This is a genomic window from Aeromonas sp. FDAARGOS 1417 (assembly GCF_019046985.1).
Classification (GTDB): Bacteria; Pseudomonadota; Gammaproteobacteria; order Enterobacterales; family Aeromonadaceae; genus Aeromonas; species Aeromonas veronii.
The window spans coordinates 2937501-2995171 of sequence record NZ_CP077221.1; the positions used below are offsets into that span (position 1 = coordinate 2937501).

Below are 57671 nucleotides of genomic sequence, written 5' to 3' on the forward strand. Positions count from 1 at the left end.
ATTGCTTGATTCAAATTGTTAAAGAGCGTCACGCTTGTCGCGTTGAGGAGGCGCATATTACACTCCTCACTTCGAAAGTCAAGCGATTGTTTTCGCTTTTCTTTCGGCGCCCACTTCGCTAGGAAGCTGGCTCATCAGTTCGGCGTGTTCCGCCGTGCTGGTAGGGGCGCATTATAGGGAGCCGCGCCGGGATGACAAGAGGAAAACTGCAAAAAATGGCACTTTTTTACAGTTTTCCGGTTCAACCGTTGTTTTATTAAACAAAAGCCCCGCATCGGCGGGGCTGTTTCGGGCAAGAAACCCTGAATTCACATCACGCTGCTACCTTTTTGACCAGAATTCGCGGGCAAAGCTGCGCACCTTTTCCCAATCGGTAAATTCAATGTCCTTACTGGTGTCGGTACTGCCACCGGTAATCTTCATGATCAGCTGGATGATGCGCGTCTGCCACCAGTTATAGCGGGAGTACTGCAGCGCACCGGCAAAGACGCCCAGGGTTTTCGGCTTCCAGGGAGAGAGGCGCAGGAACTTCTTCATATAAGCATTGGTTTGCGGCGTCTGCTTCTCTGGCTTGCGGGCCGTCAGGTTGACACAGAAGAAGGCCGCATTGGCCACCTCCAACTGCTCCTGATGAGCGTGAATAAAGCTGAACAGGCTGGGGTGGAAGTTGCCATAACGGATAGAGGCGCCGATCAAGACCTTGGCATACTTGCTGAGGTTGCACATCGGCAAGGTGTGCAGGTCGTGCATCACCACTTCGCATCCCGGCATCTGCTCCAGCATGACATCGACTATTTTGCGGGTTTGGCCATCCCGAGAGGAATAAAGCACCAGAATCTTGTCCATAACAACCTCAACTACGCCAGAATGCAGGAGTAAACAGTACCAGAAGCGTGAAAATTTCCAATCGGCCAAACAACATGGCCAACACCAGTACCCACTGGGCCGCTGGCGAGATATTGCCGAAGTTGGCTGATACCTCTCCCAAACCCGGGCCTACGTTGGTGAAAGCCGCAGCAACAGCGGTGAATGCGGTCACTTCGTTCAGCCCCGTCATCAGCAACAGCAGCATGAACATAAAGAAGAGAATAATATAGGTGGCGAAGTAGCCCCACACCGCCTCGACGATACGCTCGGGCACCGCCCGATTCCCCAGCTTCAAGGTATAGATGGCTCTGGGGTGAACCAACCGCTTCAACTCGCGCATCCCCTGCATGAACAGGATCATAAAACGCATCACCTTGATGCCGCCGCCAGTACTGCCCGCACAACAGCCGATAAATGCTGAGAACATCAGCAGCATGGGCAGGAACGAGGGCCAGTCGGCATAGGTCGTGGTGCTGTAGCCGGTGGTGGTCCCCAGAGAGACCGCCTGGAAAAGACCGTGATTGAGCGCCTCTTGCCAGGTGGCGTAGTGTCCGTGGGTCAGCAAGGCGACAAAGCAGATCATCACCAGGGTCGCCTGGATGGCCAGAAACACCTTGAGTTCAGAATCGTAAAGGTAGCGACCGAGCCGCACCGGGCGGTGAGAGAAAACGGTAAAGTGGAGCGCAAAGTTCACGCTGGCCAGCAGCAGGAACACCACGGTAATCAGGTTGATGACCGGACTGTTGAAGAAACCGATGCTGGCATCGTGAGTGGAGAAGCCACCGACCGACAGAGTCGAGAACGAATGGCAGACCGCATCGAACAGCGTCATTCCGGCGAGCCAGTAGGCCAGCGCACAGAGTGCGGTGAGCAGCAGATAGATGAACCAGAGCGCCTTGGCCGTTTCGGCGATGCGCGGCGTCACCTTGGTATCCTTCACCGGCCCCGGGATCTCGGCGCGATAGAGCTGCATGCCCCCGATACCCAGCAGTGGCAGAATGGCCACCGCCAGTACGATGATCCCCATCCCCCCCAGCCACTGCAGCAACTGGCGATAGAACAGGAACGCCTTGGGCAGATTATCGAGCCCGGTCAGTACCGTTGCCCCTGTGGTGGTCAGGCCGGAAAAAGATTCGAAGAAGGCCTCCGAGACTGACATATCCGGCACATCGCTCATGATAAAGGGCACCGCCCCCACACTGCCCAGCACGGTCCAGAACAGCACCACAATCAGAAAGCCCTCTTTCGAGCGCATCTCCTTCTTGTGATAGCGATTGGGAAACCAGAGCACCACGCCGAGCAGCAGGGCGATCAGAAAAGAGCTGACGAACTCGGCACCACCACCATCCCGATAGCCAAAGGCCACCAGTGCAGGCAACAGCATGGTCGAGCTGAACAGCGCAACCAGCAGGCCAACAATGCGAATAATGCTCAGAATGTGCATTACAGCTCCCTTTCCCCAATTAAAGAGCGATGGATTCTAGCCATCTAAGGGGCTGAGGGATACCCGCCCATGAGTCCGGTCGGTCAATTCACGGTCCACCTGAGCCCAAACTGAGGACTCCCACGCCACCTGCAAGGTGACCTGCTGACCGTAATCGGCCGCCAGCAATTCGCCATTATGGCTGCTGATCAGCGACTCGACCGTCCCCATGTCACCGTAATCGCAGTGAATGAGAGAGGGAGTGCGCGGCACCTTGAGCAGGGTGGGCAGTTGCTTGAGGGCGGCACCGACGCCGCCCCCATAGGCTTTGACCAGTCCACCGGTGCCAAGCTGGATGCCGCCGTAGTAACGCACTACCACGGCGCAGATTTCACCGAGCCCCGAGCCCATCAACTGGGCCAGGATCGGCTTGCCCGCAGTACCGGAAGGTTCGCCGTCATCGCTGAAGCCATAAACCTGACTATCTTGCGGCGCACCAGCCACAAAGGCCCAGCAGTGATGGCGCGCGGCCGGATGTTGGCGCTTGATCTCGTTGACCCACCCCTTGGCCGCCTCGACGGTCGGGGTGTGGGCGATCAGGGTAATGAAGCGGCTCTTCTTTATCTCTTCGGTCAACTCCAGCGGGGCAGCCGGAATGGAGTACGCTGCCGCCATCAGAGTCCTGCTTGTCTGGTCATGTTCTCCACCCCGTTGGCGTGCAGCACCACGTTGTCTTCGATGCGGATGCCGCCGAACGGCCGCAGCGCCTCCACCTTGTTCCAGTTGACCCGTTTGCCCTGTTCGCCCTGACGCAGCGGCTCCAGCAAACTGTCGATGAAGTAGAGTCCCGGCTCGATGGTGAACACCTGATCCACCTCCATCACCCGGGTGCAGCGCAGATAGGGGAACAGCTCGGGCGCCGCCAGATGGGTGCCGCGCTCATCCTGCATGAAACCGCCCGCATCGTGTACCTGCAGACCGAGGAAGTGGCCGAGGCCGTGAGGGAAGAAGACGTTGGTCACCCCGGTGTTGATCATCTCGTCTACCGACATGTCCACCAGCTCGGTGGCTTGCAGCAGGCGCGCCAGCTTGTGGTGCATCTGCAGGTGCAGCTCGCTGTAGCGGCGACCCGGTTTGATCTCCTTGATGATCTCCTGCTGCTGCTCGTCGAGGGCTGCAATCAGATCGGCGAACTCGCCGCGCCGCCACGCCCAGGTGCGGGTGATGTCGGAGGCATAACCGTGAAAATCGACGCCGGCATCGATCAGGAAGGAGTGACGTTCCGCATCGGGCACCCGCACGGCGGACAAATGGGTGTAGTGAAGGATGGCTGCATTGCGGTTGATGGCGACGATATTGCCGTAGGGCGCCTCATTGGCCCCCTGCCCGACCGCTTTCATGTAGGCCAGATTGATCTCGAACTCGCTCGCCCCCGCCATAAAGGAGTCCTTGGCGGCGATATGGCCGCGTACCCCGATCCGGTTCGCCTCACGAAGACACTCCAGCTCGTAGGGGGTCTTGTAGGCGCGGTGATAGTGCAGGTAGTTGAGCACCGCCTCCGGATTGGGCTGGGTCAGCCCCAGCAGCTCGGCCACCTCCAGATGGCCCCCCAGATAGGCCCACTCCTGCTTGTTGGCAGGTAGATGGTCGGCCACCTGTTCCGGCCGGGTCAGGAAACGAATATCGAAGAACTCGACCCAGAAGGCATTGGGCAGATCCGCTACTTTGTGCCAGAAATCCACTGGGCGGTAGAACAGCAGGATTGGTTTGTTCACCCCGTCCACCAGCAGCCAGCAGTGGGGATTGTCCAGCACCGGCAACCAGGCTTTGAAATGCGGGTTTACCTTGAACGGGTAATCCTGATCATCGAGGAAGATGCGGTGAGTCTGGCCGGAGTGGATGGCCAGTCCGCTGAGCCCCTGTTGTTGCAGAATGTCGCGGGTGCGCTGCTGCAAGGTATCGAGGTGCTGGGCAAAAAGTTGGCTGTAGCTGCTCATGGCGTCCTGCTCCGAGGTGAATGTGATTGCAGCATAACATCAAGCGCTTGGCGGCTCGACCCGTCAAGCTGCCGCTTCGTGAGGTAACGCATACGTTACAAACGTGTTTGTTATCAACACAAAACCAATCATTAACAAATCAAAAACAATTCAATACACTGCCGGTAGATACATGAAGTCAGGGATTACTCATGGACAACCTCTGCCTGTGGCAACCGGATCCGCTCGGGATGCAGCAATCCAACCTCTACCGTTTTATGGCGGAGGTGAACCGTTTCCACGGCTTGCAGTTGCAGAACTACCCGCAGCTTTACCAATGGTCGGTGGAGAAGACCACCCGTTTCTGGCCGCTGGTATGGCAGCACTGCGGCGTCAAGGGCGAACTCGGCAACATAGTGGCGGAGAACCGTCAGGATATGCAGCGCACCCGCTGGTTCCCCGACAGCCGCCTCAACTTCGCCGAAAACCTGCTGCGCCGTCAGGACGAGAGCCCGGCTATCATCTCCCGCATCGAAGGTAGCCCAAGTCGCACTCTGAGCTGGGGTGAACTGGGGGAACAGGTTGCCCGGCTGGCTCAGTGGCTGCGTCATCAGGGGATTGGTCGTGGCGATGTGGTCGCCGCCTATCTGCCCAATATTCCGGAAACCGTGGTTGCCATGCTGGCAACCACCAGCCTCGGGGCGATCTGGACCTCCACCAGCCCCGACTTTGGCGAGGCCAGCGTGGTGGAGCGCTTCGGCCAGACCCGACCACGAGTGCTGTTTGCGGTGGATGGCTATCGCTACAACGGCAAAGCTATCGACATTCAACAGAAGGTCGCCAGCGTGGTGAGCCAGATCGGCAGCATAGAGCAGACGGTGATGATCCCCCTGCTCGGCAACCCGCTGCAGCTTGGCCACGACTGGCAACAACTGCTGGCGAGCCAGCACGATGCCCAGCTCACCTTCGAGCCGATGGCTTTCAATGACCCGCTCTACATCCTCTACTCCTCCGGCACCACCGGCAAACCCAAGTGCATCGTGCACGGGATTGGCGGCACCCTGCTGCAACATCTGAAAGAGCACCAGCTGCACTGCGACATCAAACCGGGGGAGCGAATTTTCTACTTCACCACCTGCGGCTGGATGATGTGGAACTGGCTGGTGAGCGCCCTCGCCTCCGGTGCCACCCTGGTGCTCTATGACGGCTCGCCATTTTACCCGGACGGCAACGTGCTGTGGGATCTCGCCCGCGACGAGCAGGTCAGCTTGTTCGGTACCTCGGCCAAGTATCTCGATGCGCTGCACAAGCAGGGTTACGCCCCCATCAAGACCCACGACTTACCGCACTTGCGGCTGATCTGCAGCACCGGATCTGTGCTGTCGCCGGAGGGGTTCGACTACGTCTACCAGCAAATAAAGCTAGATGTGCAGCTCAGCTCCATCTCAGGTGGCACCGACATCTGCTCCTGCTTCGTCATCGGCAACCCGCTCAGCCCTGTCTATCGCGGCGAGAGTCAGGGGCGCGGCCTCGGTCTCGCGGTGCAGGTATTCAACGAGGCGGGTCAGCCGGTACAGGGGGAGAAAGGCGAGCTGGTCTGCACCAAGCCGTTCCCGGCACAGCCCATCTACTTCTGGGGTGACGAGAACGGCGACAAGTACCACGCCGCCTACTTCGAGCGGTTCGACAACATCTGGTGTCACGGCGACTGGATCGAGCTGACCCCAACCGGCGGCATTCTGTTCTACGGCCGCTCCGACGCCACCCTCAACCCGGGCGGCGTGCGTATCGGCACCAGCGAGATCTATCGCTACGTCGAACAGCTCGACGAGGTGGAAGAGAGCATCGTCATCGGCCAGCAGTGGCAGCAGGACGAGCGGGTGGTGCTGTTCGTCAAGCTCAAGGCGGGCTGCAAGCTGGACGAGCCGCTGCGCGAACGGATCCGCCAGCAGATAAAACAGCACTGCACCGCCCGCCACGTGCCCGCCCGCATCCTGCAGGTGGATGCCATCCCCCGCACCAAGTCCGGCAAGATCGTCGAACTGGCGGTGCGGGAAGTGGTACACAACCGACCGGTCAACAATACCCATGCCCTCGCCGATCCCGAGGTGCTGAACCAGTATCGCAACCGGCCGGAACTGACCAGTTGATAACAAACTCATATTCATCCGAGGCGCCGCAAGGCGCCTCTCTTTCGCCTGTTTTGTGATGAAGAGCTTTTACTCGAGATCTGTTAAACAAATGTTTTAAATAGGTGTTGAAAATGTCTCCTTTTGGATCAATAGTGAGCCTCGCCCCCTGCTGGGGATTAAGGAGCACCACTCCCCACTGAGTGGGAACAAGGAGACACTCTCATGATCTACCAAGGCGAAACCCTGTCGGTCAGCTACCTCGAAAACGGCATCGCCGAGCTGAGGTTTGATGCCCCGGGTTCAGTCAACAAGCTGGATCGCGCTACCCTGCTCTCCCTGAGCGAAGCGATCGCCGCATTACAACAAGAACGTGAACTAAAAGGTCTGATCCTCACCTCCGGCAAAGACGCCTTTATCGTCGGTGCCGACATTACCGAATTCCTGGAACTGTTCGATCTGCCGCAAGAAGATCTGCTCGGCTGGCTGAAAAAGGCCAACGACATCTTCAATGCCATCGAAGATCTGCCGGTTCCGACCCTCTCCGCCATCAAGGGACACGCTCTGGGCGGCGGCTGCGAGACCATTCTCTCCACCGACTTCCGTCTTGCCGACACCAGCGCCAAAATCGGCCTGCCCGAGACCAAACTCGGCATCATGCCGGGCTTTGGCGGCACCGTCCGTCTGCCGAGGGTGATCGGCGCTGACAACGCGCTGGAGTGGATCACCACCGGCAAGGATTACCGTGCCGATGACGCCCTCAAGGTGGGCGCAATTGACGCCGTGGTCGCCCCGGATGCACTGCAGAGCGCTGCGCTGCAGATGATCAAGAACGCCATCGCAGGCAAGCTGGACTGGCAGAGCCGTCGCGCAGCCAAGAAAGCGCCGCTGCGCCTCTCCAAACTGGAAGCCATGATGAGCTTCACCACCGCCGCCGGCATGGTTGCCGCCGTGGCGGGCAAACACTATCCGGCGCCGATGACGGCGGTGAAAACCGTCGAAGCCGCCGCAGGTATGGGCCGTGACGAGGCGCTGGTCGTTGAAGCACAGGGCTTTATCAAGCTGGCCAAGACCGATGTCGCCAAGGCGCTGGTCGGCATCTTCCTCAACGATCAGCACATCAAGGCGCTGGCCAAGAAGGCGGCCAAACAGGCGAGCAAGGCCACTGGCCATGCTGCCGTACTGGGTGCCGGCATCATGGGGGGCGGCATCGCCTACCAGTCTGCCAGCAAGGGCATTCCGGCGGTGATGAAGGATATCAACGAGAAGGCGCTGGCACTTGGCATGGGCGAAGCCACCAAGCTGCTCAACGGCCAGCTCGAAAAGGGCCGCATCGATGGCATCAAGATGGGCCAGGTGCTCTCTGCCATCACTCCCACCCTCAGCTATGACAACGTCAAGCATGTGGACGTCGTGGTCGAAGCCGTGGTCGAGAACCCGAAAGTGAAAGCCGCCGTACTGGGCGAAGTGGAAGGGATCATCGGCGAAGACGCCGTGCTCGCCAGCAACACCTCCACCATCCCAATCTCCCTGCTGGCCAAGGGGCTGAAGCGCCCGCAGAACTTCTGCGGCATGCACTTCTTCAACCCGGTGCACCGCATGCCACTGGTGGAGATCATCCGCGGCGAGCAAACCTCCGATGAAACCATCAACCGCGTGGTGGCCTATGCCGCCGCCATGGGCAAGTCGCCTGTGGTGGTCAACGACTGCCCGGGCTTCTTCGTCAACCGCGTGCTGTTCCCCTACTTCTTCGGCTTCAACAAGCTGGTTGCCGATGGCGCCGACTTTGCCGCCGTCGACAAGGTGATGGAGAAGGAGTTCGGCTGGCCCATGGGCCCCGCCTATCTGCTGGATGTGGTCGGTATCGACACCGGTCACCATGCCGGTGACGTGATGGCGCAGGGCTTCCCGGCACGCATGAGCAAGGAAGGCCGCACCGCCATCGACGTGATGTACGAAGTGAACCGCTTCGGTCAGAAGAACGGCAAGGGCTTCTACGCCTACGAGCAGGACAAGAAGGGCAAGCCGAAGAAGGTGGCTGACGCCGCTGCTTACGAGCTGCTGGCCCCCATCGCCAAGCCGAAGCAGGATTTCGAAAAGGAAGCCATCATCGCCCGCATGATGATCCCGATGATCAACGAGGTGGTGCTCTGTCTGGAAGAGGGCATTGTCGCCACGCCAGCCGAAGCCGACATCGCACTGGTCTACGGTCTGGGCTTCCCTCCCTTCCGCGGCGGCGTGTTCCGCTATCTGGACACCATTGGTCTGGATCGCTACGTGGCCATGGCCGACCAGTATGCCGATTTGGGCCCGCTCTACCGCGTCAGCGACCGCTTACGCGAGATGGCCGCCCAGGGCAAAACCTTCTACTGATTGCGGAAAGGAGATCCATTCATGAAAGACGTAGTCATTGTCGACTGTATCCGGACCCCGATGGGCCGGTCCAAGGGCGGCGCCTTCCGCAACGTGCGTGCAGAAGATCTGTCCGCGCACCTGATGAAATCCATCCTGCTGCGCAACCCCAACCTCGACCCGAACGAGATCGAGGATATCTACTGGGGCTGCGTGCAGCAGACCCTGGAGCAGGGCTTCAACATCGCCCGCAACGCCGCGCTGCTGGCCGGTATTCCGAAGCAAGTGGGGGCGGTCACCGTCAACCGCCTGTGCGGCTCCTCCATGCAGGCGCTGCATGATGCCTCCCGCGCCATTCAGGTGGGTGACGGGGATATCTTCATCATCGGCGGCGTCGAGCACATGGGTCACGTGCCGATGAGCCACGGTGTTGACTTCCATCCCGGCATGGCCAAGTCGGTGGCGAAAGCCTCCGGCATGATGGGGCTGACCGCCGAGATGCTCGGCAAGCTGCACGGCATCAGCCGCCAGCAGCAGGACGAGTTTGCCGCCCGCTCCCACCGCCGCGCCCACGCGGCAACCGTGGAAGGACGTTTTGCCAAGGAGATCGTCGGGCTGGAAGGCCATGACGCCAGCGGCGCCCGCTTCTTCTACGACTATGACGAGGTGATCCGCCCAGAGACCACGGTCGAAACCCTGAGCCAGCTGCGCCCGGTGTTTGATCCGGTCAACGGCACCGTCACCGCCGGCAGCTCCTCGGCCCTGTCCGATGGCGCCGCCGCCATGCTGGTGATGAGCGCCGATCGCGCCAAGGCCCTCGGCCTCACGCCGCGCGCCAAGGTACGTGCCATGGCCATCGCTGGCTGTGATGCCGCCATCATGGGTTACGGCCCGGTACCAGCCACCCAGAAGGCGCTCAAGCGTGCCGGCCTGACTGTCGGTGATATCGACCTGTTCGAGTTGAACGAGGCGTTTGCCGCCCAGTCTCTGCCTTGCGTGAAGGATCTGGGTCTGCAGGATCAGGTGGACGAGAAGGTAAACCTGAACGGCGGCGCCATTGCGCTGGGCCACCCCCTTGGCTGCTCCGGCGCCCGCATCTCCACCACCCTCATTAATCTGATGGAGGAGAAGGATGCCACCCTGGGGGTTGCCACCATGTGTATCGGTCTGGGCCAGGGCATCGCCACCGTGTTTGAACGGGTGTGATAACCAGCCGGATCGACGGGATGCACTACTGATAGTTGTCCCTTTTCGGGGCCAGTCTGACTGGCCCCTTTTCAAGTCTGTGACGATCGCCACACGGGGTGCTCGTCAGTGGTCAGAAGCTGTCTGTTGGCCGTCCCGTTTGGGTCGGCCTTTTTTCGTTTTAATCTTATCAATAGGCTGTTATTGCCTTAAACCTCACATTAGATAGGGGGCTTGCTTGCTTTTTACTCCCCCGACAGGTTCAATCTGCACAAAAAAATGGGTGGATGCACATACATATGTCAATGAGCAAACAACTGCTGATCGTCGATGACGACCAAGAGATCCGCGAGCTGCTCAATGAGTACCTGACCCGGGCGGGTTTTCAGGTATTGACGGCGGCGGAGGGCAACGAGATGCGCCAGCAACTCGCCCAGCACAGCCCGGACCTGATTATTCTGGACATCATGATGCCCGGCGAGGATGGTTTTACCCTCTGCCAGCAGATCCGTCGTGACTCCCAGGTGCCCATCATCATGCTGACCGCCGCCTCCGACGAAGCGGATCGGGTGATCGGTCTGGAACTGGGCGCCGACGACTATATCGCCAAACCGTTCAGCCCCCGTGAACTGCAGGCCCGCATCAAGGCGCTGCTGCGCCGCGCCGAATTCCGCCAGCCGGAAAAAGAGAAAGAGCCGAGCCGCCGCCTGCGTTTTGCCGAGTGGACCCTCGACACCCTGAGCCACCAGCTGACCCATGATGATGGCAGCCTGCTGGATCTCTCCGGCAGCGATGCCATGCTGCTCGGCATGTTCCTGCAACAGCCCGGCGTGGTGCTGGATCGCGACACCATCTCGGATGCCACCCGCGGCCGCGAAAGCCTGCCGATGGAACGCGGCATCGACGTACAGATCAGCCGTCTGCGCCAGAAGCTGGGCGACAACGGCAAGAGCCCGCGCATCATCAAGACCATTCGCGGCAGTGGCTACATGCTGATTGCCGAGGTGCACGAGCTGCCATGAGCAACAAGTGGTCCTGGGGGGCGCTGGTGCCCCGCTCCCTGTTGTCACGGATGATCCTGCTGCTGTTGCTGGCCATCCTGCTCTCCCAGACCATTCTGACCGGCATCTGGATGCAGCAGATCCAGAAGCGGGAGCTGGAGGGGATGCTCAGCACCACCCGCAACCTCGCCATGTCTGCCGCTTCCACCGTCAACTTCTTCAAATCCCTGCCGCTGCAGTATCGCCATATCGCGCTGGACCAGCTGCGCAACATGGGGGGCAGCCGCTTCTTCGTCTCGCTCAACGAAGAGGAGATCCACATCAACGCCATCCCCGACAGCGAACGCAAGACGCAGGTGCTGGAGGAGGTTCAGGGAGTGCTGACCCGCAAGCTCTCCGACGCCATGGCGATCAAGGTGGACTTCTCCCGACCCGATGACCTCCACGTCTTCAACAACGACACCTTGCTGGCGGATCTCCCCTCCTCCTGGGCCCGCTACACCCTGTCGCTGGAGCCGCTCAATCCGCCGGTGCTGGTGACCCAGATCGAGATTGAAAAGGGGGAGTGGCTCTATCTGGCGGCCCTGCTGCCCGCTCCCTACATGACGCTGGATGACACCGTGATGCCAAGCAACCAGGTGCGTTTCATCGCCCTGATGACGGTGTTCCTCTGCTTCTTCACCTTTATGCTGGTGCGCTGGCAGACCCGCCCGCTGCGCCGTCTCGCCAAGGCGGCGGTCAATCTGGGCAAGGATATCGACCAGCCTTCGCTCAAAGAGGAAGGGGCGTCGGAAATCGTGGCGGCGACCCGCGCCTTCAACATCATGCAGCACCGCATCCGCCGTTATATCGATGATCGGGAACGGCTGTTCAGCTCCATCTCCCACGACCTCAAGACCCCCATCACCCGACTGCGACTGCGGGTCGAACTGCTCGACGACGAGGTGCAAATCGCCAAGTTCAACAAGGATCTCGACGAACTGGAGCTGATGGTGAAAGGGGCGCTGCAGACGGTCAAAGAGACCGACATTCACGAAAATATCGAGGAGATCGACATCAACGCCCTGCTGGAGCAGATGGCGGAGTCGATGAACCTGCACGACGAGCGGCTGACCATCGAAGGGCACTGCAAGTGGCCCTATCGCGGCAAGCTGCTGGCACTCAAGCGCTGCATCGGCAATCTGGTAGACAACGGCATCAAGTACGGCCAGAAGGTGCGCATCATCATCATGGATGACGAAGAGATGCTGATCCTCTTTATCATGGATGAGGGCCCCGGCCTGCCGGACGATCAGTTCGAGCGCATCTTCGAACCCTATTACCGGCTCGGCACGGATCAGGCCGGCACCGGCCTCGGCCTTGGCATCGCCCGCAACATTGCCCACGCCCACGGCGGCGATCTGGTGCTGGAAAATCGTCCGCAAGGTGGCCTGCAGGCCACGCTCTCCCTACCAAGGCAGTAACCTTATGAAGTGGTTGTCTTTTTCTGTCATCGCCCTGCTCTCTACTCCCGTTGCCGCCTCCCAGGTGGAGGTACTGCACTGGTGGACGTCAGGCGGCGAAGCGAAAGCGGTCGAAGTGCTCAAATCCGAGTGGACCAAACAGGGCAACCAGTGGAACGACTTTGCAGTGCAGGGTGGCGGCGGCAAGAGTGCCATGACGGTATTGAAGAGCCGGGCACTGGCGGCCAACCCGCCGGAAGCGGCCCACCTCAAGGGCTACGAGCTCAAGGAGTGGGCCGGACTCGGCTTTTTGCGCGATCTCAGCCCGATGGCCGAACACCTCGGCTGGTACAGTCAGATGCCGCCCATGGTGCGTGCCACCCTCAGCCAGAATGGCGCCCTGATGGCGGTGCCCACCGGCATCCACCGGGTCAACTGGCTGTGGCTCAACCGCAAGATCTTCGAGCGCAACAAGCTGACTCCGCCCACCGACTGGGCCCAATTTGTCACCGTCGCCGACCAGCTTAAAAAACGGGGCATCACCCCGCTCGCCATTGGCAACGAGCCCTGGCAGCTGGCAGTACTGTTTGAAACGGTGGCGCTTGGTGAGGGCGGTAAAGAATTCTATCGCAAGGCGTTCCTCGAGCAGGACAGCGCCACCCTGACCGGCCCTGACATGGTGCGGGTGTTGACCCGTTTCCAGCAGCTGCGCGCCTATGTGCCGCAAAAATACGCCGGTCTGAAGTGGCATCAGGCCACCAATCTGCTGGAGAGCGGTGGCGCCGCCATGCAGGTGATGGGGGACTGGGTGAAGGGTGAACTGAGTGCCGGTAACTACCGGCCGGGTGAGGATATCGCCTGCCTGCCGAGCCCGGGCAGCGCCGGACTGTTCAGCTACAACCTCGACTCCATCGCCATGTTCAAACAGCGGGATCCGGCCCAGCTGCAGGCGCAGGGGGATCTGGCCCAACTGCTGATGACGCCGCAATTTCAGGAGGAGTTCAATCGGGTGAAGGGGTCGATCCCGGCGCTGACCAATCCCGACATGAGCAAGTTCGACCGCTGCGCAGTCCGCTCCTATCAGGATTTCCTGCTGGCGGAAAAGCAGGACAACCTGCTGCCCAGCATGGCGGAGGGGATGGCAACGCCGACCAATATGCGACAGGCGATCCTCGATGTGCTGAGCAACTTCTTCAACGACCCCAAGGCCAACCCGGAGCAGACGGCGCTGCATCTGGAACGGGCGATGCGCTCGACCCGCTGATCCGGGCACATTGCCAAACGGCAGAAATGACAAAGGCGGAATTGCTCCGCCTTTGTTGTTGAATCGTCATCCGATTCAGGATTGATCGTTCTCGTCCTCATCCTCGTCATAGTAATCGCTGAGCTCGATCCAGAGCCCCAACCCGACCATCACCATGGAGCCGAACCAGGTACCGGTATTCCCGATCGGGCTGCCCATCACTATCATGGCGAAGGACAAGAACCCCATGCCTGCATAGGCCTGTAATCTGCCGTAGGAGACCTGCATATTCACCTCCTTGTTGAATATGGTTCAATTTTTATATTACTCGTCCGGCGCAAGCTGGATAGGGCCGAATAACATTTCGGTTACATATGCTGGTGAATGGGTCGTTTGTTTGATTATTTTTTAGCCCTGAGTATCATTGGCAGCCGAATAGGTTGAAGGTTGATAATAGATGAGTGATTTATTCTGCGGCGCAACTCATGAGTTGGACGCAATCGGGCTTCGTTGCCCGGAACCCGTTATGATGGTTCGCAAAAAAGTGCGGCTGATGGCGGATGGCGAGACCCTGCTGGTCAGCGCCGACGATCCTTCAACCACCCGCGACATCCCCAGTTTCTGCCGCTTTATGGATCACACCCTGGTCGCCAGCGAGACAGAGCAGGCCCCCTACCGCTATCTGATCCGCAAGGGTCAATAAGCCCCTGTACCGGAGCACTCCATGACAACCATTACCCGAATCGGCACCACCCAGCGTTGGTCAGACGTGGTCATCCACAATGGCACCCTCTACGTGGTGGAAGTGCCCGTCAGCGAAGAGGCCGACATCCACCAGCAGACCCGCGAAGTGCTTGAGAGTCTGCAACGCCTGCTGGAAGCCAACGGCTCCGGCGTCGACAAGATCCTGATGGCCAATATCTATCTCAAAGACATTCAGGATATCGCTGCCTTCAACGAGCAGTGGGATGCCTGGATCCCGGCAGGCACCGCCCCCGTGCGCGCCTGCGTACAAGCCCGTCTGGCCCACGAAGGCTATAAGGTCGAAGTGCAGCTGACAGCGGCGGTCTAAGAGGCGCTTATCCCCCTCATCCCCGCCCCTTCTCCCACGAGGGGAGAAGGGAGCAAACAACAAGGCGTCATTGCTCGCCACAGCGCCAATAGAAAGGCCCCGCCATCACTGGCGGGGCCTTTTCGTTACCGAAACCTGAGCGACTTAGGCGGTCGGGGTCAGGGTAATGGTCACGCGGCGGTTCTGGGCTTTGCCAGCGGCGGTGCTGTTGGTAGCAACCGGCTGATCCGGGCCCACGCCGGTGGTGGAGATGCGGCTACCAGCTACGCCCTGACCAATCAGCTGGGCGGCAACGGCATCGGCACGATCGCGGGAGAGCTTCATGTTCAGATCGCGGGAACCTGTGCTGTCGGTGTGACCGACCACGTTCAGGCGGGTCTTGTCGAACTCGGCAACGACCATGGCCACGCCGGAGAGGGTGTTGGCACCGGCCGCTTTCAGCTGGGAACTGGAGCTGTCAAAGGTGACGTTGTTCGGCATGTTGAGGATCAGCTCATTGCCATTGCGGGTCACGCTGACGCCAGTGCCCTGCAGCTTCTCGCGCAGCTTGGCTTCCTGCACGTCCATGTAGTAGCCGATACCGCCACCCAGCGCCGCGCCGGCAGCAACGCCGGTCAGGATGCCCTTCTTGCGGTCACCCTTGCTGGAGGAGAGCGCACCTACGGCCGCACCGGCAGCGGCGCCAGCCAGCGCGCCCCAGGCACCTTTGGAGGTCTGGGATTCACCTGTGTAGGGGTTGGTGGTACAGCCGCTCAGGGCAACGGTCAGTGCCAGAGCAGGCACCAGGATCTTGGCTCGCATGAAAAAACCTCTGTGAAAACAATCCGGCACCATGCCGGGGGCCGGATTGTAACGCGCTGGCACGCCATTGTCTGACGCAAGCCTGAACAGATGGCGAGAGTGATGTTTTTTTGGCCAACCGGCGGGTCGTCAGCGCGGTAACTGCCACTCGGCGTGGCAAGGACAGCTGACCAGATGATCGTTCACCATCCCCACCGCCTGCATAAAGGCGTAACAGATGGTGCTGCCGACGAAGTTGAAGCCGAGCTTCTTGAGCGCTTTCGACATGGCATCTGACTCCGGCGAGGTCGCCGGAATATCGCCGTTGCCCTGCCGCTGGTTGACGATGGGGGCGCCGCCGACAAAGCCCCACAGGTAGTCGGCGAAGTCGATCCCCTGCTCCTGCAACGCCAGATAAGCGCGGGCATTTCTGATGATCGACTGCACCTTGAGCCGATTGCGGATGATGCCGGTGTCCAGCATCAACCGCTCCACATCCTGCTCGTCGAAGCGGGCAATCTGCACCGGATCAAAGTCCGCATAGGCGCGGTAATAGCTCTCGGTGCGCTTGAGGATGGTGATCCACGACAGCCCCGCCTGCTGGCCGTCGAGGCAGAGCTTGGCAAACAGCTCGCGGGCGTCATAGACCGGCCTGCCCCACTGTTTGTCATGGTATTCGATGTATTCCGGGTCCTTGGTCACCCAGGCGCAGCGCAGTTCCATTTCCTCTCCCTCGTTATTTCAGCGGTTTGCCCGACCCTGCCCACTCTGCAGGCGGCACTGCTCACATCATATACCGGACATCCCGCCCGACCAGCCACAGCGCAGCACCATCCCGTGAATCCGCTGCAATTTCGCCTATTATCCGACCATGCCAGACGGTATACTCCCTCGGTTCACATTCAGCAAATCTTGCTCTGATTTTCACTTCGCGCGAAAAAAATTATGCAAAAATTCGATGTCAAAACCTTTCAGGGCCTGATCCTGCAGCTGCAGGACTATTGGTCCCGCCAGGGCTGTACCATCATTCAGCCGCTGGATATGGAAGTGGGTGCCGGTACTTCCCACCCCATGACCTGTCTGCGTGCCCTGGGCCCGGAGCCCATCGCCTGCGCTTACGTGCAACCGTCCCGCCGTCCGACCGACGGCCGCTACGGTGAAAACCCGAACCGCCTGCAGCACTACTACCAGTTCCAGGTGATCATCAAGCCTTCCCCCGACAACATTCAGGAACTCTATCTGGGCTCCCTGAAAGAGCTGGGTATGGATCCTGAAATCCACGACATCCGCTTCGTGGAAGACAACTGGGAAAACCCGACTCTGGGTGCCTGGGGTCTGGGTTGGGAAGTGTGGCTGAACGGCATGGAAGTGACCCAGTTCACCTACTTCCAGCAGGTCGGCGGCCTCGAGTGCAAGCCGGTCACCGGCGAGATCACCTACGGTCTCGAGCGTCTGGCCATGTACATTCAGGGCGTGGACAGCGTCTACGATCTGGTCTGGTCTGACGGCCCGCTGGGCAAGACCACCTACGGCGACGTGTTCCACCAGAACGAAGTGGAGCAATCCACCTACAACTTCGAACACGCCGATGTGGAGTTCCTGTTCCACTGCTTCGAGCAGTACGAGAAGGAAGCCCAGAATCTGCTGGCACTGGAAAAACCGCTGCCGCTGCCTGCCTACGAGCGCATCCTGAAAGCCGCTCACTCCTTCAACCTGCTGGATGCCCGCAAGGCCATCTCGGTCACCGAGCGTCAGCGCTACATCCTGCGCATTCGCACCCTGACCAAGGCCGTGGCAGAGGCATACTACGCCTCCCGCGAAGCGCTGGGCTTCCCTATGTGTCAGCGCAGTGAGAACAAGCAAGGTTAAGGAACGGACATGGCACAACATACATTTCTGGTAGAGATCGGTACGGCTGAGCTGCCGCCCAAAGCCCTGCGCTCCCTGGCCGAAGCCTTTGCCGACAACTTCAAAGCCGAACTGACCAAGGCCGATCTGGCCTTCGGCGACGTCGAGTGGTTTGCCTCACCGCGCCGTCTGGCGCTGAAGGTAAGCGAGCTGGCCGGCGAACAGCCGAGCAAGAGCGTCGAGAAGCGCGGCCCGGCCGTGGCGCAGGCGTTCGATGCCGAAGGCAAGCCGACCAAGGCTGCCGAAGGCTGGGCCCGTGGCAACGGCATCACCGTTGAGCAGGCCGAGCGTCTGGTCACCGACAAGGGCGAGTGGCTGGTTCACACCGCCAAGGTCGAAGGCCGTCCGGCCGTCGATCTGCTGGGTGAGCTGGTTAGCCAGGCGCTGGCCAAGCTGCCTATCCCGAAGATGATGCGCTGGGGCGACAAGACCATCCAGTTCGTGCGTCCGGTCTTCACCGTGACCCTGCTGCTGGATGGCGAGCTGGTGCCCGCTCACATTCTGGGTATCGACTCTGCCCGCACCATTCGCGGCCACCGCTTTATGGGCGAGAGCGAGTTCACCATCGACAACGCCAGCCAGTACCCGCAAATCCTGCAGGAGCGCGGCATGGTGATTGCCGACTTCATGGCGCGCAAGGCCAAGATCAAGGCTGACGTCGAAGCGGCTGCTGCCGCCTTCGGTGGCGTTGCCGATCTGGACGACGCCCTGCTGGAAGAAGTGACCGCACTGGTCGAGTGGCCGGTGGTGCTGACCGCCAACTTCGAAGAGAAGTTCCTGGCCGTACCGGCCGAGGCGCTGGTGCACACCATGAAGGGTGACCAGAAGTACTTCCCGGTCTACGACAAGAGCGGCAAGCTGCTGCCGAAGTTCATCTTCGTCACCAACATCGAGTCCAAAGACCCGAGCCAGATCATCAGCGGCAACGAGAAGGTGGTTCGTCCCCGTCTCTCTGACGCCGAGTTCTTCTTCAAGACCGACCTCAAGCAGACCCTGGCCTCCCGCCTGCCGCGCCTTGAAACCGTGCTGTTCCAGCAACAGCTGGGCACCGTCAAGGCCAAGGTCGAGCGCATCGAGACCGTCGCCGGCTTTATCGCCGAGCGCATCGGTGCTGATGTCACTCAGGCCAAGCGTGCCGGTCTGCTCTCCAAGTGTGACCTGATGACCAACATGGTCGGCGAGTTCACCGACACCCAGGGTGTCATGGGGATGCACTACGCCCGTCACGATGGCGAAGACGAAGCAGTGGCCGTGGCCCTCAACGAGCAGTACATGCCGCGCTTTGCCGGCGATGCCCTGCCGTCCGGTCTGGTTGCCTGCGCCGTCGCGCTGGCCGACAAGTTCGACACCCTGGCCGGTATCTTCGGCATCGGCATGCTGCCGAAGGGTGACAAGGACCCGTTCGCCCTGCGTCGCGCCGCCATCGGTGCCCTGCGCATCATGACCGAGAAGCAGCTGGATCTGGATCTGGTTGAACTGGTTGAAGAAGCGGTACGCGTCTACGGCGACAAGCTGACCAACAAAACCGTCGTTACCGACGTGGTCGACTTTATGCTGGGCCGCTTCCGCGCCGCCTATCAGGACGAAGGCATCGGTGCCGACGTGGTGCTGGCCGTACTGGCCCGCCGCCCGACCCGCCCGCTCGACTTTGATCGCCGCGTCAAGGCCGTCAGCCACTTCCGCACGCTGGATGCCGCACTGGCACTGGCTGCCGCCAACAAGCGCGTGAGCAACATTCTGGCCAAGGTCGAAGGCGAACTGCCGACTGCCGTCAAACCGGAACTGCTGGTCGATGCCGCCGAGAAGGCGCTGGCCACCCAGGTTGCCGAACTGCAAGCCGAACTGGCCCCGCTGTTCGCCGCCGGTGACTATCAGGCTGCCCTCACCCGTCTGGCCGCCCTGCGCGAGCCGGTCGACACCTTCTTCAACGAAGTCATGGTGATGGCCGACGACGAAGCCCTCAAGGCCAACCGTCTGGCGCTGCTGAACAACCTGCGCAACCTGTTCCTGCAAGTCGCGGATATCTCCCTGCTGCAGTGATCTTGGTTGAGTAAGTGATATTAAAAACGGCGCCACGAGGCGCCGTTTTTAATTTATGACCTGCTATTTAGCATACTGAATATGCATCTTCTTCAATAATATAAATAGGATACGATAGTAGATCATTAACTCTGCGCTCTTGCTGATTAAACGTATATGATTGCTCGTTAGTAAAATACTTCATTTTATACAATGATGTTATTTTTTTCTTAGAAACAACTTTCCCACCCATTGATTTAATCTTATCTAATGGGTGAATAAAATTCCAACGACCAAATGGCTCTTCACCACTCTGATGCCGAGCGCTCTCATCTAGATCTTTGCTAAGGTTATAAACATATTGAAGCGCAGAACAACCAGAAATCATTTCACGAAATGCGGGAGTAGCATTAAATGATTCAACTAAGAACAAAAAAGTACCTAGATAGTTAAGACCATCATTTACGTATTGTTGTGGGTCTGGTTCAGAAACCCATAACACAATGTGACTTGTTTTTTCTGAAAAAATATTTTCAGGCATAGGTATAATAACTTTGTAGGCATCAAATGTTTCTTTTACAAAAGAAAAAGAATTAGCATAAGCCATATCCAAAGTTGAAGGCCTGAAATTAATTTTCAGACTTTCCTTATCAATTAGCTCTTCTACAACCTTTAATTTATATAGAATGGATGTAATGTCTTTTTCTTTTATATTAAAGCCAACATTAATCCCTGATGTCCCCACCGAAACATTTTTTTCCATATATTTAGCTTTCATTTCGCCAAAAAAAACCTGATGGCAAATTGATTCTATCATCTCACTATTTAAAAAAATATAATTTTGAATTCCACGGTTACCCAAGTTAGTCATTAAACGCAACCTCTAGTAAAATAAATTTAAACTCAATTTACTTAACTCTATGTTAATCCAAAAATAATATAGTTTACAATTACCCCGTAGATTAGCCGTCTGGAATAATAGAACGTTATCGTAAATTTATTATCGCACGGCCCCCTCCAGCTAAATAGCTGTTCCGAATAGTAGATCACTGGAGGTAGGGAACTCAGTCCAGTTTGTGCGATCTCATTAGTCGCCAAACAAAACAAGCCATACACAAAGGACTGAGTTGATGCCTATCCTACTACCCCTGCCACGACCACAACGGCGCCGCATTCACAAAATCATCCATGCCACGCGTGATAAAGGGCATGCTCGTCGCTTGATGGCCATCTTGCTGTTACATGAAGGACGCACGATCACTGATGTTCATCACCTTACCGGCGCGGCTCGCTCAACCATCGGTCGTTGGCTTCGGTGGTATCGGGATGAAGGCGTGGGGGCTCTAGAAGCCTTACCGGCTGGCCGTGCCCCGGTCTTACCTGTCGCCAAGATTGTCACCTTACTGGTGCTGCTCATGCAGTTTTCTCCGCAAGATTTTGGTTATCAGCGCAGCCGCTGGTGTACCGAACTATTGGCTATCAAAATCAATCGGTTAACAGGCCTCAATATGGCAGCCTCCACGCTCCGCCGATGGTTACCTCGTATGGACATTGTCTGGCGCAGGCCCGTGCCAACCTTGCGAATAAAAGACCCAGCCTATCAGGAGAAAATGACAAATATCGAAGCAGCGCTGGCCCGTTGTGATGCCGATAATCCGGTGTTTTATGAGGATGAAGTCGATATAGCCCGTAGGTTCGATTAGCCGGTAGGCGTAATCGGACGTTCGCGTAAATGGATTCTCCCGCTATCACGGCCAGCCGATTTCCCCCTACGGCTGGCCGCCCCTGAATAACGGCAACAACTGTAATCAAAACCTCTCGTTCGTCCGATTACGCTTCGCTAATCGAACCTACAGGGGGGTAATGAGCTGTTATCATTTGAGACAGTGCCCAGCGCCGCCACGCCCCGAGAGGAATGTCATGGATATACCTGCCGCCCCCGCCCCGTCCATCTGCCAGCTGTGTCAGGAGAAAGCAGATCTCGACTTCGATTTCACCATGGCCTTCCAGCCCATCGTTGATTGCAGCCAGCGCACCATATTCGGCTACGAGGCGCTGGTGCGGGGGCTCAACAACGAGCCGGCGCAGAGCGTGATTGCCCGGGTCAACGATGGCAACCGCTACCGCTTCGACCAGCTGTGCCGCATCAAGGCCATCGCGCTGGCCGCCCGGCTCGATATGCGGGGTATGCTGAGCATCAACTTTCTGCCCAATGCGGTCTACCGTCCGGAGCGCTGCATCCGCACCACCCTGCAGACGGCCCGCGAGCACCACTTCCCCATCGAGCAGATCATGTTCGAGCTGACCGAGGTGGAGCAGGTGCAAGACAGCCAGCATCTTCGCGGTATCGTCGATCACTATCAGGCCCTCGGTTTCAAAACGGCGATCGATGACTTTGGTGCCGGTTACTCGGGCCTCAACCTGCTGGCCGATTTTCACCCCAACATCGTCAAACTCGATATGCACCTGCTGCGGGGCATCGACCATGACCCGACCCGACAAGCCATAGTGCGCCACTGTCTGGCACTGTTTGCCGAGCTGCAGATCACCCCGCTGGCGGAAGGGATCGAGACCCGCGAAGAGATGGCCTGCCTGCGGGAGATGGGCATCAGCCTGATGCAGGGCTATCTGTTTGCCCGCCCCGGCTTTGAAACCCTGCCCACAGTGGATTTCGCCAGCCTCTAAGCCATATCGGCCTGCCCTGCTCCCCTCAGCCCACTCCCGCCCGAATAAGAAAACGGACACCCAAGGGTGTCCGTTTTTATGCCATATCACCTTGCCCCGAGGGGCTGTGTGCTGACGGTTTACAGATAGCTCTCATCGACGCCGATATGAGCCAGCGCAGCCAGTTCGAGCGGTGTCAGCTGGCTGGCGGAGTCGATCATGGTCGGCTCGCCACGGGCGGACCCGGGTAGTTGCAGCCGCTCCTTGAGCGCATCGGTCAAGCTGCCCACCAGATTGCCCATGCGGGTCAGGCGGGAGACCAGCACGGCCTCAGGACTGCTTTCGCTATCGGCAAAGCCGGAGACCTGAGCAACCGCGAAGTCGCAGATAGCCCTGGCTCGATCACCAAAAGCCCCTTCCAGCTGTTGCAGTACCTGCCGTGCCTCGCTGTCGCCGAGACGCCCCAGCTCCGCCTGCATATGGCCGGTGTCAAAACGCAGTCGCGCCCCGGCATCGAGCCGTTCCTCTCGCGGCTTGAGCGCGGTATGGTCCACCCACGCCTGCTCGGTCTGACCGGCAAACTGCATCAGGCCGCCCAGCACCAACCGCTGGTTGGGGCGCGCCGAGGCGAGACTGTCGAGGGCATGACCAAGGGAAGAGCCCTTGGCATCGCTGCCGCTGGCCAGCGAGAGCGCCAGAGTACGCAGGGTTTGCAGATCGCCACGGGTCTGCAACTTGGCCATGTGGGAACTGTTGATGGAGCCATCGGCAATGTGTTGATGCAGGGCATTGAGATCGCTGCTGCTCAGGGTCACCTCGGTCGAGGTTTGATCCCGCAGCAGGTAGCTGGCCTGATAGCTGATAAGATCCAGCGCCAGCTTGTAGCCGGTGGCCGGGGTCTGCCGCGCCATGGCGACCTGTTCGCGAGCAGCCCCTTTGCTCTCACCGCTTTGGACAGACGCCGCATCCGCTTTCGTGGTCGCACTTTGCGCCGGTTCGCCAGCGATTTCAGCCTTGACGGCCCGCTGCAGGTCGGCCACTTCACCCATCGCGGTGTGCAGTTGGCTCATCGCATCCTGCAGCAGTTCGGGGGTGGCGCTGGCGAGCAAGTCGGTCACCTTGCCCCCCACAGTGCCCCACTGCTGGAGCGGGATACCGGCGATGGGGCGAGCCAGCAGCCCGGCAGCCAACTCCCGGAGTTCCGGCTGCTGGGAGCCGACGACAACAGCCTGCAACGCGGTGCAGAGCGAACGCAGTGGGCCGTTGCCGGTCGCCAGAGTGGCGTGCTCCTTGCCCAGTTGTTCGGCTGCGATGTTGTTCAATACGTCCGCCTTGGCAAAGCCACCCAGCGAGCTACCAAATGCAGCCTGCTTCATCAGGCGCTGAAGATCCTCGGGGGAAGCTGCGGTTTGCGCCTTCGGCGCAGCGGCACTCTTGCCACTCCCCAGCAGGTTGCCAATCCACTCTTTGATGGCCACGAACGGACGGGCCAGTTGGGCCCCCAATCGCGAGAGCAGCCCCTGCCCTTTCTGCGGTTCGCTGCGGTTGCCCAGCAAGATCGCATCTTGTCCGGTGGCAACCTGACGTGCCTCCAGTTGGCCCATCCGGCCAACCCCTGTGGTTGCATCACTGTGGTGAGCGACGGCCTGTGTGCCGACGTTGTTTGCTTGAATCTGCATGATGATTGTCTTCTTGTGATGTTTCGCCGCCAGTCTAGGAGAGGCCATCAACAGGGACTATCGGGATTGGTCGCGATTTTTGTACTGAGCGCGGCGTGCTATCTCGCTGACCGAAAAGCTAAAAAAAGAGAGCCACCATTAACAGTGCCGCTGGCGGTGACCTGCTCTAATGGCGCCATCATCAATCTGGAGCCATCAATGAACTCTCTTTATCACGCCGCCATCCACCAGCTGTTTCTCTCCCTCTCCCTGCCTGCGCCGCAACAGGAGGAGAGCGTCACCAGCCTGCAGATCGGCGAACTGACCTGTCACCTGACCGAACACCCGGCCGACTATCTGCTGATGTTCACCCGCCTCGACGCGGCCACCAGCGCTCAGGCCGCCGCCCAGAACCTCTTCAGTCAGGACCCATGCAAACCGGTACTGGGTTTCGATACCGAGAGCCTGACACCGGTACTGTGGAGTCGTCAGCCCTTGCAGCAACTGGATCGCACCCAGATCCACCACCAGCTGGAACAGCTGGTACACGCCGCCAGCGAGATCAACAAAGGCCAGGACGGCACTATCCGGCCTTGAGCCATGAGCGTGACCACACCCCACGTCACCATAGATGGATAACTACACCTATGGCCTGAGCAAACTGGGCAGCGGGCACCCGGACTGGTATGGTTTTGCCATCAATTCATCAACGACCGAGATATCATGAAACGCAAAACCCTGGCCCTGCTGCTGGGCACCCATCTGCTGGTCGCGGCGGCAGGCTTTGCCGCCGGTGTCTACACCCTGCCGATCCTGATCGCGCCACCCGCCCCTGATACCGAGCAGGTAGCGGCCAGCCAGCAGCAAGCGAGATTCCACGGCACCTTTCGCCGGGATCTGAAAGACAGCGATCGTCTGCACTGGGGAGAAGGCAAGGTGAGCATAGGGCAGGATGCCATCAGTCTGATGGGCAAGCTGGCCCCCGGGCCGGACTACCAGCTCTACCTCTCCCCCGAGTTTGTCGAGACCGAAGCCGATTTTGCCCGCCTCAAGGATCAGATGGTGCGAGTCGGGCCGGTGAAGACCTTCGACAACTTTATCGTACCGCTGCCCGCCACGATCGATCCGGCCCGCTACAGCAGCGTGATCGTCTGGTGTGAAACCTTCGGCCAGTTCATCACCGCCGCCCGTTATCAGGATGAGAGTCCGGAGCAGTAACCTCGCCCCAGACCCGCACCATGAAAAAGGGCTGACATCGCTGTCAGCCCTTTGGCTATCAGGCCCGCTCGTCATTAACGCTCCGGTTTGGTCATCTCCTGCAGCAACTGATCGATGCAACCCACTACCTGCTCTGAGTTCTGCTCGATCTCGCGGTAGAGCGCCTCCGCCTCTTCATGCTTGTGCTGATTTTTCAGCTCGATAATCTGCTGGATCACCTGATGCAATCTGGCGTGGGGGGCGGCCATCGCCCTGAAGGCGGATTGATCGCCGCAGCATGTCTGCCCTTCGCTGAAGTACCAGTGGCCAAGGCGGCACTCCTTGTCGCTGACCGCCTCGCTGCGCGACAGCCCCTCCTGCCCATCCAGATAGGCGCGCACCCGGGTCTTCCAACCCATATGAGCGGCGCGGGCGCGACTCAGCACCATCCGCACGTTGGAGCCATCCTGGAACTGTCCGGCCAGATCCCCCAGCTTGTCCACCAGGGTCGCCACATGGCTGGCGATATGGGCGGTATCCCGCGCCACCAGAGTGGTGGCCTGGGAGATCTCGTGGACGCTGACGATATTGCGGGTGATCTCGTCGCTCACCGAGGATTGCTCCTCCGAAGCGGCGGCGATCTGGGTGTTCATGTCGCGAATGCTGTTGACCGCCCCCTTGATCCGGCCGAGGGCTTCTCCCGCCTGATTGGCCCGCTCCACCGACTCCCCCGCCCGTGAGACGCTGTGTTCGATCATGGTCACCGTGGTGCCCACCGCCCGTTGCAACTGCTCTATGGTGCCGCGGATCTCGGCGGTGGAGTGCTGGGTGCGGCCTGCCAGCGAGCGCACCTCGTCGGCCACCACCGCAAAACCGCGCCCCTGTTCACCGGCCCGGGCCGCCTCGATAGCGGCGTTGAGGGCCAGCAGGTTGGTCTGCTCGGCGATGGACTGGATCACCGCCAGCACCGAGCCAATCTGCTCACTGGCCTTGGCAACCTCTTTCACCGTGTTGCCCGCGCTGGCGATCTCCTCGGCCAGCTGTTCGATCATGTTGACGCTCTGCTGCACCACCTCATCGCCGGTGACCGCCTGATTGTCCGCTTCGTTGGCCGCTTCGGCCGCCTGCGCCGTGTTGTTGGCCACCTCGTGTACCGTGCTGGTCATCTCGGTCATGGCGGTGGCGAGCTGGGTGGTCTGTTCCTGCTGGCGCGTCATGCTGCCAAGGTTGCCAGCCGCACTGCGCGACAGCCGCTCACTCTCGCCAGCCAGCTCGCCCAGAGTGGCGGTGAGCTGGCTGATGGTGTCGCGGATCTTGGCAACAAAGGCATTGAACGCCGACCCGAGCCGGCGGATCTCCTCCGGCCCCGCCACCGGCAGCTTGCTGCCGAGATCGCCGGAGCCATTGGCCAGCGCCTCCAGCGCCTTGACGCTGTCGAGCAGCGGTCGATTGATGCGATTGAGAGCGAACGCCATCACCATGGCAATCACCAGAGCCCCTATCAGAGAGATGATCGCCATCTGCCAGCCCTGACGAGCCAGATCGGCCACGACCAGACTGTGATCCCGGGTCAATTCGATGATACCGACTGCCTTGCCGGAGTAATCGCGCAGGGGAGCCGCCATCACCAGCAAATCACTCCCCTGTTGCGTCATATTGACGAAACGTTCCTCACCGGCCAGTACCGGCTGATACCACTCCATCGCCTCACCAAGCCTGGATGTGCCAACCAGCGTCACCAGTTTGCCCTGCTCAAACAGATAGATGGCGAGCTGCACCTGCTTGTCCAGCAGTTGGCCAAACAGCTTTTCATCCAGGGCACGACCAAACTCCACCGAACCGACCGGCTGCCCGTTGAAGGTGACCGGCACGACCCCGCGCAAACCGGTACCAGCCACGCCAATCTCCAGCCCGCCAACGGCATGATGCTCGCGATTCACCTCAACCACAGTGGGGCGAATGGCAGAGAGGTCATCACCGTGTTTTTCAGGCTTGTGTACCCGATAGAGGGAGGTGGCTGGCGGCAGGTGGAACTGGAACTGCTCGATCCCCTGCGCCTTGATGGCAGGCCAGAGCGGATCAAACAGATTGGCGAGGGTCTGCCAATCCTGGTCGGCCACCGCCTTTGCTGCATCCGGCCGCTGGGCGATCAGGGTCGCCGCCAGCACGGTTTCATGGCTGGTGTTTTTGATCACCGCTTCCACGTTCTGGAGCTGGCTCCGCAGTGCAGCCTGCTCGGCCGCGAGCGCCCGCTGGCGATTTTCAAACAGATTAAAGGTAAGCAACACCACGGCGAGCAATACGATGCCGCCGATTGCCAGCAGCGTGATCTGGTGACCCAGCTTGCGAGGGGGGAACATAAGACACCATCCTTGACAGTCATACCCAACCTACAGGATGGAACGGTTAAGTCGGGAGTCCATCAGAACTTAACCCTTTGTTGATATTGATCAAACGATTAACAGGCAAAATGCGAGGTGGGTCAAACGGGGGGATATTCACCAGATAGAGGGTCATTCCCTGCTTCGTGAAAGGCCCTGCATCCAGACAATAACTAACCAGCAGGCTGGCGAGCGGATTAACGAAAACGGTGCAGGTGGTAGTCGACATGGTAGTCGTTACCATTGCGGAACATGATGGAGTAGTTGAGGAACTCTCCGCTCTCGCTGTATGAGAGCGAGGTGAGCCGCAGGATAGGGGCCCCCTGCTCGATATGGAGCAGCTCGGCAGTAACCCGATCCGCCAGCACGGCACTGAAGCACTCATAGTTACCCGCAATCGCGATGCCGCACTCCCGTTCGATGTAGTCGAATTTGGACCCTTCCAGATGGGCGACCGACAGATTGCGAAACAGTCTGACCGGCATATAGCTCTCTTCCAGCAGCAGAGCCCGACCATCCACCGAGCGGATCCGGCTGGAGTAATAGACGGGTTCATTCACCTTCACCCTCAGCTGACTGGCGATGGCCGGTGGCGCAGGCATGGTGCGAAATTCCAACACCTGGCTGGTCAACGTGCGCCCCTGCTCGCGCATCAGTTCGGTAAACCCGCTCAGCCCTTTGGTCTCATGCTGGACATCCTTTTTCGTCACATAGGTGCCGCTGCCGTGGCGCCGCTCGACCAATCCCCACTCGATCAACATGTCTACCGCTTTGCGAATGGTCATGCGGGAGACACCATACTGTTCTGCCAGCGCTTTTTCGCCCGGCAACACATCTCCCACCCGACACTCGGCACCGTTTACCCTGATCCTGAGTCGATCAGCCACCGATTTATAGATCACTGCTAGACATCTCCTGTGGTCACAACGCCAACCATCTTATTCTTAATCAAGTGGCTAAATTGTTTAAAAACAATAACTTAACTTTCAACTAAAGCTGCAAGAACATCACAAAACCAAGAGGTACAACAATATCGCAAAAGTTAGACATCTTTGTCTAAATAACTGCATGCGTCAGATCACATTATTCCAAGATATTTCATGAGGTCTCTTTTTATCGTTGCTAATTTGCATCTGGCAACACCGGCAAGGATTCGATTAGCTATTTCAACCAAGGGACAATATATGCTCAGTCAAATTCAACGTTTTGGCGGAGCAATGTTCACTCCTGTACTGCTTTTTCCTTTTGCAGGTATGGTAGTAGGCATTGCAATTATGCTGAAAAACCCGATGTTTGTCGGTGAATCACTGGCAAACCCACAAGGATTATTCTTCCAGATCATCCATATTATTGAAGAGGGTGGCTGGACAGTATTCAGAAATATGCCGCTCATATTTGCGATTGGTCTGCCAATCGGTCTGGCAAATAAGGCACAAGCCAGAGCTTGTCTGGCTGTATTGGTCAGTTTCATGACCTGGAACTATTTTATCAACGCCATGGGCATGACCTGGGGCAGTTATTTCGGGGTCGACTTCAGTCAGGATGTGGGGGGGGAAAGTGGCCTCGCCATGGTGGCGGGGATCAAAACCCTGGATACCAGCATCATAGGGGCCATCGTCATCTCCGGCATCGTGACGGCACTGCACAACCGCCTGTTTGATCGCCAACTGCCGGTCTTTCTCGGCATCTTTCAGGGCAGCTCCTTTGTCACCATTGTCGCCTTCTTCGTGATGATCCCCTGCGCCTGGCTGACCCTGCTTGGCTGGCCAAAAGTACAGATGGGCATCGCCTCCCTGCAGAATTTCATGCTGGTCTCGGGTCCGGTCGGGGTGTGGGTATACACCTTCCTCGAGCGGATTTTGATCCCGACCGGCCTGCATCACTTTATCTACGGCCCCTTCATCTTCGGCCCAGCGGCAGTAGAGGGGGGCATTCAGCTCTATTGGGCGCAGCACATGCTGGAGTTCAGCCAGAGCACTCGCCCGCTGATTGAACAGTTCCCTCAGGGTGGCTTTGCCCTGCACGGCAACTCGAAGATTTTCGGTGCCATGGGGATTGCCCTGGCCATCTATGCCACGGCAACCAAAGAGAACAAGGCCAAGGTGGCAGGCCTGCTGATCCCGGCCACCCTGACCGCCATTCTGGTCGGTATCACCGAGCCGCTGGAGTTCACCTTCCTCTTCATCTCGCCGCTGCTGTTTGCCATCCACGCCCTGCTGGCAGCCACCATGTCGACTGTGATGTACCTGTTTGGTGTGGTCGGCAACATGGGTGGAGGTCTGCTCGACCAGTTCCTGCCGCAGAACTGGATACCCATGTTCCACAACCATGCGGGAATGATGTTCACCCAGATCGCTATCGGGTTGGTCTTTACCGGAATCTGGTTCCTGATATTCCGCGCGCTGATTATCAGACTCAATCTTAAAACACCGGGGCGGGAAGACAGTGAAATAAAGCTTTATTCCAAGTCAGATTATCAGGCAGCCAAAAACCAGCGGGGCAGTGATAGTGCAACACAAATTATCGAAGCGCTTGGTGGAGTCAAAAATATACGCAGTCTGAATAATTGTGCCACCCGCTTAAGAATATCGCTGGTTAACAGCAAGCTAGCCGCTGCAGATGAGAAGTTTATTAAATTAGGGGCCCATGGTGTTGTCCGCCATGGCGATAGTATCCAAGTAATTATCGGTCTGCATGTACCTCAGGTACGTGAAAATATGGAATCGATTATGAACAACAGTCATCAACAATCGTCTTTAGTAATGGAGTCATGATCATGAAAAAATTCTCTGTAGTCATTGCCGGTGGTGGCAGCACTTTTACTCCTGGTATCGTTCTGATGTTGCTGGAAAATCAACATCGCTTCCCGCTCAAGGAGATCAAATTCTACGACAACGATGGTGCCCGTCAGGAGATCATCGCCGAAGCCTGCAAAATCTTGCTGAAAGAGAAGGCTCCCGAGATCGCCTTCAGCTATGGCACCGACCCCAAAGCAGCGTTTAGCGATGTAGATTTCGTCATGGCCCATATCCGGGTTGGCAAATATCCGATGCGCGAGCTGGACGAGAAGATCCCGCTGCGTCATGGCGTGGTCGGTCAGGAGACCTGCGGCCCGGGCGGTATCGCCTACGGCATGCGCTCCATCGGCGGAGTGCTGGAGCTGGTCGACTATATGGAGCAGTACTCACCCAATGCCTGGATGCTCAACTACTCCAACCCGGCCGCCATTGTGGCCGAAGCGACCCGTCGCCTGCGTCCCAACGCCAAAATCCTCAACATCTGCGACATGCCGATCGGGATCGAGGGGCGCATGGCCCAGATTGCCGGTCTCAAATCCCGCAAAGAGATGCGGGTACGCTATTACGGCCTCAACCACTTTGGCTGGTGGACCCGCATCGAAGATCTGGAAGGCAACGACCTGATGCCGAAGATCAAGGAGCACGTCGCCCGCCACGGCTATGTGCCCAATAGCGCCAGCCATGCCGAAGCAAGCTGGAACGATACCTTCGCCAAGGCAAAGGATGTGTGGGCGCTCGACCCGGATACCCTGCCTAACACCTATCTGAAGTACTACCTCTACCCGGACTATGTGGTGGCCCACTCCAACCCGGAACACACCCGTGCCAACGAGGTGATGGAGCACCGCGAGAAGCAGGTCTTCACCGCCTGTACCGACATCGTCAAGGCAGGTAATTCAGCAGCGGGCGAGCTGGAGATCGATGAACACGCCTCCTATATCGTTGACCTGGCAACCGCCATTGCCTTCAACACCCAGGAGCGGATGTTGCTGATCGTTCCCAATCGCGGCGCCATCCCCAACTTTGACCCGGAAGCCATGGTCGAGATCCCCTGCCTGGTCGGCAGCAGCGGACCTGAGCCGCTGCAGGTGGGCAGCATCCCGCTGTTCCAGCAGGGCATGATGGGCCAGCAGGTCGCGGTCGAGAAACTGGTGGTCGAAGCCTGGGTTGAGCACTCTTACCAGAAACTGTGGCAAGCCATCACCCTCTCCAAGACAGTGCCCAGTGCATCGGTGGCCAAGTCCATTCTCGATGACTTGATAGAGGCCAACAAAGCCTACTGGCCGGAACTGAAATAAACCGCCCATAAACAAAAACCCCCTCGTGACAGAGGGGGTTTTTCGTGTTGGCAATGGGTGCGGATTAACGCAGCGGTTTGACCGAGCGACGGACAATCAGCTCGGGCTGTACCGTCATCGATTCCACTTCCAGCTCCTTGTTGCGGATCCGGCTGACCAGATGCTTCACCGCCAGCTGGCCCAGTTCGGCCTTAGGGTGACGGATGGTAGTCAACGGCGGGCTGGAGAAGCGCGCCATCTCCACATCGTCGTAGCCGATGATGGAGATATCGTCCGGCACCTTGACTCCGGCTTCCCAGGCAGCGCAAATCGCGCCGATCGCCATGGGATCGTCGAAGGCAAAGACCGCGGTCGGACGAGGCTGCAGGGCCAGGATGCGCTGCATGGCATCGAAGCCGCTCTGGCTCTCGTAATCCCCTTCGAAGACCTGCTCATCTTTGAGGGTCAGACCGTGTTCGCCCAGCGCATCACGTACCCCGTCCAGTCGCTGCTGGGTGGTCGGCTTGGAGAGCTGGCCAGTGATGCAGACGATGTCGCGGTGCCCCAGCTCCAGCAGATGGCGAACGGCCATGCGGGCGCCGATGCGGGCGTTGTCGTTGATGACGTTGGCGAAATCGCACTCCGTGCCCCAATCCAGTACCACCTGCGGTACGTTCTTGTGGATGCGCAGCATGTCACGCAACGGGGTGTCGATATCGGTACCCAATACCAGCAGGCCATCCACCCGTTTTTCCATCAGCATTCTCAGGTAATGCTGTTGGCGAGGCGGCTGGTTTTCGGTGTTGCAGAGGATCAGGCTGTAGCCCTGTTCGAAGCAGTACGCTTCAACCCCTTGCACCACTTCTGCGAAGAAGGGGTTTACGCTGGTGGTCACCAGCATGCCAATGGTCTTGGTCGAATTTATTTTAAGACTGCGCGCTACCGAGTTGGGCGCGTAGTTGAGTTCTGCCACCGCCTCAATCACTTTCTGGGTCGCGTCTTCGCTGACCCGCCGAGTGTGGTTGAGCACATGTGAGACGGTGGAGATGGATACGCCTGCGCGCGAGGCGACATCCTTGATAGTGGCCATCTCTGTCTCCTGACTGTCAAAGGCGGAACATTAGCAGATTTCCCGAATAAAGGCTTGGTTTTAACGAGCTCTGCCACGGAATTGTCAATGCCGGCTAATTTAGGCGCTCATTTTTGTTTGCGCAAATGGATTGTGGTCAAAATGGGAGCGCTGTCAGAGTAAAATATCGCCAGATTAATCCTCTGGCGTTTGTCAGAATCGCCTCTCGTTACCAAGATGTTAAGTCAACAAATCAAAATTAAACTCTGATTAGCGGAAAATAACAGGTCATTTATTTCAAAATCCGCCCATCCAACCCCCTCTGGTTAGTATCTTTAACAGCTTGTTATTGCCCCGTGAGGAATGATAGAACCATACCTATAGCCGGATGCACGGGATGTAGATCCGGAATGGCACACGGAAATGAAACAATCCACTGATTAAGGGACGAATCAATGCATAAGTTGAGCAAAATCACAGTTGGCGCAGCGGTTTCTTTGGCTCTGTTTGGATCGATCTCCATCGCCCACGCGGCAGACACCATCAAGATCGGTATCGCAGGCCCGGTTACCGGCCCGGTTGCCCAGTACGGGGACATGCAGTTCACCGGCGGCAAGATGGCGGTCGAGCAGATCAACAAGGCTGGCGGCATCAATGGCAAGCAGATCGAAGCGGTCGTCTATGACGATGCCTGCGATCCCAAACAGGCGGTGGCCGTCGCGAACAAGGTGGTGAATGACGGCGTCAAGTTCGTGGTCGGCCACCTCTGCTCCGACAACACCCTGCCCGCCTCCGACATCTATGAAGACGAGGGGATCCTGATGGTCACCCCCGCCTCCACCAACCCCAAGATCACCGAGCGCGGTTACCAGCTGACCCTGCGCACCATCGGCCTGGATAGCGATCAGGGCCCGACTGCCGCCAAGTACATCATCGAGCAGGTCAAACCCCAGCGCGTGGCCGTTATCCACGACAAGAAGCAGTACGGTGAAGGGATCGCCTCCAGCGTCAAAGCGGCGCTCGACAAGGCTGGCGTGAAAGTGGTGGCCTTTGAAGGGATCACCGCCGGTGACAAGGACTTCTCCGCCCTGATCGCCAAGCTGCAGAAAGAGAACGTCGATTTCGTCTACTACGGCGGCTATCACCCTGAGCTGGGTCTGATCCTGCGTCAGGCTGGCGAGAAGGGGCTGAAAGCCAAGTTCATGGGCCCGGAAGGGGTGGGTAACAAGGATATCTCCGCCATCGGTGGCCCGGCTTCCGAAGGCCTGCTGGTGACCCTGCCGAACAAATACGATCTGGTGCCGGCCAACGCCCCGCTGGTGGCGGCGTTCAAGGCCAAGGGTCAGGACTCCTCCGGCCCGTTCGTCTGGACTACCTATGCCGCGGTGCAAACCCTGGCAGCCGGTATCGCCAAAGCGGGTGAAGATGACCCGGCTGCCGTTGCCGCCGCCATCAAGGCCGCCCCGATCGATACCGTGATGGGCCCCCTGACCTGGGCACCGAACGGTGACCTGAAAGGCTTCGAATTCGGTGTGTTCCAGTGGCACGCTGACGGTACTTCCAGCCAAGTCAAATAATCTGCCGATCGGGGGTGAGTACACTCACCCCCTCCTCTCTTTGCGGGCAAGTACAGGGAACGCAGTATGTCCGAACACCTCCTCTATCTGGTTCAGCAACTGCTGAACGGATTAACTATAGGCAGCACCTATGCGTTGATCGCCATTGGCTACACCATGGTCTATGGCATCATCGGCATGATCAACTTCGCCCACGGCGAGGTATACATGATCGGCTCCTATGTCGCTTTCATGGTGATGGCGGGGCTCATGATGATGGGCATCGACAGCACCTTTCTACTGCTGGGGGGCGCCTTCCTGGTCAGTATCATCATCACCGGCACCTATGGCTGGAGCATCGAGCGGGTCGCCTACCGGCCACTGCGCGGTGGCAACCGGCTGATCCCCCTCATCTCCGCCATCGGCATGTCGATCTTCCTGCAGAACATGATGCGAATGGCTCAGGGCTCGCGGGATATCGCCATGCCCAGCCTGATCTCCGGCGGCTGGACCCTGGGGGGTGAGGATGGCTTTCAGGCCAGCCTCTCCTATATGCAGCTGATTATCTTCGTGGTGACTTTCATCACCATGCTGGCGCTGACCCAGTTCATCGGCCGCTCCCGCATGGGTCGCGCCTGCCGCGCCTGTTCGGAAGATATCAAGATGGCCAACCTGCTGGGCATCGACACCCACGTGGTCATCTCCATCACCTTCGTGCTGGGGGCCGCGCTGGCCGCCGTCGCCGGGGTGCTGCTCGGCATGTATTACGGCGTCATCAACCCCTACCTCGGCTTTATGGCCGGTCTGAAGGCCTTCACTGCCGCTGTATTGGGTGGTATCGGCAGCATTCCGGGCGCCGTACTGGGCGGCCTGCTGCTCGGCGTGGTTGAAGCGCTCACCGCCGGTTATCTCAGCACCGAGTACAAGGATGTGATGGCGTTTGCCCTGCTCATTTTTGTGCTGCTCTTTATGCCGACCGGCATCCTGGGTCGTCCGGAAGTGGAGAAAGTGTGATGAAACATCAATTTATCCACGCCTGTATCGCCAGCCTGGTGCTGCTGGTGCTCTCTTTCTGGCTGCTCGGCTTCAAGCTGGAGACCGATGGCTCCAGCCTGCAGGTAGTGAGCCGCCTCGATGTGTCGCTGGCCTGGCTGCTGGGGGGCGCCACCCTCGTTTTCTGGTTCCAGATGCTGCGCGGCCAGATTGCCAAGCTGTTTCAGGCCTCCATCAGCGGCTTCTCGGTCGGCTTTACCAAGCTGGTGCTGCCGAGCCCGGAAGAGGCGCCCAAGCTCTATAACCTCACCGCCGTGCTGGTGCTGCTGTTCGCGGTGAGCTGGCCCTTTATGGCCTCTCGCGGTGCCATCGATCTCGCCACCCTCACCCTGATTTACATCATGCTGGGGCTGGGGCTGAACGTGGTGGTCGGCCTCGCCGGTCTGCTCGATCTCGGCTATGTCGGCTTCTACGCGGTCGGTGCCTACAGCTATGCCCTGCTCAACACCTACTTCGGACTGAGCTTCTGGGAGTGCCTGCCCATCGCCGGGCTGATGGCCGCGACCTTCGGCTTCCTGCTCGGTTTCCCGGTGCTGCGGCTGCGGGGGGACTATCTGGCCATCGTCACCCTGGGTTTTGGCGAGATCATCCGCATCCTGCTCAACAACATGACTACCCTGACCGGCGGCCCGAACGGTATATCCGGCATTCCCAAGCCGACGCTGGGGGGTCTGGAGTTCAACCGCACCGTCAAGGATGGGGGCTTTGATACCTTCCACAACTTCTTCGGCATTACCTACAACGCCAACCACAAGGTGATCTTCCTCTACCTGATGGCGCTGGTGCTGGTGGTAGTGACCCTGTTCGTCATCAACCGCCTGCTGCGCATGCCCCTTGGCCGCGCCTGGGAAGCGCTGCGGGAGGACGAGATCGCCTGCAAATCGCTGGGGCTCAACCCCACCATCATCAAGCTGACCGCCTTCACCATAGGCGCCACCTTTGCCGGTTTCGCAGGCAGCTTCTTTGCCTCGCGGCAGGGCTTTATCAGCCCGGAATCCTTCGTCTTTATCGAGTCGGCCATTGTGCTGGCGATTGTGGTGCTGGGTGGTATGGGCTCCCAGATCGGGGTGGTGCTGGCCGCTATCGTGATGACGGTGCTGCCGGAGCTGGCCCGCGAGTTCAACGAGTATCGCATGCTGATGTTCGGCCTCTTGATGGTGTTCATGATGATCTGGCGGCCACAGGGATTGCTGCCGATGACCCGTCCGCATCTGGAGTTGAAGAAATGAGTACACATCAGAAGTTATTGGAAGTTTCTGATCTGTCGATGCGCTTCGGGGGCCTGCTGGCCGTCAACGGAGTAAAACTGGATATCGACAAGGGCGAAGTGATCTCCATCATCGGCCCCAACGGGGCGGGCAAGACCACCATCTTCAACTGCCTGACCGGCTTCTACAGCCCGAGCGGCGGCACCATCCGCTACAAAGGTGAGGAGATCCAGGGGCTACCCGGCCACCTTATCGCCCGCAAGGGGGTTGTGCGTACCTTCCAGCACGTGCGGCTGTTCAAGGAGATGACGGCGGTGGAGAACCTGCTGGTTGCCCAGCACCAGCACCTCAACACCAGCTTTATCGCCGGTCTGTTCAAGACCCCGGCCTTCCGCCGGGCGGAGCAGGAGGGGCTGGAGCGGGCCGCCTTCTGGCTGGATAAAGTGGGCCTCAAGGATCTCGCCAACCGAGCCGCCGGCAACCTGGCCTACGGTCAGCAGCGCCGACTCGAGATCGCCCGCTGCATGGCGACCCGTCCCGAGCTGCTGATGCTGGATGAACCGGCTGCTGGCCTCAACCCGAAGGAGACCGACGAGCTGGACGAGCTGATCATGAGCCTGCGGGACGAATTCGGGGTCTCGGTGCTGCTGATCGAACACGATATGAAGCTGGTGATGGGCATCTCCAACCGCATCTTCGTGGTCAGCCAGGGCACCCCGCTGGCCCACGGCAAGCCGGATGAAATCCGCAACAATCCGGCAGTGATCAAGGCCTATCTGGGCGAGTCGTAAGGACAAAAAGATGTTAGAACTTCGCAACGTATCGACCCACTACGGCAAAATTCAGGCACTGCACGATGTCAGCGTCGAGGTGAAAGAGGGGGAAATCGTCACCCTGATCGGCGCCAACGGCGCAGGCAAGACCACCCTGCTGATGACACTCTGCGGCGAACCCAAGCCCAGCAGCGGCTCCATCTGGTTTGAGGGGGAACAGATCAGCTCCCTCACCACCGCCCGCATCATGCGCAAGGATATCGCCGTGGTGCCGGAGGGGCGTCGCATCTTCGCCCGCCTGACGGTGGAGGAGAACCTGCTGATGGGCGCCTTCTTCGTCGACAAGGCCGAGCAGCATGGCCTGCTGGATCAGGTGTTTACCCTGTTCCCGCGCCTGCACGAGCGCCTGCAACAACGGGCGGGCACCATGTCCGGCGGCGAGCAGCAGATGCTGGCCATCGGCCGCGCCCTGATGAGCAAACCGCGCCTGCTGCTGCTGGATGAACCCTCGCTGGGGCTGGCCCCCATCGTCATCCAGCAGATCTTCGACACCATCGAACAGTTGCGGCAGAAGGGGATGACCATCTTTCTGGTGGAGCAGAACGCCAACCAGGCGCTCAAGCTGGCCGACCGCGGCTATGTGCTGGAGAACGGCCACGTGGTGCTGCAAGACACGGGCGCCGCCCTGCTGGCCAACCCGGCAGTGCGGCAGGCCTATCTGGGCGGTTAACCCACTGACCCGCATGCCATATCAACAAGGGAGCCGCTGGCTCCCTTATCTTTTGTGGGGTTAGTTTGCGCCCAAGCTTGCGGTACACTGGCCCGTAATCAACCTATTCGCAGGACATCCCGATGGACCAGTTTGCCCATATCAATGCCCATGATGCCCACCAGAAACTGAGCGCGGGTGAAGCCCGTCTGGTGGATATTCGCGACCCGCAATCCTTTGAAGCGGCCCACGCGGTCGGCGCCTTCCACCTTACCAACGGCACGCTGGTGCGCTTTATGAATGAAGTGGATTTCGATACCCCGGTCATCGTGATGTGCTATCACGGCAACAGCAGTCAGGGGGCGGCCCAATACCTGCTGCAACAGGGTTATGACGAGGTCTACAGTCTGGATGGCGGCTTCGAGGCGTGGCGCCGGGAGTTTCCCATCGAGGCAGGCGAGGCATGATCCAGCTGCTGGTGCTCGACAACGCCCGCATGGCACAGGCGCTGGTAGACTATCTGGCTACCCTGGGCATCTCCTGCGAGCTGACCCAGTCCGAGCTGGGGGTCACCATCTGGCTGGCGGACGAGCAACGCCTCGCTCAGGCCCAGCTGGAGGTGAAGCGCTTTCTGGCCGAGCCGGGCCACCCGCGCTACATGGAGGCCTCCTGGCAATCTGGTAGCGCCGATGCCCGCATCGACTACAGCAAGGGGATGACAGATCCCATCACCGACTTCCTCCATCAGGCAGGGCCACTGACGCTGGTGGTCATCATCGCCTGTCTCGCCATCTACGGGATCGAGGCCATCGGCCTGCCCATTTTTGATCAACTGGCATTCCACCCGACGCTGGCCCAGTTCACCGACTGGCAGGCGTGGCGTTATTTCACCCCCGCCCTGATCCACTTCTCGGTGCTCCATCTAGTGTTCAACTTGCTGTGGTGGTGGTATCTCGGCGGCCAGATCGAGCAGCGCCTCGGCAGCGGCAAGCTGCTGATCCTGCTGCTGGTGGGCGCCGCCCTGCCCAATATCGCCGAGTTCTTTGCCAGCGGCCCGCTGTTTGGTGGCCTCTCCGGCGTGGTCTATGCCCTGCTCGGCTACTGCTGGCTGCGCAGCAAGCTGCAACCGGCCTGCGGCCTCACTCTGCCGCCGGCGCTGATGGGCTTTATGCTGTTCTGGATGGTGCTCGGCTTCTTCGACATGCTCGGCACCAGCACGGCCAATATTGCCCACCTGACCGGCCTGCTGGTCGGCCTGCTGCAAGGCTGGCTGGATCGCAACCACCAGCCGACCTGATTTTTCAGCAGTTGCAGAAACGAGAACGCCGCCCCGAAGGGCGGCGTTTTTTTATGGTCTGCGCAGTTATTGCTTGATCAGATTGGGATCGGTCACCTTGACCGCCGCGCCACCGCTCATAAAGAAGCTGGCGAACTGGGTCTGGATCTCGGTGGTGACCGCGCCAGCCTGATCGAAGTTCTCGTCAGGTGCCAGCAGCGAGCTATGGCCCCCTTTCAGGAAGCGCGCAGCATGGTGACCCGCCGGGAGCACGCCGGAACCCTTCAGCTCTTGCAAACCCAGCACCCGGAACAGCGGCTCGGTGCCACCCAGCGGCGCAGAGGCGATGCTGTTGGGGATCACCTGATCCGGCAGATTGAGGGCGCCATCACCAACAATTTCGGTGGCGAACAGCGGGAAGCTCTTGGCGACGCCACTGCCCAGATTGATCGGGTCGGCAGAGTCCAGCACTGACTGGGCGGCAAAGGTATAGCTCTGCAAGGTGCTCGCCGCACCCGCCTGCGTGGCCGCATCCAGACTGGGCAGGAACTCGTTGACGAAGCAAGTGGCGGCAGCTGTTTTGCAATTCGGTGCATAGGCGGTAAAGCCCGCTTTCAGCTCCGGACTGCCCGAGGTAAGCACGCTCATCTTGATGGTCGGCCCGAAACTAGGCGAGTTGAGCAACAACGGCGCGATGCCGCCACCCGGCATCGCCAGACCACCGGTATCGAACTTGAACAGGGCATCAGCCTGAGCACTGCCGGTGGTCTGGTTGGCGACAGCCAGCAGATTGGCCCCAGTAATGGCCCCGAGAGAGTGACCGAGGAAATGCACCTTGAGGCTATTTTTCGCACCAATCGAACCAGCCTGATTGGCCAAGCCGATCGCCAGTCGCAGCCCCAGCAGATCCGCCACGCTCTGTTTCAGGTTGTCCCGCGCCACCGTCAGATAACCCAAATTCAGATAGGGAGTCGGATTCTCGGAGGTGGTGACGGTATCCTTGCTGCCGCTCAAGGCGTAGCCACGCTCACCGTGCAGCGGATGATCGATCACCACCACAGCGACATTTTTGGCTGTTGGTGTGACTTGCAGACCAGCACCGATCTGGCCCAGCGCCAGCGCATAGGCGTTCTCCTTGATGGAGGTAACCCCGTGTTGATAGATGATCACATCGGTAATGGTATTGAGCGGTGCAGCGGCGAAGATCCGCAGCGGTACCGATTGTACTTCGGTCAGGGTCGGCAACGGGTTGAAACGGCCGATATTGCGCTCGGCATCCAGCGGCTTGCCACCGGAGGTGAGAGTCACCCCGATCAGCTTGCTTGCCTCGGTCAGCAGTTCACTCTGACGGCTCGGGTCGGCGATCAGCTCACCCAGCAATGCCGGGTCCACGCCCGCCCCGACCAGCCCACCGATCACCTCGCTATCACCCGCTTTCAGCGCGTTGGCGATGGCATAGAGGCTGGGAATGGCGCCGTGCCAGGATTGGGTCTTGGCCTTGTCCCAGGAGCCGGCTATCGCCGGGGTTGAGAGGAAGTAAGGGAGTTTGACGGTACCGGTATACACCTTGGTCACCGCTGCAACTCCGTTTAGGGTGGCATTAGCCGCCACAGCGGCAGCAATCGCATCACGATCTTTCTGCGGCAAGAATGGCTCATTCGCCAGCTGGGTCAGAAAATCCACCCCGCCATTAAGACCGTTGATGGTATAGGTTGCTGGCAGGCTGGTGTTGCCCTTGGCATCCTGTTTCCAGACGAACGCAGCATCCAGACCATTTTCGACTACCTTAGCTGCTGCCCCCTTCACCGCCAGCAGCACATCGGCACCAGATTGGGTGGCAAACCAGTCGGAGAAGATCACCCGATCGCTGGTGATCCCGGTGGCCGCTTTGAACAGACCTTCCTGCAGCGAGATCAGGCCGTTGATGGTCTGCTCCTGAGTAGTTGCGCCAGCTGTCGATTTGAAGCTGCTGTAATCGCCTCCCGCCTTGAGCGGTGTGCCGCGACTGTCCTTGAGGGCATCGGTCGCCACTATCATGTAGTAAGAAGAGGGATTGAGCGGCTTGAGCGGAACCAGATTGAGCTTGCCGTCCCCGCCAGTGACCACAAAGTCGGTCCCATAAACCAGTGGCTTGCCGCCCTTGACTCCGTTGGGTTGCAGAGTGACCGGATCCAGCGTGAGCTCGAGCAGGTAGAGGGGCGCAACGGCAGAGGCATACTCGCTGGCCGCCGGTGCCGGCACAGAGACACCGGTCACGGTCGCCGGTACCAGCTGGACGGGTTGGGTGGTTGACCAGCCATCCAGGGTGGAGAGGGCAGATACCGGGTTCGACAGATCAGCAGTTTCTGTCGAAAACTTCAGGGTTCCGTCGCTGGCACGGGGGGCCAGCACGCTCGGGCGCACCCCGTTGGCACCACTCAGGACGTAGTCGAGGGAGCTGGTGGTGTCTCCCTTGTTGTCATCTCCACCACATCCGGCCAGCAGGGCGCTGACAACAGCTGCATAAATTAGCTTCTTCTTCATTTTTTATTCTCTTTTTATAGGGTTGTTATCCATCACAAGCCAACGGGGTCATCACGACCTCGACTGCAAAACGTTAACATAAAACCAACACCAAATAAGACTCATGCCGGACAGTTCTGACTCAGCTTTGTGGTGCATGTCATGGTTTCAGGTTAACAAAGGGGCGCAAGGGTAGCAGTTGTGGCCCCATCACCAGACCCGACCAGCCAGCGGGCACCATCACGACTAAAAAGCCGCCGCGATCTCGGCAAAGTGAGGGAATTGTCGGTAGAATGTCCGCCAACGCTTAAGGAGGACATCATGATCGACCCGAAGAAACTGGAAGAGATCGCCAAGCAGGTGCACAACTCCCTGCCGCCCGGCATTCGCAGCATGGGTGAAGAGGCCGAGAAGAAAATGCGTCAGGTATTGCAGGCCCAGCTGGGCAAGCTTGACCTAGTCAGCCGCGAAGAGTTCGACGTGCAGACCAAGGTGCTGCTGCGTACCCGTGAAAAACTGGCCGCCCTCGAAAGCAAGCTGGCTCAGCTCGAGCAGCAGCTCGGCGCCAAAGGCGAATAACAAAAACCCCAGCTCGGCTGGGGTTTTTGCTTTGTATTGAACCTGTAAAAAACATCACACCTGAAGCAGATACCAGGCCCGCTTGCCACGTGCCTTGGCCTCATACATGGCCCTGTCGGCCACCTCCAATGCCTGCCGGAAGCTCAATGGCTCCTCCTCCCACAGGGCGATGCCGATACTCAGCCCCACCCGTTGCGGGCAACCGGGTTTGGGCACATAGCCGTGCATCCGGCTGATCAGGGCGTCAGCCAGTTGCGCCAGGCCATGGCTCGACACATCCCGGTGCAGATGCACCACAAACTCGTCGCCGCCGTAACGGCCGCATAGTGCCGAGCCCGGCATGATAAGGCGCAACCAGTCCGCCATCTGCTGCAACACCAGATCGCCGCAGGCATGGCCCAGCTGGTCGTTGATCCCCTTGAAATCATCCAGATCGATAAAGAGCAGCGCCCCCGCTCCTTGCGGCTGCAGCTGGGCAAACGCCTTGCCAAACCCCTGCCGGTTGAGCAAGCCGGTCAGCGCGTCGCTGTTGGCGCGCTCCGCCAGTCGCTGCTCATAAGCCTTGCGCTGGGTGATATCGATATGGGAGCCCATGATCCGCAGCGGCTTGCCATCGCCATCCCGATCGACGACCCGTCCCCGATCCCACAGCCAGGTGACCTCGCCTTGCGGATTGATGGTGCGGTATTCGGCTTCATAGAAGGGGGTTTTGCCCTCAAGGTGGGCAAAGTAGCTGCCCATGGCATGGGCGCGATCGTCGGGATGGAGCTTGGCGCTCCACTGATCGAAATGAGGGGCCATGTCACCGGCCTGAAAGTTCTGCAGATTGAAGACGCGCAGCTCGCCGGTGGGAATAGTGCCCTGCCAGAGACAGATGCCGGTGCCATCGAGGGCGGCATTGAGCTTCTCCTGCAACAGGCCATTTTCATGCTGCAAAGCGGCGATCTCTGCCTGCAAACGGGCTATTTCACCGCCATGAGGGGACGGGATCAGCGTTGCGACCCGCTCGACAGAGCCGGTCTCTCCCCTGTCATCCTCCGCAGATGCCCTGCCCTCTTCACTCAACACTGCGCCTCCTTGTGCTTGCTCTATGGATGCTCTTGTCAATCCCCCACAAAGATGCCATCAGCTAGGCTCGATTAGTAGCCACTCATAGCCAAAATATTGAAAAATAATGGGATAACGCCGCGATAATCCGCTCATTCGGGATGATCCGGTACTGCGGGAGCCCTAAAAACAAAAGCCCCCGGCAAAACCGGGGGCTGCGTCATCCAAGCGGGGATCCCGTCAGATAAATTCGTAGGCGTCACCAAAGATGCGCTCCGGCTCGGCGCCAAGGATCTTGAACTCCTCCCGCGCGGCACCCGCCATCTCGAAACGGCCGGCGACATAGATGTCGTAGTCGTGGAGGCTGACGAAGTCATCCATGATCGCCTTGTGCACCAGCCCGCTCTTGCCGGTCCAGTCAGCCTCAGGCTCCTGCACCACCGGAATAAAGGTGAGCGGTGCATAGTCACGCTCCCACTGCTGCATCTGCTCCAGCTCATAGAGCCAGTGAGCCTGACGCACACCCCAGTAGAAGAACACCGGACGCTTGCTGCCCGTGTCGATCAGGTACTCCAGAATGGAGCGGGCGTAAGAGAAACCGGTGCCGCCCGCCATCAGGATCAGCGGACGGGGAGATTCATCGCGCAGGAACGCCTTGCCAGCCGGCAATTCGACCTCGATCTCGCCCTGCTCGCGCATGCGGGCCAGCACCTGACCGGCGTAGGCGTTCTCGGGAGTGGCACCGATTTGCAGCTCCAGCACGCCCGGGCGGGTCGGCGAGTTGGCGATGGAGAAGGGGCGCTTGTCCGAATCGCTCATCACCACCAGCAGATACTGGCCCGGCTTGAAGCTGATCGCTTGCTGCGGCGTCAGGGCCACATGCCAGATGGTGTCGACATATTCGCGCAGTTCCTCTACGCGGCATTTGATACGTTGCATTCTTGTCCTTGTGGCGGGCTCGCTCGGCCCGCTTCGCTCATTGTTTCACTATGGAGTGACGACCAGCAGCCCTGGCCCCGTCAGTCGAGAATACTCAAATCAGTGCGGATCGCATCACTTTTTGCAGCAAAGCTGTCATGTTTGCCTCATCCGAGGATATTGAGCTCATCCCAGATGGCATCAACCTTCTGCTTCACCGCCTCATCCTGAACTATGGGCTGACCCCACTCCCGATTGGTCTCGCCCGGCCACTTGTTGGTGGCATCCAGCCCCATCTTGGAGCCGAGGCCGGAGACCGGCGAGGCGAAGTCCAGATAGTCGATCGGGGTGTGCTCGATCAAGGTGGTGTCCCGTGCCGGGTCCATCCGGGTGGTAATGGCCCAGATCACATCCTTCCAGTCGCGGGCGTTGACGTCATCGTCACACACCACCACGAACTTGGTGTACATGAACTGGCGCAGGAAGGACCAGACCCCCAGCATCACCCGCTTGGCGTGGCCCGGGTAACGCTTCTTGATGGTCACCACCGCCATCCGGTAGGAGCACCCCTCCGGCGGCAGATAGAAGTCCACAATCTCGGGAAACTGCTTCTGCAGCAGCGGCACAAACACCTCGTTCAGCGCCAGACCCAGCACCGCCGGTTCATCGGGCGGACGGCCGGTGTAGGTGCTGTGATAGATAGCATCGCGCCGCTTGGTGATGTGGGTGATGGTGAAGACCGGGAACTCGTCCACCTCATTGTAGTAACCGGTGTGGTCGCCATAAGGCCCTTCCGGCGCCATCTCACCCGGCTCCAGATAGCCTTCCAGCACGATCTCGGCACTGGCGGGCACCTCCAGATCACAGCTGATGGCCTTGATCACTTCGGTACGGCTGCCACGCAGCAAACCAGCAAAGGCATATTCGGAGAGAGTATCCGGCACCGGCGTCACCGCGCCGAGAATGGTCGCGGGATCGGCACCGAGTGCTACCACTACCGGGAATCGCTCACCGGGATGGGCCTCCTGCCACTCGCGAAAATCGATGGCACCGCCACGATGATCCAGCCAGCGCATGATCAGCTTGTTTTTGGCGATCTTCTGCTGGCGATAGATGCCGAGGTTCTGGCGCTTCTTGTAGGGGCCACGGGTGATGGTGAGGCCCCAGGTGACCAGCGGTGCCACATCGCCGGGCCAGCAGTGCTGGATCGGGATCTGGTCGAGATCGACCGCATCTCCCTCCTGCACCACCTGCTGGCAGGGGGCGGAAGAGAGGCGCTTGGTCGGCATGTTGAGCACCTGCTTGAAGATCGGCAGCTTCTCCATCAGCTCCTTGAATCCCTTGGGCGGCTCGGGCTCCTTGAGATAGGAGAGCCAGACCCCGACCTGACGCAAGGCGCCCACATCGGGCTGGCCCATGCCCATGGCAACCCGATCTGGGGTACCGAACAGGTTGGTCAGCACCGGCATGGTGTAGCCTTTGGGATTTTCGAACAGCAGAGCCGGGCCACCCGCACGCAGGGTGCGGTCGCTGATCTCGGTCATCTCCAGATAGGGATCTATCTCGCGGGTGATCCGCTTGAGTTGTCCGTTTTGTTCCAGCTGCGCGATGAAATCACGCAAATCCTTGTATTTCATGCAAGTTCCCAACCGGGTTCAGGAGGTCACGCATTATAACCCTGGCTGCCCATCGGGTGTACCCGAATCGGGTAGCAGACTCGGTGCAATGGGTGGCACGTCACGCTGGCCGAGGCGTCTGGCCAGCGCAGAGAGCAGCTGGGGCTCGTCCACCTCCATCAACAGACCGGCCACCAGTGCCCCGTATTGACGGTTGGAGAGTTCCGCCAGCAGGTATTTCTGGGCTTGCAGCGGCAAGGGGGAGAGTGCGCTCAGTTGGCGCAGGGCGGCTCCCTTCAATCCCTCATTGCCACTGGCGGCAATCAGCAGATCGCTGGCAGCGCTGCCGTGATGGAAGCGGTTGATGGTAGAGAGTGCGCGCAGCGCATCCTGATCTGCCGGCCGCCGCCACAACATGCCATAGAGCGCCGGTTCCCCGGTGCGCTGCAACAGATGGAACAACAGGTGATTGTCGGGCAGATAGATATTCTGGCTGGCCAGTGCTTGCGCCTCCCGCATCCAGATCGGTTGCGGCAAGGTGTCGAGGGCCAGCAACAGGGCTTGCTGCTGCATGGCGAGATCGGGGTTACTGCTGTAGTAGATAGACTTTAGCTGGAAGCTGCCCTGGGCAAGCTGCTGCCGATAGCGCTGCATCAGTGATTGCAGCTGCCACTCCCCCAGCAACTGACGGGCCTGCGCGGCAAAATCATAGACAGGTTGCTGCACCAGAAAACCGTCGACCTGCTGCTCCATGAGCCACTCGGGGGCCTTGTCGGCCTGAGCCTCGACCCACTGTTGCAACGCAGGGGATGCAGGGGTGGTAGCGGGAATATCCCGCAGCAGTTGCAACAGCAGGAACTCCCGCCGCTCGCGACTCAGGGTCGCCAGCAGAGAGTCGATGGCTGCAAATTGCCCCTCCTGCAGACGGCCCGCCAGATAGCGCTGGTGCGTCTGCAACGTCTCTGCTGTCACCGCGACCGGAGCACTCTGCGCGCAGGCAGGCATTGCACTCAGCAACCCCAACAATAACCAGAAAACCGGCTTCATGACGTCTCCATCCATGTGACATCGGGATCTCATACTACTAGGGCGGCCGGAAAACAGATAAACAAAAACCGCGACCAAGGCCGCGGTTTCGTCATTTTCTGACCGGACTTACTTCTGCTGGCGCCGCATGGCGTCGAAGAACTCGTCGTTGGTCTTGGTCATCGCCAGCTTGTCGATGAGGAATTCGATACCGTCGATCTCGCCCATCGGGTGGACAATCTTGCGCAGGATCCACATCTTCTGCAGCTCGTCACCGGAGGTGAGCAGCTCTTCTTTACGGGTGCCTGAGCGGGTGATGTCGATGGCCGGGTAGACGCGCTTCTCGGCAATCTTGCGCGAGAGGTGCAGTTCCATGTTGCCGGTACCCTTGAACTCTTCGTAGATAACCTCGTCCATTTTGGAGCCGGTATCGATCAGCGCGGTGGCGATGATGGTCAGGCTGCCGCCCTCTTCAACATTACGCGCGGCACCGAAGAAGCGCTTGGGACGGTGCAGGGCGTTGGCGTCCACACCACCGGTCAGTACCTTGCCGGATGACGGGATAACGGTGTTGTAGGCACGGGCCAGACGGGTGATGGAGTCCAGCAGGATCACCACATCTTTCTTGTGCTCGACCAGACGCTTGGCCTTCTCGATCACCATTTCGGCAACCTGAACGTGGCGGGAAGCAGGTTCGTCAAAGGTGGAAGCGATCACTTCACCTTTCACCATCCGCTGCATCTCGGTCACTTCTTCCGGACGCTCGTCGATCAGCAGAACGATCAGTTCACAGTCCGGGTGGTTGTAGGCGATGCTCTGGGCGATGTTCTGCAGCAGCATGGTCTTACCGGCCTTGGGCGGCGCCACGATCAGGCCACGCTGGCCTTTACCGATGGGGGAAGCCAGGTCCAGTACACGGGCGGTGATATCTTCGGTAGAGCCATTACCCCGTTCCATACGCAGACGTTCGTTGGCATGCAGGGGGGTAAGGTTTTCAAACAGGATCTTGTTGCGGGAGTTTTCCGGGCGGTCGTAGTTGACCTCATTGACCTTGAGCAGTGCGAAGTAGCGTTCGCCCTCTTTCGGTGGCCGGATCTTGCCGGAGATGGTATCGCCGGTACGCAGGTTAAAGCGGCGGATCTGGCTCGGGGAGACGTAGATATCGTCAGGGCCTGCCAGATAGGAGCCGTCTGCACTGCGCAGGAAGCCGAAACCATCGGTCAGGATTTCCAGCACACCGTCGCCAAAGATATCTTCACCACCCTTGGCGTGCGCCTTGAGGATTGCAAAAATAATATCTTTCTTGTGCGCCCGAGCCAGATTTTCCAACCCCATGGATTCGCCAAGCTTGACCAGCTCGGACACAGGAGTGTTCTTTAATTCAGTCAGATTCATAGTGGTGAAAGTCTGTAAGCAAGGATTGAAATGAGGAGACAGTCTGCTGGATTGATGCTGATCGGATTTGATTGCCAGGCTGTGGTTAGCAAAGAGTCAGGCAAAAAGGTTAGCAAACGAGCGATAAACTAGCACCAATCGGGATGAGCGTCTAGGTGATAAAACACAAGGAGCGCATTATTGCAATGCGCTCCTCTTTAATTATTACAGGTTGCCGTCCAGGAACTCTTTCAGCTGAGTCTTGGACAGTGCACCGACCTTGGTCGCTGCCACTTCGCCATTCTTGAACAGCAAGAGGGTCGGGATACCACGAATGCCGTACTTGGGCGGAGTATCAGAGTTATGGTCGATGTTCAGTTTGGCTACGGTCACGCGACCTTCGTACTCTTGGGCAACTTCTTCCAGGATCGGGGCAATCATCTTGCACGGACCACACCACTCGGCCCAGAAGTCGACCAGAACGGCGCCATCGGCTTTGATTACATCTGCCTCGAAGCTGGCATCGCTCAGCTGAACAATCTTGTCACTCATCTCCAACTCCAGTCAGTAATTAAGGCTTTATTGACATATCAACAAAGGCAATAGTTGCCCTATTTGAAATGATCCTGTTTATTATTGCAAGCCTAACCTGATAACCTACCGCCATGAGCAAAACACACTTAACGACCGACAAATTCGCCCAAATGGGCCTCGAACCCGAAGTTCTGGCTGGTCTGGAATCAAAGGGATTTCACTATTGCACGCCCATCCAGGCACTGTCTCTGCCACTGTTGGTAGAAGGTCATGACCTCGCCGGTCAGGCCCAGACAGGAACCGGCAAGACCATTGCCTTCCTGGCCGCGACATTCAACTATTTGCTGACTCACCCGCTGACCAAGCCCCGTCTGGTTAATCAACCCAGAGCCATCATCATGGCACCCACCCGGGAACTGGCAGTACAGATCTATAACGATGCCGACAGCATCGCCGCCTCTACCGGCCTGAAACTCGGCCTCGCCTACGGTGGCGAAGGTTACGACAAGCAGCTGGCCGTGCTGGAGCAGGGCGTCGACATCCTGATCGGCACCACCGGCCGCATCATCGACTACTTCAAGTCCAAGGTGATCGATCTGAGCAACATTCAGGTCGTGGTACTGGACGAAGCGGATCGCATGTTCGATCTGGGCTTCATCAAGGACATCCGCTTCCTGTTCCGCCGCATGCCGCCCGCGACCGAGCGTCTGAGCATGCTGTTCTCAGCCACCCTCTCCCTGCGTGTACAGGAGCTGGCCTACGAACACATGAACCACCCGGAACATGTGCAGGTTGAGCCGGAGCAGATGACCGGCGTGCGGATCAAGGAGGAGCTGTTCTACCCCTCCAATGAAGACAAGATGTTGCTGCTGCTCTCCCTGATGGAAGAGGAGTGGCCGGAAAAAGCGATCGTCTTCGCCAACACCAAGCATGTCTGTGAAGACGTCCATGCCTGGCTGGAGAATGACGGCCACCGCGTCGGTCTGCTGACCGGTGATGTGCCGCAGAAGAAACGGATGAAGATCCTCGAGGACTTCACCAAGGGTGCGCTCGATATTCTGGTCGCCACCGACGTGGCCGCCCGTGGTCTGCACATCCCTGACGTGACCCACGTCTTCAACTATGACCTGCCCGACGACGCCGAAGACTATGTACACCGTATCGGTCGTACCGGTCGTGCCGGCAAGAGCGGTCACTCCATCAGCCTGGCCTGTGAAGACTATGCCTTCAACCTGCCGGCCATCGAGGAGTACATCCACCACGCCATTCCGGTCAGCAAATATGATCGCGAAGCGCTGCTGGATGACGTGACCCCGCCGAAACGGGTGTTCCGCAACCGTCAGCCGGTGAACCGCAACATGCGGGATCGTCAGGGCGGTGGCAACAGCAACAACCGTCGTCGTCCGCCGCGCAAGAGCTAAGGACAGGCCCGTTGCACAACTCGCCTCTCTATGCCGCTATCGACCTCGGCTCCAACAGCTTTCATATGCTGGTGGTGCGCGAGGTCGCCGGTGCCCTGCGCACCGTCGCCAAGGTCAAGCGCAAGGTTCGGCTCGCAGCAGGGCTTGATCCGGAATATCGTCTCAGCCGTGCCGCCATGGAACGGGGCTGGGACTGTTTGCGTCTCTTCTCCGAACAGTTGCAGGACATCCCGGCCGACAATATCCGGGTGGTGGGCACCGCAACCTTGCGGCTTGCCACCAACGTCGACGAGTTCCTCAGCGAAGCGGAACGGGTACTCAACCACAGCATCGAGATCATCTCGGGCGAGGAAGAGGCCAAGACCATCTATGAAGGGGTCTCCTGGACCTCGGCCGGGGAAGGCAACCGGCTGGTGATCGACATCGGCGGTGCCAGTACCGAACTGGTGATTGGCGAGCACAGCGAAGCGAAACTGCTCAACAGCCTGCACATGGGCTGCGTCACCTGGCTCAACAATCACTTCGGTGATGGCGAGCTCTCCGAAGCCCGTTTCGAGCAGGCGATTGCTGCCGCCAAGGCGGTGCTGGAGAAGGTGGCGGAAGATTACCGCGCCCTCGGCTGGCGCACCTGTGTCGGCGCCTCCGGCACGGTACAGGCGCTGCAAGAGATCATGCTGGCGCAAGGGAAGAGCGAACGGGTCACCCTGCCGAAACTGCAGGAGCTGATGGGTCAGGCAATCGCCTGCGGCAAGCTCGACCGGCTGCAACTGGAAGGGCTGGCGGCCGAGCGGCTGACCGTGTTCCCCTCCGGTCTCGCCATCCTGATCGCCATCTTCGAAACCCTCGATATCGAGAGCATGACCCTCGCGGGTGGCGCCCTGCGTGAAGGACTGATCTACGGTCTGCTGGGTAACAATCACGACTGTGATGCCCGGGATCGCACCGCCGACAGCCTGATCAGCCGTTATCAGCTGGATAAAGAGCACGCTGAACGGGTGCGCGATACCGCCGTCGAGGCGTTCAACCAGCTGCAACCGGCCTGGCGACTCTCCAAACGCTACGGTCGTCCGATCTTGCGTTATGCCGCCCTGCTGCACGAGATCGGCCTCTGTATCGAATACAAGAAGGCGCCGCAACACGCTGCCTACATCATCGACAACATCGACATGCCGGGCTTTACCCCTGCGCAAAAGAAGCTGTTGTCGGCCCTGCTGTTCAACCAGCGGGACGAATTCAAGCTGGAACCGCTGGAGAAACAGGGTGCAGTCACCGGTCGTCAGGCGATCCGGCTGGCCCGTATCCTGCGCATCGCGCTGATCCTCTGCATGCGCCGTACCCAGGGTACAGTGCCCAGCTTCACCCTGCAGGCAGAAGAGGAGTCACTGACCCTGACCCTGCCCAAGGGCTGGATGGATGAACACTACCTGCGCGCCAGCGAGCTGCGCTTTGAAGTGGAACGCCAGCAGAAGATGGGCTGGCCGACCCGAGTACAGGAAGCCTGACTCAGCAACCTGCCTGTTTTGGAGCCGATCATGCCGGATTATCAACCCATCAGCTGCGATCTCTACGACTGGCTCGAAATTGCCGCCAGCTGGCAACTGCCGGTGACCCTCACCAGTCGCGATGGTCGCCAGTGGAATGACAAGATCCGCACCATCGAAGCCAGCGAAGGGGTCGAGTATCTGCTGCTGCACAGTAGCGAGCGGCTCAGTCTGGCGGAACTGGCGACCCTGCGCCTGAACTGGCAAGGGGAAGAGAAGCTGATCCGCTTCGCGCCAACCAACTGAATCCAGTAAGAAAAAGAAGGGCCAACATGACGTTGGCCCTCCTTTTTGCATCTGCGACTCACTCCGGCTGTTAACCCGCCGCCAACGCCGCCATCACGTAGACATCGAAGCGGTTGCTCTTGGTCTCGATGGCCATGCTGGGCTTCTGTTCGTTGAGCCAGCCGGCGTAATCCGGCCGCTTCACCACCACCCGCTTATCAGCCATCTTGAGCGCGGCAGGCAACAAGGCATCCGCATCGAGATCCGGCCCTACCAGCGACTGGAACACCCGCATCTCTTTTTTTACCAGCGCCGACTTCTGCTTGTGCGGGAACATGGGGTCGAGGTAGATCACCTCGGGCCGCTCCGGCAGCGCCAGCAGGTTGTCCACCGCCGGGCCTTGCAGCAGGTGCATCCGCTCGCTGACCCAGGGGCCAATCTCGGGATCCTGTGCCGCCCGCGCCAGCCCGTCCTGCAACAGAGCAGCCACCACAGGGCTGCGTTCGATCAGGGTCACCTTGCAACCGAGAGAGGCGAGCACGAAGGCATCGCGCCCCAGCCCGGCAGTGGCATCCACCACGGTCGGAGTGGCACCGGCCTTGAGCCCCACTGCCTTGGCGATGGATTGACCGCGACCGCCGCCAAACTTGCGGCGATGCGCCACCGCCCCTTCCACGAAGTCCACATAGACGGCACCCAGCTTGGGTTCATCCAGCTTGCGCAGCTCCAGTCTCTCTTCAGTCAGTACCAGCGCAAACGGAGCCGGAAACTCCACGTCGGCAAGGCGTAAACGCAGGGCGTCGAGCTCGCCATCACGGGCGGGGACTTCACTGAAAACCTGAATATGGGGCATAGGAGACAGACTCATGGCACGTACAGAAGCGGCCATGATAACAGAAGCGGTGGATCAGCTCACGACAGTGAGGTTCATCCCCTGACGGTTGAGAGCGAGGTAATCAATGAGATCGTCATAGGCTAGCGGGCGGCTGAGCAGATAACCCTGGGTGAAGGCACACCCCTTCTGGCAGAGGAAGTTGAGCTGCTCGCGGGTCTCAACCCCCTCGATCACCACCTGCATGCCCAGGTTGTGCACTATGTTGATGATGCCATCGAGCAGCATCCTATCCTGCTCGTTGAAGGGGATATGGCGCACGAAGGAGCGGTCGATCTTGACCAGATCCACCGGGAAAGTGCGCAGATAGTTGAGGGCCGAGTAGCCGGTACCGAAATCGTCGATGGCCAGCTTGCAGCCCGCCTCGCGCAGGGCATCGATCCGCACTCTGTGCTGATCGCTGCTCTCCATCAGCAGAGATTCGGTGATTTCGATGACGATGTCGGCAGGATCGAGCCCGAAGTGCTGGATCACCTTGAGCCACTCACTCGCCTCGGGGTCGATGGTCTGGAACTCCATGGTGGAGCGGTTGATCGACATCTGCAGATCAGGGAAGCCGGATTGCTGCAACCGCGCCAGATCCCGGCACGACTGCCACAATACCAGCGCCCCCAGCCCCTGAATCAGACCTGCCTCTTCCGCCAGCGGAATAAACTCGGCAGGGGAGACCTGTCCCCAGTGGGGGTGATACCAGCGCACCAGCGCCTCCAGCTTGGCGACCCGTCCGCTGCGATTGTCCCAGATGGGCTGATAGGCCATGGTCAGCTGCTCCAGCTTGATCGCTTCGGCCAAATCCTGCTGCATCTGGTGGCGCTGGCGCACCTCTTCCCGCATGGATGAGCAGTAGGCACCGAGCAACCGTCCCTGTCGCTTGGCCGCAAACAGCGCCTGTTCGGCATTGCGCAGCAGCTCGTCGCTCTCGCTGCCATCGACCGGACAGAGAGTCATGCCGATGGTCGCGGTCACATAGAGATGCTGGTTGGCCAGCATAAAGGGACGGGCAAAGCTGCCGATCACCTGCTTGGCAAACACCTCGGCCTGACGGCGGGTGACGATGCCGGGCACCAGGAACGCGAACTCATCGCCACCGATACGGGCCACCAGATCTTCGGTGCGTACCCGGCTCACCAGTCGATCCGACACCTCTCGCAGCAGGGCATCGCCAGCATGGTGATCCATGCTGTTGTTGACCGCCTTGAAGTTGTTGAGGTCGAGTACCATGAGCGCGAAGCGCTCGCCCCGCTCGCAGAAGCGGGTGAGGCAGCGGCCAAACAGCCAGCGGTTGGGCAGGCTGGTAAGGTTGTCGTAGTTGGCCTGGGTCGCGATCTTCTGCTCTGCCACCTTGGTCTGGGAAAGATCGCTGAAAATGGCGATATATTGCTGAATTTTGCCAGCTTCGCGCAGGGTGCTGATCATCAGCTGCTGCGGATAGAGCTTGCCGTTCTTGCGCTTGTTCCACACTTCGCCACGCCACACCCCCACTCGCTCCAGCGCATGGTACATGTCGGCATAGAAGGTCTGATCGTGCAGCCCGGACTTGAGCATGCTGGGACGCTGGCCCCGCACCTCGTCGCTGCTGTAGCCGGTGATCTGCTCGAAGGCCGGGTTGACCGAGATGATGCGGCTGTCGGCATCGCACACCAGAATGGCCTCGGAGAGGTTGTCGTAGACCCGGTGAGAAAGCTTGAGCTGCTCCGCATGGCGCTTGAGGGGATCGATATTCTCCAGCAGCACCATCAGGTAGTCCGGCTGCTGCTGCTCGTCGCGGATCAGGGTGACAGTCACCCGCCCCCACAGGATCTCGCCCCCCTTGCAGAAGTAGCGCTTCTCCTGGGTGAAACTGCTGCGCTCGCCGCGCCGGATCTCTTCGTAGCACTCAAGGCTGCGCTGCCAATCCTCCGGGTGATTGATGTCGGAGATGGAGCGATGAAGCAGCTCGTCGAGGGGATAGCCCAGCATCTTCTCGATAGCCGGATTGGCCCAGAGAATGCGGCCGGTGAGATCGAGCTTGCCGATCCCCACCGGGGCCTGAAACAGCATGCTCTGCAGCACATGAGGGGTATCAGGTAAGAGTTGCGGCAGCTGGCGTTGCAGCATCAAGGCCAGTTCGCGACCGGCCAGCGGCCCCAGCAACCGGAGCAGCCCCATCACCTTGGTCATATTGGCCTGCGGCTGACGATAGAGCAGGCAGCAGATACCTATGGTTTCGCCATCCGCATCCTTGAGGGCGATCCCGGCGTAGGCCTGGGCTTGCCACGCATCGGCAAGCGGCATCGCGGGGAACAGCTGCAACAGACGATCGCTGAACCAGGCTTCCCCCTCCTGCCAGGTAATGGCATCGGGAGAGTCAGTGATTGGCAGCGTCAGGGTATCGGGGTCAAGAGAGGAGGGATGGGCAGCCTGAACCGTAAGATGGGAAGCATTTGATTCCCTGCTGGCGATCAGGACGACATCAGCCATCACAGCAGCGGCGATTTCACTCACAAAGGTATCGAAATATCCCTGGCCGCTCGAATGAGCCAGACTTGAGATGATTTGATAGACGGAATCGAGTGCTCGCCTCATGGCAAGTGGCTTTCTCTCCTTGAAGGTTAGAACACGACTCTACTGAAGAGCCGTGGGCAGTGCAAATATGCAATCAGCAAGATATTAAAAAGCCTTGAAAAAAGGGACCAAAAGGTCCCTTTTTGTCGCAGAAATCACGACTCGATCCCACTATGCCGCAAAACAGTGTACCTGCTTGAAGCTCACACAGGCGGCGGGTCAGGAATCTCAGGCGGCGATCCCGCTGTGTCGCAGCAGTGCATCCACCTTGGGCTCACGACCACGGAAGGCTCGGAACAGCTCCATCGGCTCCTTCGAGCCCCCCTTCTCCAGAATATTCTTCAGGAAGGATTGGCCGGTCGCCGGGTTGAAGATCCCCTCCTCCTCGAAGCGGGAGAAGGCATCGGCAGAGAGCACCTCGGCCCACTTGTAGCTGTAGTAGCCCGCCGCATAGCCGCCCGCGAAGATGTGGGAGAAGCTGTGCTGGAAGCGGTTGAACGCTGGCGGCGTCATCACTGCTACCTGACTGCGCACCTCATCCAGCAGCGCCGGGAGCTGTGCCGGATTGGCCGGATCAAACTCCTGATGGAGACGGAAGTCGAACAGGGCGAACTCCAGCTGACGCAGCATCTGCATCGCAGCCTGGAAGTTGCGGGCGGTCAGCATCTTCTCCAGCAGATCGGCAGGCAGCGGCTCGCCGGTCTCGTAGTGGCCGGAGATAAAGGCCAGCGCCTCGGACTCCCAGCACCAGTTCTCGAGGAACTGGCTCGGCAGCTCCACCGCATCCCAGGCCACGCCGTTGATACCGGCGACACCGGCCACGTCGATACAGGTCAGCATGTGGTGGATACCGTGGCCAAACTCGTGGAACAGGGTGACCACTTCGTTATGGGTGAACAGTGCAGGCTTACCATCCACCGGGCCGTTAAAGTTGCAGGTCAGGTAGGCCACCGGCTTTTGCAGTGAACCATCCTGACGGTAGCGACGACCCAGACAGACATCCATCCAGGCCCCGCCCTGCTTGTGCTCGCGGGCGTAGAGGTCTAGGTAGAAGCTGCCGCGCAGCTCGTCGTCGGCATCGAAGATATCGTAGAAGCGCACGTCCGGGTGCCAGGTGTCGATGCCGAGGCGCTCGCGCACCTTCATGCCGAACACCCGCTTCACCACTTCGAACAACCCCTTCACCACCTTGCTGGCGGGGAAGTAGGGGCGCAGCTGCTCGTCGGAGATGGAGAACTTGTGCTGTTTGAGCTTCTCGGCGTAGTAGGCGAGATCCCAGGCTGCCAGCTCACTCTGACCATGCTGTTCGGCGGCGAAGGCGCGGATCTCCTCCAGCTCGGCCTTGCCTTGCGGCAGGGATTTGGCCGCCAGATCGGTGAGGAAGCTCACCACCTGTTCGGTCTTGTCCGCCATCTTGGTGGCCAGGGAGAGCTCGGCATAGTTGGCAAAGCCCAGCAGCTGGGCCAGTTCGCGACGCAGGGTGAGCAACTCGCTCATGATGGCGGAGTTGTCCCACTTGCCCGCATTAGGGCCCTGATCGGAGGCGCGAGTGGTGAAGGCTTCGTACATCTCGGCGCGCAGCTCGCGGTTGTCGGCATACATCATCACCGGCAGATAAGAGGGGATATCCAGAGTGAACAGCCACCCCTCTTTGCCTTTAAGTTCAGCCATCTGGCGGGCAGCGGCACGCACACTGTCGGGCAGACCGGCCAGCTCGGCTTCATCGGCCACCAGCTTGTGCCAGCCCTGGGTGGCATCCAGCACGTTGTTGCTGAAACGGGAGGCCAGTTCGGAGAGGCGGGCCTGAATTTCGCCGTAACGCTGCTGCGCCTCGGCAGGCAGACCGATGCCGGAGAGGCGGAAGTCACGCAGGGTATTCTGGATCTCCTTGCGCTGGGCGCCGCTGAGCAGCGGGAAATCATCGCTCTCGGAGAGGGCCAGATAGGCCTGATAGAGCCCTTCATGCTGACCGACATAGGTCTGGAATTCGGAGAGCAGCGGCAGGCAGGCGTCATGGGCCTCGCGCAGCGCTTCGCTGTTGAGTACGGAGTTGAGGTGGCTGACCGGCGACCAGATCCGTGACAGGCGGTCATTTACCTCTTCCAGCGGGGCAATCAGGCTATCCCAGGTATGGGGATCACGCTGGGCCAGCACATCGCTGATCTTCTGCTTGCAGTCAGCAATAGCCTGAATCACGGCAGGCTGAACCTGCTCCGGCTTGATCTGGCTGAAAGGGGGCAGCGAATCCATTGTCAGCAAAGGGTTATTCATCCCGGTTACCTCTTGTTTGGTCTTGAACAGACCGCTTTAGCAGCTCTGTATGGCTTTCTAACATGTGGCCAAGCCACGCAATAATCAAGCGGGAATCCACCTCTCGGCACTGTTTTCCCCTCTTTGTGAGCTCAAACACCTCTCTGCCAGATACTGGACGGCAAC

At 59.3% G+C, this 57671-nt stretch carries 48 protein-coding genes and 1 pseudogene; 27 read left to right on the top strand and 22 right to left on the bottom strand.

What is annotated here, in order from left to right:
* Positions 1–321: 321 nt before the first annotated feature.
* Genes hemG through pepQ form a run of 4 tightly spaced genes read right to left on the bottom strand, consistent with a single transcriptional unit; the run spans position 322 to position 4287 of the window.
* On the bottom strand, positions 322–846 hold the full coding sequence (hemG, locus tag I6L47_RS13505; protein WP_005339483.1) for a menaquinone-dependent protoporphyrinogen IX dehydrogenase: 525 nt from the start codon (positions 844–846) through the stop codon (positions 322–324).
* 7 nt (positions 847–853) lie between these two features.
* Positions 854–2311: a TrkH family potassium uptake protein gene (locus tag I6L47_RS13510; protein WP_005339482.1), complete on the bottom strand. Its 1458-nt coding sequence runs from the start codon at positions 2309–2311 to the stop codon at positions 854–856.
* A gap of 36 nt (positions 2312–2347) precedes the next feature.
* Complete coding sequence (locus I6L47_RS13515; RefSeq protein WP_040069890.1) at positions 2348–2965, bottom strand: YigZ family protein; 618 nt, start codon at positions 2963–2965, stop codon at positions 2348–2350.
* Positions 2965–4287, bottom strand: coding sequence for a Xaa-Pro dipeptidase (gene pepQ / locus I6L47_RS13520; RefSeq protein WP_216947612.1), 1323 nt, complete (start codon positions 4285–4287; stop codon positions 2965–2967). Before pepQ ends, I6L47_RS13515 begins: the two co-directional genes overlap by 1 nt.
* A 191-nt stretch (positions 4288–4478) precedes the next feature.
* Between pepQ and I6L47_RS13525 the strand changes: the two genes are divergently transcribed.
* The 6 genes from I6L47_RS13525 (at position 4479) to I6L47_RS13550 (ending at position 13639) form a co-directional block, all read left to right on the top strand.
* Complete coding sequence (locus I6L47_RS13525; protein WP_216947613.1) at positions 4479–6416, top strand: acetoacetate--CoA ligase; 1938 nt, start codon at positions 4479–4481, stop codon at positions 6414–6416.
* Positions 6417–6620: 204 nt separating this feature from the next.
* Positions 6621–8768, top strand: coding sequence for a fatty acid oxidation complex subunit alpha FadB (gene fadB / locus I6L47_RS13530; RefSeq protein ID WP_216947614.1), 2148 nt, complete (start codon positions 6621–6623; stop codon positions 8766–8768).
* The gene (gene fadA, locus I6L47_RS13535) at positions 8769–9953 is read left to right on the top strand and encodes an acetyl-CoA C-acyltransferase FadA (RefSeq protein WP_201906638.1); all 1185 of its coding nucleotides are present in this window, start codon (positions 8769–8771) and stop codon (positions 9951–9953) included.
* A 278-nt stretch (positions 9954–10231) separates the two neighbouring features.
* Positions 10232–10954 (top strand): response regulator, encoded by a 723-nt coding sequence (locus tag I6L47_RS13540; protein WP_005339475.1) that lies wholly within the window; start codon positions 10232–10234, stop codon positions 10952–10954.
* The gene (locus tag I6L47_RS13545; RefSeq protein WP_216947615.1) at positions 10951–12396 is read left to right on the top strand and encodes an ATP-binding protein; all 1446 of its coding nucleotides are present in this window, start codon (positions 10951–10953) and stop codon (positions 12394–12396) included. Before I6L47_RS13540 ends, I6L47_RS13545 begins: the two co-directional genes overlap by 4 nt.
* Positions 12397–12400: 4 nt before the next feature.
* The gene (locus tag I6L47_RS13550) at positions 12401–13639 is read left to right on the top strand and encodes an ABC transporter substrate-binding protein (RefSeq protein WP_129504974.1); all 1239 of its coding nucleotides are present in this window, start codon (positions 12401–12403) and stop codon (positions 13637–13639) included.
* A gap of 75 nt (positions 13640–13714) precedes the next feature.
* Here I6L47_RS13550 and I6L47_RS13555 read toward each other — a convergent pair whose 3' ends face one another.
* Positions 13715–13906 (bottom strand): hypothetical protein, encoded by a 192-nt coding sequence (locus tag I6L47_RS13555; RefSeq protein WP_005339471.1) that lies wholly within the window; start codon positions 13904–13906, stop codon positions 13715–13717.
* A 169-nt stretch (positions 13907–14075) separates the two neighbouring features.
* On the opposite strand from I6L47_RS13555, the gene tusA reads away from it, so the two are divergent.
* Both tusA and I6L47_RS13565 read left to right on the top strand, forming a co-directional pair.
* The gene (tusA, locus tag I6L47_RS13560) at positions 14076–14321 is read left to right on the top strand and encodes a sulfurtransferase TusA (protein ID WP_005339470.1); all 246 of its coding nucleotides are present in this window, start codon (positions 14076–14078) and stop codon (positions 14319–14321) included.
* 21 nt (positions 14322–14342) lie between these two features.
* Positions 14343–14690: a RidA family protein gene (locus I6L47_RS13565; protein WP_019446300.1), complete on the top strand. Its 348-nt coding sequence runs from the start codon at positions 14343–14345 to the stop codon at positions 14688–14690.
* A 144-nt stretch (positions 14691–14834) separates the two neighbouring features.
* Here I6L47_RS13565 and I6L47_RS13570 read toward each other — a convergent pair whose 3' ends face one another.
* Together I6L47_RS13570 and I6L47_RS13575 are read right to left on the bottom strand one after the other, a co-directional pair.
* On the bottom strand, positions 14835–15491 hold the full coding sequence (locus I6L47_RS13570) for an OmpA family lipoprotein (RefSeq protein WP_005339468.1): 657 nt from the start codon (positions 15489–15491) through the stop codon (positions 14835–14837).
* 129 nt (positions 15492–15620) lie between these two features.
* Positions 15621–16193: a DNA-3-methyladenine glycosylase I gene (locus I6L47_RS13575; RefSeq protein ID WP_216947616.1), complete on the bottom strand. Its 573-nt coding sequence runs from the start codon at positions 16191–16193 to the stop codon at positions 15621–15623.
* A gap of 222 nt (positions 16194–16415) precedes the next feature.
* Here I6L47_RS13575 and glyQ point away from each other — a divergent pair, with 222 nt between their 5' ends.
* Entirely contained in the window at positions 16416–17339 is a 924-nt protein-coding gene (gene glyQ / locus I6L47_RS13580) for a glycine--tRNA ligase subunit alpha (RefSeq protein WP_005339464.1), read from the top strand.
* Positions 17340–17348: 9 nt separating this feature from the next.
* Positions 17349–19418: a glycine--tRNA ligase subunit beta gene (gene glyS, locus I6L47_RS13585; RefSeq protein WP_216947617.1), complete on the top strand. Its 2070-nt coding sequence runs from the start codon at positions 17349–17351 to the stop codon at positions 19416–19418.
* A gap of 67 nt (positions 19419–19485) precedes the next feature.
* Here glyS and I6L47_RS13590 read toward each other — a convergent pair whose 3' ends face one another.
* On the bottom strand, positions 19486–20268 hold the full coding sequence (locus I6L47_RS13590; RefSeq protein ID WP_216947618.1) for a hypothetical protein: 783 nt from the start codon (positions 20266–20268) through the stop codon (positions 19486–19488).
* 259 nt (positions 20269–20527) lie between these two features.
* Between I6L47_RS13590 and I6L47_RS13595 the strand changes: the two are divergent.
* Both I6L47_RS13595 and I6L47_RS13600 read left to right on the top strand, forming a co-directional pair.
* Positions 20528–21082 (top strand): annotated as a pseudogene (locus I6L47_RS13595) (IS630 family transposase); the annotation flags it as partial.
* A 235-nt stretch (positions 21083–21317) separates the two neighbouring features.
* On the top strand, positions 21318–22082 hold the full coding sequence (locus I6L47_RS13600; RefSeq protein WP_216947619.1) for an EAL domain-containing protein: 765 nt from the start codon (positions 21318–21320) through the stop codon (positions 22080–22082).
* A gap of 119 nt (positions 22083–22201) precedes the next feature.
* On the opposite strand, the gene I6L47_RS13605 is transcribed toward I6L47_RS13600, so the two are convergent.
* Positions 22202–23740, bottom strand: coding sequence for an ADP-ribosyltransferase (locus tag I6L47_RS13605; RefSeq protein ID WP_216947620.1), 1539 nt, complete (start codon positions 23738–23740; stop codon positions 22202–22204).
* 198 nt (positions 23741–23938) lie between these two features.
* On the opposite strand from I6L47_RS13605, the gene I6L47_RS13610 reads away from it, so the two are divergent.
* Together I6L47_RS13610 and I6L47_RS13615 are read left to right on the top strand one after the other, a co-directional pair.
* Positions 23939–24316 carry a CesT family type III secretion system chaperone gene (locus tag I6L47_RS13610; protein ID WP_019446305.1) on the top strand — a complete coding sequence of 126 codons (378 nt, stop codon included), beginning with the start codon at positions 23939–23941 and terminating at the stop codon, positions 24314–24316.
* A gap of 126 nt (positions 24317–24442) precedes the next feature.
* Positions 24443–24937, top strand: a complete 495-nt coding sequence (locus tag I6L47_RS13615; protein WP_216947621.1) for a DM13 domain-containing protein — start codon at positions 24443–24445, stop codon at positions 24935–24937.
* 74 nt (positions 24938–25011) lie between these two features.
* Here the strand turns inward: I6L47_RS13615 and I6L47_RS13620 are convergent, their stop codons facing one another.
* Together I6L47_RS13620 and I6L47_RS13625 are read right to left on the bottom strand one after the other, a co-directional pair.
* Positions 25012–27276: a methyl-accepting chemotaxis protein gene (locus tag I6L47_RS13620; RefSeq protein ID WP_216947622.1), complete on the bottom strand. Its 2265-nt coding sequence runs from the start codon at positions 27274–27276 to the stop codon at positions 25012–25014.
* A gap of 218 nt (positions 27277–27494) precedes the next feature.
* A complete protein-coding gene (locus tag I6L47_RS13625) occupies positions 27495–28199 on the bottom strand; it encodes a GntR family transcriptional regulator (RefSeq protein WP_005357335.1) in 705 nt (234 codons plus the stop codon).
* 282 nt (positions 28200–28481) lie between these two features.
* Here I6L47_RS13625 and I6L47_RS13630 point away from each other — a divergent pair, with 282 nt between their 5' ends.
* Positions 28482–30071: an alpha-glucoside-specific PTS transporter subunit IIBC gene (locus I6L47_RS13630; RefSeq protein ID WP_216949360.1), complete on the top strand. Its 1590-nt coding sequence runs from the start codon at positions 28482–28484 to the stop codon at positions 30069–30071.
* The gene (locus I6L47_RS13635; RefSeq protein ID WP_206692012.1) at positions 30068–31393 is read left to right on the top strand and encodes a 6-phospho-alpha-glucosidase; all 1326 of its coding nucleotides are present in this window, start codon (positions 30068–30070) and stop codon (positions 31391–31393) included. Before I6L47_RS13630 ends, I6L47_RS13635 begins: the two co-directional genes overlap by 4 nt.
* 64 nt (positions 31394–31457) lie before the next feature.
* Here the strand turns inward: I6L47_RS13635 and I6L47_RS13640 are convergent, their stop codons facing one another.
* Entirely contained in the window at positions 31458–32462 is a 1005-nt protein-coding gene (locus I6L47_RS13640; RefSeq protein ID WP_005355925.1) for a substrate-binding domain-containing protein, read from the bottom strand.
* Positions 32463–32896: 434 nt separating this feature from the next.
* On the opposite strand from I6L47_RS13640, the gene I6L47_RS13645 reads away from it, so the two are divergent.
* The 7 genes from I6L47_RS13645 to glpG all read left to right on the top strand — a co-directional run bounded on the left by I6L47_RS13645 (position 32897) and on the right by glpG (position 39037).
* Positions 32897–34018: a branched-chain amino acid ABC transporter substrate-binding protein gene (locus I6L47_RS13645; RefSeq protein WP_005339442.1), complete on the top strand. Its 1122-nt coding sequence runs from the start codon at positions 32897–32899 to the stop codon at positions 34016–34018.
* A 66-nt stretch (positions 34019–34084) separates the two neighbouring features.
* Positions 34085–35011 carry a high-affinity branched-chain amino acid ABC transporter permease LivH gene (gene livH / locus I6L47_RS13650; protein WP_005339439.1) on the top strand — a complete coding sequence of 309 codons (927 nt, stop codon included), beginning with the start codon at positions 34085–34087 and terminating at the stop codon, positions 35009–35011.
* Positions 35011–36279: a high-affinity branched-chain amino acid ABC transporter permease LivM gene (locus I6L47_RS13655; protein WP_005355922.1), complete on the top strand. Its 1269-nt coding sequence runs from the start codon at positions 35011–35013 to the stop codon at positions 36277–36279. The genes livH and I6L47_RS13655 overlap by 1 nt, the downstream gene beginning before the upstream one ends.
* Positions 36276–37049: a high-affinity branched-chain amino acid ABC transporter ATP-binding protein LivG gene (gene livG, locus I6L47_RS13660; RefSeq protein ID WP_216947623.1), complete on the top strand. Its 774-nt coding sequence runs from the start codon at positions 36276–36278 to the stop codon at positions 37047–37049. Before I6L47_RS13655 ends, livG begins: the two co-directional genes overlap by 4 nt.
* 10 nt (positions 37050–37059) lie before the next feature.
* Positions 37060–37761: an ABC transporter ATP-binding protein gene (locus tag I6L47_RS13665; protein WP_005342433.1), complete on the top strand. Its 702-nt coding sequence runs from the start codon at positions 37060–37062 to the stop codon at positions 37759–37761.
* Between the two features lie 122 nt (positions 37762–37883).
* Positions 37884–38207: a thiosulfate sulfurtransferase GlpE gene (gene glpE, locus I6L47_RS13670; RefSeq protein ID WP_005355913.1), complete on the top strand. Its 324-nt coding sequence runs from the start codon at positions 37884–37886 to the stop codon at positions 38205–38207.
* The gene (glpG, locus tag I6L47_RS13675; RefSeq protein WP_157161665.1) at positions 38204–39037 is read left to right on the top strand and encodes a rhomboid family intramembrane serine protease GlpG; all 834 of its coding nucleotides are present in this window, start codon (positions 38204–38206) and stop codon (positions 39035–39037) included. The genes glpE and glpG overlap by 4 nt, the downstream gene beginning before the upstream one ends.
* 66 nt (positions 39038–39103) lie before the next feature.
* Here glpG and I6L47_RS13680 read toward each other — a convergent pair whose 3' ends face one another.
* Positions 39104–41539, bottom strand: a complete 2436-nt coding sequence (locus tag I6L47_RS13680; RefSeq protein WP_216947624.1) for a VolA/Pla-1 family phospholipase — start codon at positions 41537–41539, stop codon at positions 39104–39106.
* Between the two features lie 300 nt (positions 41540–41839).
* On the opposite strand from I6L47_RS13680, the gene I6L47_RS13685 reads away from it, so the two are divergent.
* Complete coding sequence (locus tag I6L47_RS13685) at positions 41840–42097, top strand: accessory factor UbiK family protein (RefSeq protein ID WP_005339429.1); 258 nt, start codon at positions 41840–41842, stop codon at positions 42095–42097.
* 54 nt (positions 42098–42151) lie between these two features.
* Here the strand turns inward: I6L47_RS13685 and I6L47_RS13690 are convergent, their stop codons facing one another.
* The 6 genes from I6L47_RS13690 to trxA all read right to left on the bottom strand — a co-directional run bounded on the left by I6L47_RS13690 (position 42152) and on the right by trxA (position 48630).
* A complete protein-coding gene (locus tag I6L47_RS13690; protein ID WP_127008319.1) occupies positions 42152–43165 on the bottom strand; it encodes a sensor domain-containing diguanylate cyclase in 1014 nt (337 codons plus the stop codon).
* A gap of 219 nt (positions 43166–43384) precedes the next feature.
* Positions 43385–44083, bottom strand: a complete 699-nt coding sequence (fre, locus tag I6L47_RS13695) for an NAD(P)H-flavin reductase (protein ID WP_005339423.1) — start codon at positions 44081–44083, stop codon at positions 43385–43387.
* Positions 44084–44229: 146 nt separating this feature from the next.
* Positions 44230–45699, bottom strand: a complete 1470-nt coding sequence (ubiD, locus tag I6L47_RS13700; RefSeq protein WP_005339421.1) for a 4-hydroxy-3-polyprenylbenzoate decarboxylase — start codon at positions 45697–45699, stop codon at positions 44230–44232.
* A 33-nt stretch (positions 45700–45732) separates the two neighbouring features.
* On the bottom strand, positions 45733–46725 hold the full coding sequence (locus I6L47_RS13705) for a hypothetical protein (protein WP_216947625.1): 993 nt from the start codon (positions 46723–46725) through the stop codon (positions 45733–45735).
* A gap of 108 nt (positions 46726–46833) precedes the next feature.
* The gene (rho, locus tag I6L47_RS13710) at positions 46834–48099 is read right to left on the bottom strand and encodes a transcription termination factor Rho (protein ID WP_005339417.1); all 1266 of its coding nucleotides are present in this window, start codon (positions 48097–48099) and stop codon (positions 46834–46836) included.
* A 204-nt stretch (positions 48100–48303) separates the two neighbouring features.
* Entirely contained in the window at positions 48304–48630 is a 327-nt protein-coding gene (gene trxA / locus I6L47_RS13715; RefSeq protein ID WP_005339416.1) for a thioredoxin TrxA, read from the bottom strand.
* Between the two features lie 113 nt (positions 48631–48743).
* On the opposite strand from trxA, the gene rhlB reads away from it, so the two are divergent.
* Genes rhlB through I6L47_RS13730 form a run of 3 tightly spaced genes read left to right on the top strand, consistent with a single transcriptional unit; the run spans position 48744 to position 51820 of the window.
* Complete coding sequence (gene rhlB, locus I6L47_RS13720; protein WP_005339414.1) at positions 48744–50033, top strand: ATP-dependent RNA helicase RhlB; 1290 nt, start codon at positions 48744–48746, stop codon at positions 50031–50033.
* An 11-nt stretch (positions 50034–50044) separates the two neighbouring features.
* Positions 50045–51535: a guanosine-5'-triphosphate,3'-diphosphate diphosphatase gene (gppA, locus tag I6L47_RS13725; protein WP_216947626.1), complete on the top strand. Its 1491-nt coding sequence runs from the start codon at positions 50045–50047 to the stop codon at positions 51533–51535.
* A 30-nt stretch (positions 51536–51565) separates the two neighbouring features.
* Positions 51566–51820, top strand: coding sequence for a Rho-binding antiterminator (locus tag I6L47_RS13730; RefSeq protein WP_216947627.1), 255 nt, complete (start codon positions 51566–51568; stop codon positions 51818–51820).
* A gap of 70 nt (positions 51821–51890) precedes the next feature.
* Here I6L47_RS13730 and I6L47_RS13735 read toward each other — a convergent pair whose 3' ends face one another.
* From I6L47_RS13735 to prlC, 3 genes are all read right to left on the bottom strand, one after another.
* Positions 51891–52643, bottom strand: a complete 753-nt coding sequence (locus I6L47_RS13735; RefSeq protein ID WP_139428982.1) for a class I SAM-dependent methyltransferase — start codon at positions 52641–52643, stop codon at positions 51891–51893.
* Positions 52644–52706: 63 nt separating this feature from the next.
* Entirely contained in the window at positions 52707–55256 is a 2550-nt protein-coding gene (locus I6L47_RS13740) for a bifunctional diguanylate cyclase/phosphodiesterase (protein ID WP_216947628.1), read from the bottom strand.
* 207 nt (positions 55257–55463) lie between these two features.
* A complete protein-coding gene (gene prlC, locus I6L47_RS13745; RefSeq protein WP_216947629.1) occupies positions 55464–57506 on the bottom strand; it encodes an oligopeptidase A in 2043 nt (680 codons plus the stop codon).
* Between the last annotated feature and the right edge of the window lie 165 nt (positions 57507–57671).

Coding starts and splice junctions, on each gene's coding strand:
- hemG (WP_005339483.1), bottom strand. CDS start 846: ATGGACAAGATTCTGGTGCTTTATTCCTCTCGGGATGGCCAAACCCGC.
- I6L47_RS13565 (WP_019446300.1), top strand. CDS start 14,343: ATGACAACCATTACCCGAATCGGCACCACCCAGCGTTGGTCAGACGTG.
- I6L47_RS13730 (WP_216947627.1), top strand. CDS start 51,566: ATGCCGGATTATCAACCCATCAGCTGCGATCTCTACGACTGGCTCGAA.
- fadB (WP_216947614.1), top strand. CDS start 6,621: ATGATCTACCAAGGCGAAACCCTGTCGGTCAGCTACCTCGAAAACGGC.
- prlC (WP_216947629.1), bottom strand. CDS start 57,506: ATGAATAACCCTTTGCTGACAATGGATTCGCTGCCCCCTTTCAGCCAG.
- livH (WP_005339439.1), top strand. CDS start 34,085: ATGTCCGAACACCTCCTCTATCTGGTTCAGCAACTGCTGAACGGATTA.
- livG (WP_216947623.1), top strand. CDS start 36,276: ATGAGTACACATCAGAAGTTATTGGAAGTTTCTGATCTGTCGATGCGC.
- I6L47_RS13685 (WP_005339429.1), top strand. CDS start 41,840: ATGATCGACCCGAAGAAACTGGAAGAGATCGCCAAGCAGGTGCACAAC.
- I6L47_RS13555 (WP_005339471.1), bottom strand. CDS start 13,906: ATGCAGGTCTCCTACGGCAGATTACAGGCCTATGCAGGCATGGGGTTC.
- rho (WP_005339417.1), bottom strand. CDS start 48,099: ATGAATCTGACTGAATTAAAGAACACTCCTGTGTCCGAGCTGGTCAAG.
- glyS (WP_216947617.1), top strand. CDS start 17,349: ATGGCACAACATACATTTCTGGTAGAGATCGGTACGGCTGAGCTGCCG.
- I6L47_RS13550 (WP_129504974.1), top strand. CDS start 12,401: ATGAAGTGGTTGTCTTTTTCTGTCATCGCCCTGCTCTCTACTCCCGTT.
- I6L47_RS13545 (WP_216947615.1), top strand. CDS start 10,951: ATGAGCAACAAGTGGTCCTGGGGGGCGCTGGTGCCCCGCTCCCTGTTG.
- glpG (WP_157161665.1), top strand. CDS start 38,204: ATGATCCAGCTGCTGGTGCTCGACAACGCCCGCATGGCACAGGCGCTG.
- I6L47_RS13605 (WP_216947620.1), bottom strand. CDS start 23,740: ATGCAGATTCAAGCAAACAACGTCGGCACACAGGCCGTCGCTCACCAC.
- I6L47_RS13570 (WP_005339468.1), bottom strand. CDS start 15,491: ATGCGAGCCAAGATCCTGGTGCCTGCTCTGGCACTGACCGTTGCCCTG.
- I6L47_RS13640 (WP_005355925.1), bottom strand. CDS start 32,462: ATGGCCACTATCAAGGATGTCGCCTCGCGCGCAGGCGTATCCATCTCC.
- I6L47_RS13515 (WP_040069890.1), bottom strand. CDS start 2,965: ATGGCGGCAGCGTACTCCATTCCGGCTGCCCCGCTGGAGTTGACCGAA.
- I6L47_RS13600 (WP_216947619.1), top strand. CDS start 21,318: ATGGATATACCTGCCGCCCCCGCCCCGTCCATCTGCCAGCTGTGTCAG.
- I6L47_RS13630 (WP_216949360.1), top strand. CDS start 28,482: ATGCTCAGTCAAATTCAACGTTTTGGCGGAGCAATGTTCACTCCTGTA.
- I6L47_RS13615 (WP_216947621.1), top strand. CDS start 24,443: ATGAAACGCAAAACCCTGGCCCTGCTGCTGGGCACCCATCTGCTGGTC.
- I6L47_RS13665 (WP_005342433.1), top strand. CDS start 37,060: ATGTTAGAACTTCGCAACGTATCGACCCACTACGGCAAAATTCAGGCA.
- I6L47_RS13540 (WP_005339475.1), top strand. CDS start 10,232: ATGTCAATGAGCAAACAACTGCTGATCGTCGATGACGACCAAGAGATC.
- pepQ (WP_216947612.1), bottom strand. CDS start 4,287: ATGAGCAGCTACAGCCAACTTTTTGCCCAGCACCTCGATACCTTGCAG.
- I6L47_RS13680 (WP_216947624.1), bottom strand. CDS start 41,539: ATGAAGAAGAAGCTAATTTATGCAGCTGTTGTCAGCGCCCTGCTGGCC.
- I6L47_RS13740 (WP_216947628.1), bottom strand. CDS start 55,256: ATGAGGCGAGCACTCGATTCCGTCTATCAAATCATCTCAAGTCTGGCT.
- I6L47_RS13705 (WP_216947625.1), bottom strand. CDS start 46,725: ATGAAGCCGGTTTTCTGGTTATTGTTGGGGTTGCTGAGTGCAATGCCT.
- I6L47_RS13655 (WP_005355922.1), top strand. CDS start 35,011: ATGAAACATCAATTTATCCACGCCTGTATCGCCAGCCTGGTGCTGCTG.
- I6L47_RS13510 (WP_005339482.1), bottom strand. CDS start 2,311: ATGCACATTCTGAGCATTATTCGCATTGTTGGCCTGCTGGTTGCGCTG.
- trxA (WP_005339416.1), bottom strand. CDS start 48,630: ATGAGTGACAAGATTGTTCAGCTGAGCGATGCCAGCTTCGAGGCAGAT.
- I6L47_RS13610 (WP_019446305.1), top strand. CDS start 23,939: ATGAACTCTCTTTATCACGCCGCCATCCACCAGCTGTTTCTCTCCCTC.
- I6L47_RS13635 (WP_206692012.1), top strand. CDS start 30,068: ATGATCATGAAAAAATTCTCTGTAGTCATTGCCGGTGGTGGCAGCACT.
- I6L47_RS13590 (WP_216947618.1), bottom strand. CDS start 20,268: ATGACTAACTTGGGTAACCGTGGAATTCAAAATTATATTTTTTTAAAT.
- I6L47_RS13645 (WP_005339442.1), top strand. CDS start 32,897: ATGCATAAGTTGAGCAAAATCACAGTTGGCGCAGCGGTTTCTTTGGCT.
- tusA (WP_005339470.1), top strand. CDS start 14,076: ATGAGTGATTTATTCTGCGGCGCAACTCATGAGTTGGACGCAATCGGG.
- glyQ (WP_005339464.1), top strand. CDS start 16,416: ATGCAAAAATTCGATGTCAAAACCTTTCAGGGCCTGATCCTGCAGCTG.
- I6L47_RS13525 (WP_216947613.1), top strand. CDS start 4,479: ATGGACAACCTCTGCCTGTGGCAACCGGATCCGCTCGGGATGCAGCAA.
- rhlB (WP_005339414.1), top strand. CDS start 48,744: ATGAGCAAAACACACTTAACGACCGACAAATTCGCCCAAATGGGCCTC.
- ubiD (WP_005339421.1), bottom strand. CDS start 45,699: ATGAAATACAAGGATTTGCGTGATTTCATCGCGCAGCTGGAACAAAAC.
- fre (WP_005339423.1), bottom strand. CDS start 44,083: ATGCAACGTATCAAATGCCGCGTAGAGGAACTGCGCGAATATGTCGAC.
- I6L47_RS13575 (WP_216947616.1), bottom strand. CDS start 16,193: ATGGAACTGCGCTGCGCCTGGGTGACCAAGGACCCGGAATACATCGAA.
- glpE (WP_005355913.1), top strand. CDS start 37,884: ATGGACCAGTTTGCCCATATCAATGCCCATGATGCCCACCAGAAACTG.
- I6L47_RS13620 (WP_216947622.1), bottom strand. CDS start 27,276: ATGTTCCCCCCTCGCAAGCTGGGTCACCAGATCACGCTGCTGGCAATC.